Origin of the sequence: Sphaerospermopsis sp. LEGE 08334 (assembly GCF_015207205.1) — a bacterium.
In the GTDB taxonomy this organism is placed as follows: domain Bacteria; phylum Cyanobacteriota; class Cyanobacteriia; order Cyanobacteriales; family Nostocaceae; genus Sphaerospermopsis.
This window is the reverse complement of the sequence record NZ_JADEXH010000011.1, coordinates 1-57,671: the sequence shown is the minus strand read 5'-3', so window position 1 is coordinate 57,671 and position 57,671 is coordinate 1. Positions and strand designations below refer to the sequence as shown.

61 protein-coding genes, 1 tRNA gene and 2 pseudogenes (1 of these 64 running past the window's edge) are annotated in these 57,671 nt (G+C 35.6%); 41 read left to right on the top strand and 23 right to left on the bottom strand.

Annotated features, from left to right (window positions below; genetic code table 11):
• On the bottom strand, positions 1 to 106 hold the 5' portion of the coding sequence (gene btpA, locus IQ237_RS08290) for a photosystem I biogenesis protein BtpA (RefSeq protein WP_194054033.1). 743 nt of this gene lie to the left of the window's left edge; the window shows 106 of its 849 coding nt (coding positions 1-106); the start codon lies at positions 104 to 106; its stop codon lies off the left edge, out of view.
• 821 nt (positions 107 to 927) lie between these two features.
• Between btpA and rimO the strand changes: the two genes are divergently transcribed.
• Together rimO and IQ237_RS08280 are read left to right on the top strand one after the other, a co-directional pair.
• Complete coding sequence (gene rimO / locus IQ237_RS08285) at positions 928 to 2,256, top strand: 30S ribosomal protein S12 methylthiotransferase RimO (RefSeq protein ID WP_194054031.1); 1,329 nt, start codon at positions 928 to 930, stop codon at positions 2,254 to 2,256.
• 282 nt (positions 2,257 to 2,538) lie between these two features.
• Entirely contained in the window at positions 2,539 to 4,101 is a 1,563-nt protein-coding gene (locus IQ237_RS08280) for a DEAD/DEAH box helicase (RefSeq protein WP_194054029.1), read from the top strand.
• A 140-nt stretch (positions 4,102 to 4,241) separates the two neighbouring features.
• Here the strand turns inward: IQ237_RS08280 and IQ237_RS08275 are convergent, their stop codons facing one another.
• Positions 4,242 to 5,186: an aldo/keto reductase gene (locus tag IQ237_RS08275; RefSeq protein ID WP_194054027.1), complete on the bottom strand. Its 945-nt coding sequence runs from the start codon at positions 5,184 to 5,186 to the stop codon at positions 4,242 to 4,244.
• 148 nt (positions 5,187 to 5,334) lie between these two features.
• Here IQ237_RS08275 and IQ237_RS08270 point away from each other — a divergent pair, with 148 nt between their 5' ends.
• From IQ237_RS08270 to IQ237_RS08255, 5 genes are all read left to right on the top strand, one after another.
• A complete protein-coding gene (locus IQ237_RS08270; RefSeq protein ID WP_194054025.1) occupies positions 5,335 to 6,762 on the top strand; it encodes a BCD family MFS transporter in 1,428 nt (475 codons plus the stop codon).
• Positions 6,763 to 6,847: 85 nt separating this feature from the next.
• The gene (locus IQ237_RS08265) at positions 6,848 to 7,654 is read left to right on the top strand and encodes an inositol monophosphatase family protein (RefSeq protein WP_194054023.1); all 807 of its coding nucleotides are present in this window, start codon (positions 6,848 to 6,850) and stop codon (positions 7,652 to 7,654) included.
• A 331-nt stretch (positions 7,655 to 7,985) separates the two neighbouring features.
• Positions 7,986 to 8,603, top strand: coding sequence for a hypothetical protein (locus IQ237_RS08260; protein WP_194054021.1), 618 nt, complete (start codon positions 7,986 to 7,988; stop codon positions 8,601 to 8,603).
• Positions 8,603 to 8,743 carry a hypothetical protein gene (locus IQ237_RS27015; protein ID WP_375539901.1) on the top strand — a complete coding sequence of 47 codons (141 nt, stop codon included), beginning with the start codon at positions 8,603 to 8,605 and terminating at the stop codon, positions 8,741 to 8,743. Before IQ237_RS08260 ends, IQ237_RS27015 begins: the two co-directional genes overlap by 1 nt.
• Positions 8,740 to 9,693 carry an alcohol dehydrogenase catalytic domain-containing protein gene (locus IQ237_RS08255; RefSeq protein ID WP_194054019.1) on the top strand — a complete coding sequence of 318 codons (954 nt, stop codon included), beginning with the start codon at positions 8,740 to 8,742 and terminating at the stop codon, positions 9,691 to 9,693. The genes IQ237_RS27015 and IQ237_RS08255 overlap by 4 nt, the downstream gene beginning before the upstream one ends.
• Before the next feature lie 86 nt (positions 9,694 to 9,779).
• On the opposite strand, the gene IQ237_RS08250 is transcribed toward IQ237_RS08255, so the two are convergent.
• The 5 genes from IQ237_RS08250 to IQ237_RS08230 form a co-directional block, all read right to left on the bottom strand.
• Positions 9,780 to 10,334 (bottom strand): protoglobin domain-containing protein, encoded by a 555-nt coding sequence (locus IQ237_RS08250; protein ID WP_194054018.1) that lies wholly within the window; start codon positions 10,332 to 10,334, stop codon positions 9,780 to 9,782.
• Between the two features lie 189 nt (positions 10,335 to 10,523).
• A complete protein-coding gene (locus IQ237_RS08245; protein WP_194054016.1) occupies positions 10,524 to 10,817 on the bottom strand; it encodes a hypothetical protein in 294 nt (97 codons plus the stop codon).
• Between the two features lie 196 nt (positions 10,818 to 11,013).
• The gene (gene chlG, locus IQ237_RS08240; protein WP_194054014.1) at positions 11,014 to 12,048 is read right to left on the bottom strand and encodes a chlorophyll synthase ChlG; all 1,035 of its coding nucleotides are present in this window, start codon (positions 12,046 to 12,048) and stop codon (positions 11,014 to 11,016) included.
• 137 nt (positions 12,049 to 12,185) lie between these two features.
• Positions 12,186 to 13,286, bottom strand: a complete 1,101-nt coding sequence (locus IQ237_RS08235; RefSeq protein ID WP_194054012.1) for an ArsA family ATPase — start codon at positions 13,284 to 13,286, stop codon at positions 12,186 to 12,188.
• 69 nt (positions 13,287 to 13,355) lie between these two features.
• Positions 13,356 to 13,547 (bottom strand): DUF2862 domain-containing protein, encoded by a 192-nt coding sequence (locus IQ237_RS08230; RefSeq protein ID WP_096567904.1) that lies wholly within the window; start codon positions 13,545 to 13,547, stop codon positions 13,356 to 13,358.
• A gap of 228 nt (positions 13,548 to 13,775) precedes the next feature.
• Between IQ237_RS08230 and IQ237_RS26900 the strand changes: the two genes are divergently transcribed.
• From IQ237_RS26900 to IQ237_RS08125, 23 genes and pseudogenes are all read left to right on the top strand, one after another.
• The gene (locus IQ237_RS26900) at positions 13,776 to 13,925 is read left to right on the top strand and encodes a DUF2887 domain-containing protein (RefSeq protein WP_309225723.1); all 150 of its coding nucleotides are present in this window, start codon (positions 13,776 to 13,778) and stop codon (positions 13,923 to 13,925) included.
• Positions 13,900 to 13,962 (top strand): annotated as a pseudogene (locus IQ237_RS26895) (hypothetical protein); the annotation flags it as partial. The gene IQ237_RS26900 and the pseudogene IQ237_RS26895, both read left to right, overlap by 26 nt.
• A 54-nt stretch (positions 13,963 to 14,016) precedes the next feature.
• Positions 14,017 to 14,205 (top strand): hypothetical protein, encoded by a 189-nt coding sequence (locus IQ237_RS26890; protein ID WP_309225721.1) that lies wholly within the window; start codon positions 14,017 to 14,019, stop codon positions 14,203 to 14,205.
• Between the two features lie 96 nt (positions 14,206 to 14,301).
• Positions 14,302 to 15,057: a Uma2 family endonuclease gene (locus IQ237_RS08220; RefSeq protein ID WP_194054010.1), complete on the top strand. Its 756-nt coding sequence runs from the start codon at positions 14,302 to 14,304 to the stop codon at positions 15,055 to 15,057.
• Between the two features lie 9 nt (positions 15,058 to 15,066).
• A complete protein-coding gene (locus tag IQ237_RS08215) occupies positions 15,067 to 15,738 on the top strand; it encodes a Uma2 family endonuclease (protein ID WP_194054008.1) in 672 nt (223 codons plus the stop codon).
• 35 nt (positions 15,739 to 15,773) lie between these two features.
• The gene (locus IQ237_RS08210; protein ID WP_194054007.1) at positions 15,774 to 16,502 is read left to right on the top strand and encodes a Uma2 family endonuclease; all 729 of its coding nucleotides are present in this window, start codon (positions 15,774 to 15,776) and stop codon (positions 16,500 to 16,502) included.
• Positions 16,503 to 16,799: 297 nt separating this feature from the next.
• Positions 16,800 to 17,606, top strand: coding sequence for an ABC transporter permease (locus tag IQ237_RS08205; protein WP_194054006.1), 807 nt, complete (start codon positions 16,800 to 16,802; stop codon positions 17,604 to 17,606).
• Entirely contained in the window at positions 17,606 to 18,349 is a 744-nt protein-coding gene (locus tag IQ237_RS08200; protein WP_194054005.1) for an ABC transporter ATP-binding protein, read from the top strand. The genes IQ237_RS08205 and IQ237_RS08200 overlap by 1 nt, the downstream gene beginning before the upstream one ends.
• A gap of 606 nt (positions 18,350 to 18,955) precedes the next feature.
• Positions 18,956 to 20,860 (top strand): glycosyltransferase, encoded by a 1,905-nt coding sequence (locus tag IQ237_RS08195; RefSeq protein WP_194054004.1) that lies wholly within the window; start codon positions 18,956 to 18,958, stop codon positions 20,858 to 20,860.
• Positions 20,861 to 20,873: 13 nt separating this feature from the next.
• The gene (gene glf / locus IQ237_RS08190; RefSeq protein WP_194054003.1) at positions 20,874 to 21,983 is read left to right on the top strand and encodes a UDP-galactopyranose mutase; all 1,110 of its coding nucleotides are present in this window, start codon (positions 20,874 to 20,876) and stop codon (positions 21,981 to 21,983) included.
• A gap of 88 nt (positions 21,984 to 22,071) precedes the next feature.
• Complete coding sequence (locus IQ237_RS08185; protein ID WP_194054002.1) at positions 22,072 to 22,977, top strand: class I SAM-dependent methyltransferase; 906 nt, start codon at positions 22,072 to 22,074, stop codon at positions 22,975 to 22,977.
• Between the two features lie 25 nt (positions 22,978 to 23,002).
• Positions 23,003 to 24,286, top strand: a complete 1,284-nt coding sequence (locus tag IQ237_RS08180; protein WP_194054000.1) for a glycosyltransferase family 2 protein — start codon at positions 23,003 to 23,005, stop codon at positions 24,284 to 24,286.
• A gap of 35 nt (positions 24,287 to 24,321) precedes the next feature.
• A complete protein-coding gene (locus IQ237_RS08175; protein ID WP_194053998.1) occupies positions 24,322 to 25,308 on the top strand; it encodes a glycosyltransferase family 2 protein in 987 nt (328 codons plus the stop codon).
• 35 nt (positions 25,309 to 25,343) lie between these two features.
• Positions 25,344 to 26,195 (top strand): Uma2 family endonuclease, encoded by an 852-nt coding sequence (locus IQ237_RS08170; protein ID WP_194053997.1) that lies wholly within the window; start codon positions 25,344 to 25,346, stop codon positions 26,193 to 26,195.
• Between the two features lie 158 nt (positions 26,196 to 26,353).
• Entirely contained in the window at positions 26,354 to 27,175 is an 822-nt protein-coding gene (locus IQ237_RS08165) for an ABC transporter permease (protein ID WP_194053996.1), read from the top strand.
• Positions 27,176 to 27,931 carry an ABC transporter ATP-binding protein gene (locus tag IQ237_RS08160; RefSeq protein WP_194053994.1) on the top strand — a complete coding sequence of 252 codons (756 nt, stop codon included), beginning with the start codon at positions 27,176 to 27,178 and terminating at the stop codon, positions 27,929 to 27,931. It abuts the gene before it with no gap.
• 358 nt (positions 27,932 to 28,289) lie between these two features.
• Positions 28,290 to 29,057: a Uma2 family endonuclease gene (locus IQ237_RS08155; RefSeq protein ID WP_194053992.1), complete on the top strand. Its 768-nt coding sequence runs from the start codon at positions 28,290 to 28,292 to the stop codon at positions 29,055 to 29,057.
• Between the two features lie 348 nt (positions 29,058 to 29,405).
• Positions 29,406 to 30,296 (top strand): bifunctional 2-polyprenyl-6-hydroxyphenol methylase/3-demethylubiquinol 3-O-methyltransferase UbiG, encoded by an 891-nt coding sequence (locus tag IQ237_RS08150; protein WP_194053991.1) that lies wholly within the window; start codon positions 29,406 to 29,408, stop codon positions 30,294 to 30,296.
• 32 nt (positions 30,297 to 30,328) lie between these two features.
• The gene (locus IQ237_RS08145; RefSeq protein WP_194053990.1) at positions 30,329 to 31,222 is read left to right on the top strand and encodes a glycosyltransferase family 2 protein; all 894 of its coding nucleotides are present in this window, start codon (positions 30,329 to 30,331) and stop codon (positions 31,220 to 31,222) included.
• 28 nt (positions 31,223 to 31,250) lie between these two features.
• Entirely contained in the window at positions 31,251 to 32,345 is a 1,095-nt protein-coding gene (locus IQ237_RS08140; RefSeq protein ID WP_194053989.1) for a glycosyltransferase family 1 protein, read from the top strand.
• Between the two features lie 428 nt (positions 32,346 to 32,773).
• Positions 32,774 to 33,190 (top strand): XisH family protein, encoded by a 417-nt coding sequence (locus IQ237_RS08135; RefSeq protein WP_194053988.1) that lies wholly within the window; start codon positions 32,774 to 32,776, stop codon positions 33,188 to 33,190.
• Positions 33,178 to 33,513 (top strand): XisI protein, encoded by a 336-nt coding sequence (locus IQ237_RS08130; protein ID WP_194053987.1) that lies wholly within the window; start codon positions 33,178 to 33,180, stop codon positions 33,511 to 33,513. Before IQ237_RS08135 ends, IQ237_RS08130 begins: the two co-directional genes overlap by 13 nt.
• A 140-nt stretch (positions 33,514 to 33,653) precedes the next feature.
• Complete coding sequence (locus IQ237_RS08125; protein ID WP_194053986.1) at positions 33,654 to 33,884, top strand: AbrB/MazE/SpoVT family DNA-binding domain-containing protein; 231 nt, start codon at positions 33,654 to 33,656, stop codon at positions 33,882 to 33,884.
• Positions 33,885 to 33,890: 6 nt separating this feature from the next.
• On the opposite strand, the gene IQ237_RS08120 is transcribed toward IQ237_RS08125, so the two are convergent.
• Positions 33,891 to 34,730 carry an Rpn family recombination-promoting nuclease/putative transposase gene (locus IQ237_RS08120; RefSeq protein ID WP_194053985.1) on the bottom strand — a complete coding sequence of 280 codons (840 nt, stop codon included), beginning with the start codon at positions 34,728 to 34,730 and terminating at the stop codon, positions 33,891 to 33,893.
• A gap of 382 nt (positions 34,731 to 35,112) precedes the next feature.
• On the opposite strand from IQ237_RS08120, the pseudogene IQ237_RS08115 reads away from it, so the two are divergent.
• Positions 35,113 to 35,253: pseudogene (locus tag IQ237_RS08115) on the top strand (Photosystem II extrinsic protein); the annotation flags it as partial.
• 163 nt (positions 35,254 to 35,416) lie between these two features.
• On the opposite strand, the gene IQ237_RS08110 reads toward IQ237_RS08115, so the two are convergent.
• From IQ237_RS08110 to argF, 3 genes are all read right to left on the bottom strand, one after another.
• Positions 35,417 to 36,904, bottom strand: a complete 1,488-nt coding sequence (locus IQ237_RS08110; RefSeq protein ID WP_194053984.1) for a DNA phosphorothioation system restriction enzyme — start codon at positions 36,902 to 36,904, stop codon at positions 35,417 to 35,419.
• 506 nt (positions 36,905 to 37,410) lie between these two features.
• The gene (lexA, locus tag IQ237_RS08105) at positions 37,411 to 38,022 is read right to left on the bottom strand and encodes a transcriptional repressor LexA (protein ID WP_194053982.1); all 612 of its coding nucleotides are present in this window, start codon (positions 38,020 to 38,022) and stop codon (positions 37,411 to 37,413) included.
• 326 nt (positions 38,023 to 38,348) lie between these two features.
• Entirely contained in the window at positions 38,349 to 39,272 is a 924-nt protein-coding gene (gene argF, locus IQ237_RS08100; protein WP_194053980.1) for an ornithine carbamoyltransferase, read from the bottom strand.
• A gap of 271 nt (positions 39,273 to 39,543) precedes the next feature.
• On the opposite strand from argF, the gene IQ237_RS08095 reads away from it, so the two are divergent.
• From IQ237_RS08095 to IQ237_RS08075, 5 genes are all read left to right on the top strand, one after another.
• A tRNA-Thr gene (locus IQ237_RS08095) sits at positions 39,544 to 39,615 on the top strand.
• Between the two features lie 188 nt (positions 39,616 to 39,803).
• Positions 39,804 to 39,971 carry a hypothetical protein gene (locus IQ237_RS08090; protein WP_228019878.1) on the top strand — a complete coding sequence of 56 codons (168 nt, stop codon included), beginning with the start codon at positions 39,804 to 39,806 and terminating at the stop codon, positions 39,969 to 39,971.
• Between the two features lie 160 nt (positions 39,972 to 40,131).
• Positions 40,132 to 40,338 (top strand): hypothetical protein, encoded by a 207-nt coding sequence (locus IQ237_RS08085; RefSeq protein WP_194053978.1) that lies wholly within the window; start codon positions 40,132 to 40,134, stop codon positions 40,336 to 40,338.
• Positions 40,316 to 41,137: a DUF3800 domain-containing protein gene (locus tag IQ237_RS08080; protein WP_194053976.1), complete on the top strand. Its 822-nt coding sequence runs from the start codon at positions 40,316 to 40,318 to the stop codon at positions 41,135 to 41,137. Before IQ237_RS08085 ends, IQ237_RS08080 begins: the two co-directional genes overlap by 23 nt.
• Before the next feature lie 664 nt (positions 41,138 to 41,801).
• The gene (locus IQ237_RS08075; protein WP_194053974.1) at positions 41,802 to 42,782 is read left to right on the top strand and encodes an aldo/keto reductase; all 981 of its coding nucleotides are present in this window, start codon (positions 41,802 to 41,804) and stop codon (positions 42,780 to 42,782) included.
• 1 nt (position 42,783) lies between these two features.
• Here IQ237_RS08075 and IQ237_RS08070 read toward each other — a convergent pair whose 3' ends face one another.
• From IQ237_RS08070 to IQ237_RS08060, 3 genes are all read right to left on the bottom strand, one after another.
• Positions 42,784 to 43,143, bottom strand: a complete 360-nt coding sequence (locus IQ237_RS08070) for a type II toxin-antitoxin system PemK/MazF family toxin (protein ID WP_194053972.1) — start codon at positions 43,141 to 43,143, stop codon at positions 42,784 to 42,786.
• Positions 43,130 to 43,381, bottom strand: coding sequence for a hypothetical protein (locus IQ237_RS26210; protein ID WP_228019876.1), 252 nt, complete (start codon positions 43,379 to 43,381; stop codon positions 43,130 to 43,132). Before IQ237_RS26210 ends, IQ237_RS08070 begins: the two co-directional genes overlap by 14 nt.
• Positions 43,382 to 43,615: 234 nt before the next feature.
• Positions 43,616 to 43,762 (bottom strand): hypothetical protein, encoded by a 147-nt coding sequence (locus IQ237_RS08060; RefSeq protein ID WP_194053970.1) that lies wholly within the window; start codon positions 43,760 to 43,762, stop codon positions 43,616 to 43,618.
• Between the two features lie 396 nt (positions 43,763 to 44,158).
• On the opposite strand from IQ237_RS08060, the gene IQ237_RS08055 reads away from it, so the two are divergent.
• The gene (locus IQ237_RS08055; protein ID WP_194053968.1) at positions 44,159 to 45,034 is read left to right on the top strand and encodes a hypothetical protein; all 876 of its coding nucleotides are present in this window, start codon (positions 44,159 to 44,161) and stop codon (positions 45,032 to 45,034) included.
• Between the two features lie 224 nt (positions 45,035 to 45,258).
• Positions 45,259 to 46,485 carry a DUF4336 domain-containing protein gene (locus IQ237_RS08050; RefSeq protein WP_194054148.1) on the top strand — a complete coding sequence of 409 codons (1,227 nt, stop codon included), beginning with the start codon at positions 45,259 to 45,261 and terminating at the stop codon, positions 46,483 to 46,485.
• A 320-nt stretch (positions 46,486 to 46,805) separates the two neighbouring features.
• On the opposite strand, the gene IQ237_RS08045 is transcribed toward IQ237_RS08050, so the two are convergent.
• From IQ237_RS08045 to IQ237_RS08035, 3 genes are all read right to left on the bottom strand, one after another.
• Positions 46,806 to 47,093, bottom strand: coding sequence for a TMEM165/GDT1 family protein (locus tag IQ237_RS08045; protein WP_194053966.1), 288 nt, complete (start codon positions 47,091 to 47,093; stop codon positions 46,806 to 46,808).
• A 41-nt stretch (positions 47,094 to 47,134) separates the two neighbouring features.
• Complete coding sequence (locus tag IQ237_RS08040; protein WP_309225741.1) at positions 47,135 to 47,482, bottom strand: TMEM165/GDT1 family protein; 348 nt, start codon at positions 47,480 to 47,482, stop codon at positions 47,135 to 47,137.
• 122 nt (positions 47,483 to 47,604) lie between these two features.
• On the bottom strand, positions 47,605 to 47,961 hold the full coding sequence (locus IQ237_RS08035; RefSeq protein ID WP_194053964.1) for a YkgJ family cysteine cluster protein: 357 nt from the start codon (positions 47,959 to 47,961) through the stop codon (positions 47,605 to 47,607).
• A 240-nt stretch (positions 47,962 to 48,201) separates the two neighbouring features.
• On the opposite strand from IQ237_RS08035, the gene psb30 reads away from it, so the two are divergent.
• Positions 48,202 to 48,321, top strand: coding sequence for a photosystem II reaction center protein Ycf12/Psb30 (gene psb30, locus IQ237_RS08030; protein ID WP_009342523.1), 120 nt, complete (start codon positions 48,202 to 48,204; stop codon positions 48,319 to 48,321).
• Positions 48,322 to 48,442: 121 nt separating this feature from the next.
• Here the strand turns inward: psb30 and IQ237_RS08025 are convergent, their stop codons facing one another.
• The 3 genes from IQ237_RS08025 to IQ237_RS08015 all read right to left on the bottom strand — a co-directional run bounded on the left by IQ237_RS08025 (position 48,443) and on the right by IQ237_RS08015 (position 52,074).
• Positions 48,443 to 48,703, bottom strand: coding sequence for a hypothetical protein (locus IQ237_RS08025; RefSeq protein WP_194053963.1), 261 nt, complete (start codon positions 48,701 to 48,703; stop codon positions 48,443 to 48,445).
• A 33-nt stretch (positions 48,704 to 48,736) separates the two neighbouring features.
• Positions 48,737 to 50,809 carry a single-stranded-DNA-specific exonuclease RecJ gene (gene recJ, locus IQ237_RS08020; protein WP_194053962.1) on the bottom strand — a complete coding sequence of 691 codons (2,073 nt, stop codon included), beginning with the start codon at positions 50,807 to 50,809 and terminating at the stop codon, positions 48,737 to 48,739.
• An 839-nt stretch (positions 50,810 to 51,648) separates the two neighbouring features.
• Positions 51,649 to 52,074: a hypothetical protein gene (locus IQ237_RS08015; protein ID WP_194053961.1), complete on the bottom strand. Its 426-nt coding sequence runs from the start codon at positions 52,072 to 52,074 to the stop codon at positions 51,649 to 51,651.
• An 85-nt stretch (positions 52,075 to 52,159) separates the two neighbouring features.
• Here IQ237_RS08015 and larE point away from each other — a divergent pair, with 85 nt between their 5' ends.
• A complete protein-coding gene (gene larE, locus IQ237_RS08010; RefSeq protein ID WP_194053960.1) occupies positions 52,160 to 52,981 on the top strand; it encodes an ATP-dependent sacrificial sulfur transferase LarE in 822 nt (273 codons plus the stop codon).
• 68 nt (positions 52,982 to 53,049) lie between these two features.
• On the opposite strand, the gene IQ237_RS08005 is transcribed toward larE, so the two are convergent.
• The gene (locus IQ237_RS08005) at positions 53,050 to 54,189 is read right to left on the bottom strand and encodes an SGNH/GDSL hydrolase family protein (protein WP_194053954.1); all 1,140 of its coding nucleotides are present in this window, start codon (positions 54,187 to 54,189) and stop codon (positions 53,050 to 53,052) included.
• 233 nt (positions 54,190 to 54,422) lie between these two features.
• Here IQ237_RS08005 and IQ237_RS26205 point away from each other — a divergent pair, with 233 nt between their 5' ends.
• Positions 54,423 to 54,635, top strand: a complete 213-nt coding sequence (locus IQ237_RS26205) for a hypothetical protein (RefSeq protein WP_228019871.1) — start codon at positions 54,423 to 54,425, stop codon at positions 54,633 to 54,635.
• Between the two features lie 692 nt (positions 54,636 to 55,327).
• Here the strand turns inward: IQ237_RS26205 and IQ237_RS08000 are convergent.
• Together IQ237_RS08000 and ubiE are read right to left on the bottom strand one after the other, a co-directional pair.
• Complete coding sequence (locus IQ237_RS08000; protein WP_194053952.1) at positions 55,328 to 56,563, bottom strand: DUF445 domain-containing protein; 1,236 nt, start codon at positions 56,561 to 56,563, stop codon at positions 55,328 to 55,330.
• Positions 56,564 to 56,720: 157 nt separating this feature from the next.
• Positions 56,721 to 57,410 carry a bifunctional demethylmenaquinone methyltransferase/2-methoxy-6-polyprenyl-1,4-benzoquinol methylase UbiE gene (ubiE, locus tag IQ237_RS07995; RefSeq protein WP_194054145.1) on the bottom strand — a complete coding sequence of 230 codons (690 nt, stop codon included), beginning with the start codon at positions 57,408 to 57,410 and terminating at the stop codon, positions 56,721 to 56,723.
• Positions 57,411 to 57,671 lie beyond the last annotated feature (261 nt).

Sequence of the window (57,671 nt, the reverse complement as noted above, 5' to 3'; positions counted from 1 at the left end):
TTACCGCTTTCAGGCTACCTCCCCAACGGGCTGAGGTAGGTAAGGGTAGCAGATGAACTACGCCAATAATCGGTTTGCAAGTTTTGAATAGTTGATATAAGTCCACGTCTTTAATTTGAAGATGGCATTGTTCAGAGTTGAAAAATTAGTATTTAGCTATCAGTAATCAGCAATCAGCTAAATGATACCAATAACAAAGATTCAAAATTTTGAATTGGCTATAAATTACGCCAATACAAAAAAGCCAACTATTGCTCAAGTCCTGTCATTCTCTGTATTTCATCTCCAGACTGAAAGCTGAAAGCTGATAGCTGAAGGCTGATAGCTGATTGCTATACTGATATGCTTTGGCGTGTTATTCAGGATTAAATAAATCTCCTCATGCTGAAGATGTAAATTGTCGTTAAACCTTTCATAAGATATGTTAAGATAAAATATGGCTACAAGAGGAGTTTGCCACTCACAAGACGCAAGGCCGCTTCCCGTTGTTTAGGTTTATAGCTGTCAGCACATTACAGCCCCAGCCTGAAAGTAGGGCAGCAATACTGCTTTATGGGCTTAGTCGCGTTAGCGATTTCCCGGAGGGTAGCGACTTCTCACCAACAGCCCTTTGGGCGGCTTCCCGATGGGTAAATTAACAACGCACACGCTGCGGTAATGTAAAATACCATTAAGCGAATCGTTAAAAAATATTAACAGTGTCTAAATTATCCCAAGACACTTATATTTACCCTGGGAAACAAAATAACAAAAACATCATAGCATAACCACTATCATGAACCATGAATAGGGTTATATCTCAATGGGAATTTGCTGATAGTGGCGAATAGTCACTGTAAAATCCTAGTTATGGTGCGGGAAAAAGCACCTAGTTAATGTTTGTAATGTTTGAAGAAAAGAGAAAAAAATTGAAGATTTTTTCAAAATATGGGTGACAAGCCAACAATTGCGATTTCACACCTGGGCTGCGAGAAAAACCGAATAGATACAGAACATATGTTAGGGCTGTTGGTAGAAGCAGGATATGGTGTAGATACAAACGAAGAGTTAGCAGATTATGTAATAGTAAATACCTGTAGTTTTATCGAAGCTGCCAGGGAAGAATCGGTAAGAACCTTAGTAGAACTGGCAGAAGCCAATAAAAAAGTAGTGATTACTGGTTGTATGGCGCAACACTTTCAAGAACAATTATTGGAAGAGTTGCCAGAAGCAGTAGCGGTAGTTGGAACAGGAGACTATCACAAAATAGTCAATGTGATTGAGCGAGTAGAACAGGGAGAGCGAGTAAAACAAATTAGCGCCGAACCCACCTACATAGCTGATGAAACCACACCACGCTACAGGACAACAACGGAAGGAGTAGCATACCTGAGAGTTGCCGAAGGCTGTGATTATCGTTGTGCATTTTGTATTATTCCTTATTTAAGAGGAAACCAGCGATCGCGTACAATTGAATCAATAGTAGCCGAAGCCGAGCAACTGGCAGCGCAAGGGGTAAAAGAAATCATTCTCATTTCCCAAATCACCACTAACTATGGATTAGATATTTACGGTAAACCAAAGTTAGCGGAACTCATTCGTGCCTTGGGGAAAGTAGATATACCTTGGGTGAGAATGCACTATGCTTATCCTACGGGACTAACCCCAGATGTAATTGCGGCAATTCAAGAAACAGCGAATTTCTTGCCTTATCTAGATTTGCCCTTGCAGCATTCTCATCCAGAGATACTTCGCGCCATGAATCGTCCTTGGCAGGGGAGAGTCAATGACGGAATAATTGAGCGCATTAAAACAGCCTTACCATCAGCAGTGCTGCGAACCACATTTATAGTTGGTTTTCCTGGAGAAACAGAGGAGCATTTCCAGCATTTACTAGAGTTTACGGAGCGACACGAATTTGATCATGTTGGTGTGTTCACCTTTTCTCCAGAAGAAGGAACACCAGCTTATAACCTATCGAATCAATTACCACAAGAATTGATGGTAGAACGTCGTGATCAAATCATGGCATTACAACAACCTATTTCTCTCCGTAAAAATCAGGAGGAAGTCGGGAAAATCGTTGATGTCCTGATTGAGCAAGAAAACCCCGGAAGTGGAGAGTTAATTGGCCGTTCCGGCAGATTTGCCCCAGAAGTTGATGGTCAGGTCTATGTTAAAGGCGAAGCCAGACTAGGAACAATCGTACCAGTCAAAATCACCAGTGCTGATGCTTATGACCTCTATGGTGAAGTGGTGACAGGTGAAAAATTTTAGATTTTAGATTTTAGATTTTAGATTGGAGTCTATTTAGGAAAATCCAAAATCCAAAATCCAAAATCCAAAATTGAATCACCAATCACCAAATTTACAAAATATACCAATTCTCTAAAATTCGGCGACTGATTAAAGTCCTCAAACCCAGATTCGGTCGGACTGCCATAATTACAAATTATGAATTACGTATCCCTAACCGGACCGAAGGAAATATTACGAATTGGTATTAAGTATTCGGCTTACAAGTCCAAAATTCACAATAAATAAAATCTAGGAGAATTAATGAATCTTACCTTTCAAGAACTAGGCATTTCCCAAGAGCGTGTTGAACAATTAGAAAGAATTGGCTTCACCGCACCTACCAACATTCAAATGCAAGCGATTCCCCAATTGTTAGAGGGACGTGATGTGGTGGGTCAATCCCAAACAGGAACAGGCAAAACAGCAGCTTTTTCTCTGCCAATGTTGGAAAAATTGGATGTGAGCAAAAGAGCAGTACAAGCCTTAGTTTTAACACCGACTCGTGAATTGGCGATGCAGGTTCATGATGCCATTTCCCAGTTTATGGGTGATGATGGTTTGCGTGTTTTGGCTATCTATGGTGGTCAGTCTATTGACCGACAAATGATGCAGCTAAAACGTGGTGTTCATGTAGTTGTTGGGACACCAGGACGGGTCATAGACTTGTTGGAACGTGGTAGTTTAAAACTCGACCAAGTGAAATGGTTTGTTTTAGATGAAGCTGATGAAATGTTGAGCATGGGTTTTATTGATGATGTGATCAAAATTTTGTCCCAAGCTCCCGAAGATCGGCAAACAGCTTTATTTTCGGCAACTATGCCCCCATCTATTCGCCAACTGGTGAATAAGTTTTTAAACTCTCCGGTGACTGTCACCGTTGAACAACCAAAAGCTGCACCCAATAAAATCAACCAAGTAGCTTACCTCATTCCTCGACACTGGACAAAGGCTAAAGCTTTGCAGCCTATTTTGGAAATGGAAGATCCAGACACAGCTTTAATCTTTGTCCGCACCAGACGCACAGCGGCAGAATTGACTAATCAATTGCAAGCTGCTGGTCACAGTGTAGATGAATATCATGGTGATTTATCCCAACAAGCGCGGGAAAGATTATTGACTCGTTTCCGTAATGGCCAAGTACGCTGGGTGGTGGCTACTGATATTGCGGCACGGGGTTTAGATGTGGATCTGCTTTCCCACGTGATTAACTTTGACTTGCCTGATAGTGTAGAAACCTACCTGCACCGGATTGGTAGAACTGGCCGCGCTGGTAAAGAAGGGACTGCGATTTCTTTGGTACAACCCTTTGAGCGTCGTAAACAACAGGCATTTGAACGCCATAACCGTCAAAGCTGGCAGGTGTTAACAATTCCTACGAGAGCGCAAATTGAAGCTAGACACATTCAAAAATTGAAAGATCAGGTGTCTGAAGCTTTAGCGGGTGAAAGGTTGGCTTCATTTTTGCCCATTATTAGCGAATTGACTGAAAAATATGATGCTCAGGCGATCGCAGCAGCAGCTTTACAACTGGCTTACGATCAAACCCGTCCTGCTTGGTTGCAAAATGGTGTAGATGTTCCTGATGAAGAACCTACTCCCAAACCCAAACTCAACAAACGTCGTGATGGCGATCGCTCAGAACGCAATTTTGGCGGTGACTACAACGAGCGTTCTGGAGGTAGTCGTGGCCGTTCCTGGTCTAAGTCTGACAGAAATGGCGATGAAGGAAGACCTACTCCCAAACCCAAACTACGGAAGGAACGCCAAGAACGCTATGACCGTCATGAGTCTCCTGTTTTACCAGGTAATCAAAAACAAATCTAGGTGATTGGTGATTGGTAACGCAATTTTGGATTTTGGATTTTGGATTTTGGATTGTTTTTCTTAACTCCAATCTAAAATCTAAAATCTAAAATCTAAAATCTAAAATTTTCTCCCCATCTCCCCATCACAGTTAACAATTGTCAATTTTTCCAGGGTTGAGTGATTTGAGCTATTTCGTCAAACTCATCCTTGGTCATTGTCCAACCTAAAGCGCCGACGTTCTGTTTTACTTGTTCGGCGTTTTTGACTCCCGCAATCGGTATCACGTTCCCCTGGGCAATTAACCAGTTAAGGGCTACTTGGGCAGGGGTACGATCATATTTATTACCGATTTTTTCCAGTAAAGATAATACTGGGGCAATTTTATTTAAACCATCTTGACTAAATCGCGGATCTATGCTTCTCGCTCCTGTGGGTTTATAAGAGGTGGTATATTTGCCTGTTAATAATCCCTGAGCTAAGGGACTATAAGCTAATATTGTTACATCTAATTCACGGGCTGTCTGTAAAATCCCGTTGCTTTCAATTTGCCTTGTTAACAAAGAATAACGCACCTGGTTCACTGCTAAAGGTATTCCTCTTGCGGACAATATTTTGTGTACATTTCTCATTTCTGAGGCAGAATAATTACTGACACCTATTGCCCCGATTCTTCCTTTCTGTACCTCATCTGCTAAGGTGTTCATTAAAGTTTCTTGAGAAAGAAAGAATGTAAATGGCCAGTGAACTTGGTATAATTCTATTCTTTCTAATTGCAGACGTTTGAGACTTTCTGTTAACGCTTCAGATACAGATTTTCCATCCCAACGCCAAGGTAAAGGACCGAATTTAGTAGCAATTTGTACTTTTTGGGATGTTTGTTTGATGAACTTGCCTAAAAACTGTTCTGAAAGTCCTAAACCGTAAACTTCCGCAGTATCAAAGAAAGTGACACCTGCATCTACAGCAGTGGCGAAAGCTGCTTGCAGTTGTTCTTCTCCGTAATTATCCCCATAGTTCCAAAAAAGTTTATCACCCCATGCCCAAGTTCCTAAACATAAAGGGGGAACGGTTAAGCCGGTTTTACCTAATGCGATCGCTTCCATCTTGCTAAAATAGATTATATTTACATTTCTTTACAGATTTAGTTTAACGTTTTCTCTAAACTTGTTCAGGTGACTCCACAGTGGTTAAACATTTCGGTTTATCTTGAGTAATGAGATTAAATTCTGTAAACAATACAAAATAGTAGTTATGGCAGGTGATATTTTCGATACTCCCCAAGACTCCCTAACCGTACCCAAGGTCAACATACCGACTATGTTTAGGCTAGGGTTTTTTCAGATGGGGTTGAGTATGATGTCTATTTTGACTCTGGGGGTACTCAACCGAGTCATGATTCAAGAAATCGCCATTCCGGCGACAATAGTGGCTATAGTGTTAGCTATACCTGCTTTTGTATCTCCAACGCGGATTTTATTTGGACAGATATCTGATGCTAAACCGTTGTTAGGTTATCATCGTACAGCTTATGTGTGGATCGGCGCAGCAATATTTGCGATCGCCGCTTTTTTAGCAGTACAAGTAATTTGGCAGTTAAATGCTATCAGTGGTGATAGTTGGGTGTGGACAACTCAAGCGATCGCTTGGACAGGAGTTTTAGGTTTAGTTTTTGCTATTTATGGTTTAGCAATTTGTGTTAGTGGTACTGCATTTGCCGCATTATTAGTAGATATTTCCGAAGAAGATAACCGTTCCCAAGTCGTTGGTATTGTCTGGTCAATGCTAATGGTAGGTATTATTGTGGGAGCAATTGTTAGTTCTAGTTTATTAAAACAATTGGATGGAAATGCACCTTTAGAAACTTTACAATCTGCCATTAATAGATTATTTCTAATTGTTCCCAGTGTAGTATTTCTTTTCTCTATCATTGCTACTGTAGGTGTAGAAAAAAAATATTCTCGTTTTTATCAACGTTCCACACCAGGAAACCGGGAAGATAGCATTAGTTTAGGTGCAGCTTGGTCAATATTAACAGCTAGTCCGCAAACAGGTTTGTTTTTTACCTTTTTATTGGTAATGACAATTAGTTTATTCATGCAAGATCCAATTTTAGAACCTTATGCGGGTGAAGTGTTTAAAATGCCTTTGGCTGAAAGTACCAAACTTAATGTTTTTTATGGTACGGGAATTTTAATAGCTTATGGTGTAACTGGCTTTTTCATTGTCCCACGTATAGGTAAACGCAAAACAATTAAACTAGGCTGTATTTTAGTAGCTTTTTCCGCCTTATTATTAGGATTTTCCGGGTTTTCTGGTAATGCCAACTTTTTAAAATTTGGTTTAGTAATATTTGGTTTATCTACTGGTTTTGTCACCACTGGCGCAGTCAGTTTAATGTTAGATTTAACAGTAGCAGAAGCCGCAGGTACTTTTATCGGTGCATGGGGATTAGCACAATCTATATCCAGAGGAATCGCTGTAGTCATTGGTGGTACTGTTTTAGATATTGGTCGCAATTTGTTCACCAATAATTTACCATTAGCTTATGGTATGGTTTTTTGTTTGGAAGCTGTGGGAATGATTATTTCTCTATGGTTTTTAAACCGGGTGAATGTGACAGAATTTCAAACCAATACTAAACAAGCTTTAGCTTCGGTTTTGGAAAGTGATTTAGATTAGATTAGGTGACAGGTGACTGGTGACTGGGAGGATGAATAAACCAATGACTAATGACTAACGACTAATAACTAATAACTAATAAAAAATGAATGATTTTTGGAACACAATTTTAGATTTTTCCCAAACTACTACAACGAGAGTGGGAAAACAATTAATGCAGGATTTTGGTAAAGTTCAAGCATCTCAAAAAGCTGATGGAACTTTAGTTACTCAAGCTGATAAATGGGCGGATCAAGAAATTAGAGATGCTATAGTTTCCACTTTCTCAGGTTACGGAATTTTAAGTGAAGAAAGTGATAAAATTTTTCCTGATACAGAATGGTGTTGGGTAATTGATCCTTTAGATGGAACAACAAATTTTACTAGAGGTATTCCTATTTGGGCAATTTCTCTAGGTTTACTTTATCGCGGAACACCGATTTTTGGCTATGTTCATGTACCACCATTAAATCAAACCTTTCATGGTTTTTGGGCTGGTTCATCAGGCTTACAAACGCCAACAGGAGCATTTTTAAATAACCATCCTATCCACACCAGTAAGGATGATCCAAGTGGTAATCACTTTTTTAATCTTTGTTCTCGTAGTACGGGAATTATTCAACCGGGTTTTCCCTGTAAACTGCGGATGTTAGGAGTTGCTAGTTATAATTTTTTAACTGTTGCGACTGGTGCAGTTTTAGGAGGTGTGGAAGCGACTCCTAAAGTTTGGGATATTGCAGGTGCTTGGGTAATTTTACAAGCTGCTGGTGGTTGTTGGATATCTTTAAAAAATCCACCTTTTCCATTAATAACAGGTGTTGATTATAGTCATATCTCTTTTCCCACAATGGTTGTTAGTGATTCCAAAATTGAATCTGTGTTTACTCCTTTTCTCAAAGGTGTTAAATTGTAAGTCAGGAGTCAGGATTCAGAATATTGGATAAATCAGTAGATTATCAATACCTGATTTTTAGTCTAAACTCCAGTTAAAAAGCTTATTGCTGAGGGAGCATCCCAAATGTGTAAGTTGATTTTTTTTGTCTGAGATCAAGACATGAAATGAACTAACCACGAAGAAGCGAAGGACACGAAGGTAAGAAGAAAGAAGAGAGTTTTCAGGTACTTTTATTCTGCATTGTTGCTTTCATTAGGATGCTCCCATTGCTGATAGCTGAATGCTTAGGAAATAATGAACCGCAGAGGACGCAGAGAAATGAAAATTTGAAATAAAAAAGGTGGGTGCTATGGCTAAAATGAAGATTTTGCAAGAAGATCAATCTTATACTTTTCGGTCTTATTTTGAGTTACCTTATGAAGCAGATGATATTTTAGCCGAATTTAATTACTCTCTAATTAAAGCGCACCTATCTTTACCACAAACCAATCAGGAACTTCAAGAATTACCCGCACTCAAACAAAGAATAGAGGATATTTTGCCTTTTGTTAGTTTGAGTAATGAAACTGCAAGAAGGGAAACTTTGGTGTCTCCAATTTTGTTGGAGGTAATTCGCTATTGTCACTGTCAAATGCGAATAGAATACCCTCTTGCTGTTAATAATCAACTCAAAGGTAATCTTGATTATCTTTTACGGTTAAATAATAATTTTTTGGTGATCGAAGCTAAAAATGATGATTTGACTAGAGGTTTTACTCAATTAGCTGTAGAATTAATTGCATTATCTCAAATTCAGGAAAATACTATTTTATATGGTGCTGTGACTATTGGTAATGTTTGGCAATTTGGTAAACTTGATAGTAGTCAAAAACAAATAACCCAAGATATTAATTTGTTTAAAGTTCCTGGAGATGTAGATATTTTAGTTAGTTCAATTATCGGTATTTTACAAGGAGTAAATAACTAATCACCAATTACCAATTACCAATTACCAATTACCAATTACCAATTACCAATTACCAATTACCAATTACCAATTACCAATTACCAATTACCAATTACCAATTACCAATTACCAATTACCAATTACCAATTACCAAATTATGAAAGCACTCTGGTTAGAAAATCAAGAATTACAACTAAAAACTGATCTTCCCATACCTGAACCCCCCAAGGGTGAAGCGTTAATTAAGGTTTTACGTGCAGGTATTTGTAACACTGACTTAGAATTACTAAAAGGTTATTATCCCTATACAGGTATTTTAGGGCATGAATTTGTCGGTGTGGTAGAGAAAGGTTCAGAAAATTTAATTAATAAAAGAGTTGTTGGTGAAATAAACGCTGCTTGTGGTTATTGTCGGTTTTGTTTGCAAGGAATACCTACCCACTGTGAAAATCGCACGGTTTTAGGTATTGTTAATCGTAATGGTGCGTTTGCTGAATATCTTTGTTTACCTGAAAAAAATCTGCATCTTGTCCCTGATAATGTTTCTACAGATGCAGCAACTTTCACTGAACCTATTGCAGCAGCTTTAGAAATTCAAGAACAAGTAAAAATCACTCCCAATGAAAAAGTTTTAGTAGTCGGTGATGGAAAATTAGGACAATTAATAGCGCAAACTTTAGCGTTAACTGGTTGTGATTTATTGGTAGTGGGAAGACACAAAGATAAATTAGCAAATTTAGAAAATCGAGGAATAAAAACTGGTTTAGTTGATGATATCAAAGATAGAAGTTTTGATATTTCTGTAGATTGTACAGGAAATCCTGAAGGTTTTGCTACTGCACGTCGCGCTTTACGTCCTAGAGGTACGCTAGTTTTAAAAAGTACCTACGCTGGTAATTTAAGTGTGGATATGTCTTCATTAGTGGTAGATGAAATTACTTTGATCGGTTCTCGTTGTGGTCCCTTTTCTCCAGCTTTGGAATTATTAGCAAAAAATCAGATAGATGTTACACCTTTAATTCAATATCATTATCCCTTGAGTGAAGGTTTAGCTGCTTTTGCAAAAGCACAAACTAAAGGAGTTTTAAAGGTGTTATTAGAGATGAATTAATTGATAATTGACAATTGATAATTATTTTATTCTAGTTTTAAATCGTCAATTATCCAATGTTAATTTTCCATTGTTGAAGGAAAATTTCACATTGATTCTGCACCTTTGGTAACTAAACGTTTAAATAAAGCAGCAGACCAACCAGTTTCTCTTAATACAGCAGTTGTCGCAACATCTATATAAGACTGTTCAATAAATGCTAAGTCAATCATGCAAATTTTACCTAAAGCATCTTTTAATTCATCTGGTTTTCCCTCACTTTTGAGTTTTTTTCCTACTTCATTAACTACTGTGGCCATTGCTGGTACTATATGCTGGGGTTGAATCCCGACTTTGACATGAACCAGACCTATTTTCCACCTTCTTTCCGCATAATTATCACCCCAATTATCAATTCCTGTAAACATTTCATGAAACCAGGTGATGAAGGTTTGTTTTAATCTGTGAACTCTTCCTTCAGTTTCGTTTAAAACTGCATTCATTTCTTCATCACGACCTAAATAAGCATAAAAATGATCTGCCATTTCTGCGGCAATTTCTAATCCCCAGTCTGCGTTTGCTTTCAATGTTGATTGATCATTTTCATGGAAATCAAATCTTTTGACTAAGGTATTCATGAAAGCAGAAGGTTCTATAGTCATATTCATCCTTTCAACTTTATCAAGTTATCCAATAAATACGTACAAATACGTACTTTACAAACAGATAGGGTTTTAATTAGCCTTTACTGTCTGGTTGTAATTTAACCGACAAAGTTGAGGAAGTCGTAAAAATGGCAGAAATTGTTACAAATATTTTTGTGTATCTGAGGAAAATCAACTGCTGATTGTTTAATATTTTTCAGAATCAAAATTTTTATGGGGTTGATGATCTTTACAACCTATTGCTTCTTCTGTATTCGCAATATAAGGATTTACAGTACATTTAAGACGATAATTATTAGTAAAAAATTGGCAGTTATGACAGGGTATTTGGTGCATTGTTTTGGCTGTTTTTACAGTTTCTTTTGTCGCTGTCCATAAATTCAACAACATCATAATTATGGTAGTCCAAGCGACGACGAAACAAATGGGAATTAAAAATGGTTGTATTCCATGAATGAGAAAAGATACAAAATTTAACATGGCAATAGTCAATACAAGTGAGGAGTTAGAAATTAATATAACTCCTAACTCCTCATTGATCACGTCTAGCTAAAGATATATTACATTTCAAGGAGTCAGGAGTCAGGAGTCAGGAGAAAGAATTTATTGTTTAACTTTTGCCTTTTGCCTTTTGCCTTCTGTTCCCTGTTCCCTGTTCCCTGTTCCCTGCTAACTGTTAAATTCCTGCGTGTCCTAATGCTAAACCTGTAACTAGCATTCCAAAGACTAAGAAAGGTTGGGCGCTGGCTTGGTATTTTACATCATTTGCTATAGGATCACGTAAGAAATACATATCCTGAAAAGTGATTTGGGGAATGATTAATAATACCAAAATTGCGGCGTACAAGTTCTCATGAATACTGACGAGATAACCTGCAACTAAACCTTGAAATAAGTCAATCATGACTACACAAATTAACGCCGCAGTTTGGATACCAAACATGACTGGTAATGATTTTAAACCTAATTGGCGATCGCCTTCTACACTTTTGAAATCATTAACAACAGCAATTCCCAAACCTGCCAAACTATAAAATAAGGTGAGAACTACAATTGTCCAATTTAACTCACCAAATAAAGCATGACCCGCCCACCAAGGTAATGCAATATAACTTGCACCTAAAGCATAATTTCCTAACCAACCATTTTGTTTTAATTTTAATGGTGGTGCTGAATAAATGTAGGCAATAAAAGAACCAAAAACCGACAATCCTAAAATATTAGGAAATGGATGACCTGCCCATAAATCTAAAGTGTAGGCTACACCATATCCTAATAATAGTAAAAGCACAAATTGGGTAACTACTTGCTTTTCAGAAATTGCCCCTGAAGGAATAGGTCGGTAAGGTTCATTAATTGCGTCAATTTCCCGATCATAATAATCATTAATGGTTTGGGTATAACCAGTTAACAATGGTCCAGAAAGCAACATACACAAAGCTGCTTTTAAGACATTTTCTAAACTCCAGGTATAATTCCCTGAAGATGCTGCACCACAAACTACACCCCAAATTAAAGGAATCCAGGTGATAGGTTTCATCAACTGTAAACGAATTTTCCAGATTGATGTTTCTCCTGGTGCTGCACCTTTCATTCCCAGAAGTTGGCGAGTTTTCGCACTACGATCTTCTGTATTTGTAGCTTCCTGATTTACAGATTCTACAACTTCAGTTGGTTGAGGATTTTGATTTATGGGAGTTGATTCAGACATAATAATCTAATGGGTAATTGGTGATTGGTGATTGGTAAACAAGGGAACAGGGAACAGGGAACAGGGAACAGGGATTTTTTCACTATTTCCTGATTTCCTACTGTCACCTGTCACCTGTCACCTGTCACCTCTAAAACCTAAAAAGAAATTATCAAATAACTATTTTGAAACTTTGCCCCGGTAACAGGTTTACCACTGAGGGCAGGGGGTAAGAAGATATTACGGCGATGATCTCCGGCTTCTATTGTGACTTCTGGACCAGATTGAGTGAGTTTGACTTGTTTTTTGTCAAAACCTGGTAAAAATAGCCGTACTTGGCGATTATGTACGTCTATTTCTATGGGTTTGGGTGCTTGTAATGCTTGTTCGACAAAGTTAGGTAAAGCATCTATCAAAGGTTGCCATTCACCCTTAGATACATCAGGAACAGTGCTGATAGGTAGGGGCGAAAATTCTGCTGATAGATTGGTATTTTGATCAGCAGACACTAAAATTGCGCCACCAATAGTTAAACCAATTTGTTGGGCAGTACCCCAAAGATAACGGGAACTAGCCACATCTATGGGATCTGGAGTTGTGACTAAAAATGCTGCGACTCGTTTAGGATCTGCTAAAGCTGCTTTACCTTGATCGAGAAAATTATTAACTTGGTTAGTGGGTTGGGCGAAGTTCTCAGCTGTCCAGTTAACATTAAATAAACTGGTAATCAGGGGTTGAATGAGGGGTGATTCAGAAATTGCTTTACCTAGATCGGAGTTGGCAAACAATTGTCTAAATCTTCGCACGTACCAGCTAAGAGATTCGGGCATTCCCAACATCCGCAAGGTGGCAGCGTCTCCAGCACCATCATAGATAATCGCGTCATATTTGCCACTGGCATCATATTCACGAATCGCATTGAGAGCAAGGGCGTTATCCATGCCTGGTAACACTACCAGTTCTTGTCCATAGACCTCTTTTAAAATCGGTGTACGGAGATATTGCGCTTCTAGTTTTTTTACTTCTTCCCAGTTGCGTTCTAGCAGTACAGATGCTTGAAACTGTACTGCTTGCAAGTTGGGAGCGATTTCTTGGGGGTCAGGAGAGAGAGTAGTTTCCAGTAAAATTGGCAACGTTGGTTCTGCTAATCCTGCTAAAAGTACCCGTTTGCCTTGGCTTGCCAATAGCTTGGCTGCGGCGATCGCAATTTTACTGCGAGCGATGCCGTTTTTGCCTAAAAATGTCAGTATCAAGGCCATTACGTGATTTCCAATTACCGCCTATTTGTTCAACTCCAACTTAGCACTTAAATAAAACAGCTAATCTACCTATATGGCTTTAATTTCATCCTCAAAGAACCAAGTGGAGGTATTGTCATCAAATTTGACTACAACACCAATACCAGCACCATCTGTAACTTTATAACCTTCTATCACACCTACTTTACCTAGTTTTTGAGCGATAGGAGCAGATACGCGATCGCGCAAACGAACTACTTTAACCTTTTGTCCGATTTCCATGTCTAGTTAGAATCCAATAATCCAAATCTCAGTGTACCGGAATCTGGGACTTAGTTTGCAGTTAAGCTTTCAGAAATGTTGCTTTAATATTTATCTAATTTAACAATTAGATATGTTTAAATATGCTTTTTTATGTTAAATTTTATTTGAATGTGTAAAATTACAATCTACATTAGATAAATAATAAAATGAGTGACAATAAAGTGATAATAAAATTAATCAATTTCCGTGAAAACAGACACCATTTTTTATAGCTTATTCCAAGAATTTCCTAGTATTTTCTTTGAATTAATTAACAAATCTCCCACAGAAGCAACCAGAAGCAAACGCACCAGAATTAGCAAAACAGTTAATTGCCCAAGCCAACCAACAAATTAATGATACAACCAGCAAACGGGATCTGATCAAACTAATTGAGACAATTATCGTCTATAAATTACCCCAAAAAAGCCGCGAGGAGATAGAAGCCATGTTAGGTTTAAGTGATTTAAAACAAACCAGAGTTTATCAAGAAGCATTAGCAGAAGGTAAAGAGGAAGGAATAACAGAAGCAACCAGGAAATTAGCTTTAAAATTATTAAGAATTGGCATGAGTTTAGAGCAAATTTCCGAAGTTACAGAATTATCTTTAGCACAGATTAAAGATTTACAAAAATAAATTTCATAAAAGGAAATTTTCTGGTTTTACTGCTTACTAAACAATTAAGTTTCTGAGGGTGTATTCAATGAATACGCCCCGATAAGGTAATAAAAAATGTATCCAAATCATCCACCTTCCCCCAAAGAAACCATGCCGACAATGTATGATTTACCTAGTGAATTAATAGGAGAATCAGGTTTGCCGGACGAATTTCATTGTATACAAGCAGATTTATTAACAGAAACTTGTCAACCAGCCAATTATACAGCCTCAGAAATTTTACTAGCTAGTGACTTAAATCTATATTATGATCCACGTCATCCTAGTTGGTATAAACGTCCTGATTGGTTTATGGTATTAGGAGTAGCAAAAGCCGAACAACAGGAAGATTTACGTTTAAGTTATGTAGTTTGGCAAGAAGGTATTGATCCGTTTTTGGTAGTAGAATTACTCTCACCAGGAACAGAACAAGAAGACTTAGGACAAACCCTTAGAGAAATAAATAAACCGCCCACAAAATGGGAAGTATATCAAAACATTTTGCGTATTCCTTACTATGTGATTTATGATAGGTATGAAAATAATTTCCGTGGGTTTAAACTCAATGGTACTCGTTATCAACCTGTCAATTTATCAGATAATCGTTTTTGGTTAGAAGAAATAGAAATGGGTTTGGGTTTATGGCAAGGAACTTATCAAAATACAGAGGGTTTATGGTTACGTTGGTATAACAATAATGGCTGGTTGCCAACATTAGCCGAAAAAGCAGAAAATGAACGTCAACGGGCTGAAAGTGAACGTTTAAGGGCAGATAAACTAGCAGCAAAATTGCGTGATTTAGGAATAGATCCTGATAGTTTAGTAAATTAGGAAAAAACTATGACTACAACTGTAAAATTAACAGATTTCAAGATTGAATATCCTAGTAGTGATGGTGAACCAGTGGCAGAAACTTATATACATCTCTATGCAATTTTAACAACTTTAGAAGTTCTCAAACAATACCTTACAGGTAGACAAGCAACGGTACTGGCAAATCAATTTTTATATTATGCCCAAGGTTTTCCCAAATTAAGAATAGCACCAGATGTCATGGTTATTTTTGATGTGCCTCCTGGTGGTAGAGATAATTATAAAATTTGGGAAGAAGAACAAGTTCCTCAAGTAGTTTTTGAAATGACAAGTGCAGGAACTCAAAAACAAGATCAAGAATACAAGAAATTATTGTATGAACAATTAGGAATTTTAGAATATTGGTTATTTGATCCCAAGGGAGAATGGATAAATCAAAAATTACAAGGTTATCGTTTACAGGATGAGATTTATCAACCCATTACAGATAATTTATGTCAACCTTTGGGATTAAGTCTAGAAGTAGAAGGAGAACTTTTAAGATTTTACCGTTTAGATACAGGGGATAAATTACTGATACCAACAGAACTTGCTGAACAGGCAGAAAATGAACGTCAACGGGCAGAAAATGAACGCCAACGGGCAGATAAATTAGCAGAAAAATTGCGCTCTTTGGGAATAGATCCTGATACCTTATAATCAACGAACAATACCAAATTATCAACCTAAAATCTATGGCTTTAACCGCACAAGAAATAGAAGCATTAATGCCAGATTGCACCGAACTACTTAGCGATGAACCAGAAATGGAAAGTTCCTTACACTATACACAACTATTAATATTAGTCACTTGTTTAGAATGGTTGTGGAGAGATAGAGAAGATTTTTTCATTGGTGCAAATCTCACCATTTACTATAGCCGACAACAGTTAAAAAATCGAGACTTTAGAGGACCCGACTTTTTTATTGTAAAAAATACTGAAAAACGTCCTCGCGCTTCCTGGGTAATATGGGAAGAAAACGGCAAATATCCCAATTTAATCATTGAATTACTTTCTGATTCTACAGCCCAAGTAGACAAGGGTTTGAAAAAACAGTTATATGCAAATCAATTTCACACACCTGAATATTTTTGGTTTTCACCTACGACATTAGAATTAGTTGGTTGGCGATTAGCAGGAAGTGAATATGAAAAAATCAAACCTTCTGAAAATGGCTGGTATTGGAGTCAAGAATTAGGATTGTATTTAGGAATTTGGGAAAATAAATTGAGGTATTTTAGCGTTGAAGGAAAATTAATCCCCACACCTGAAGAAGCGAATTTAGAAGAAATTAGAAAAGCTGAAATTGCCCTCCAAAGAGCAGAAATTGAACGTCAAAGGGCAGATGAAGCGGAAACAAAAGCAGCTATTCTAGCTCAAAAGTTAAAGGAATTAGGTATTGATCCTGATTTGATTAAGTAACTCAACTTTAAAAAACGTAATACCCATATCCCCGACTTCTTAAAGAAGTCAGGGATCTATCCACTTTATATTTTACATTTAATTATGTTGACCTACTTAGTTTGTAATAACAGTAATATTTTCTACTCCATAGCTCCCTGACTTTTCTCAAAGGTTGGGGATTTTTAGTATCAATTAGTATAAAATGTATATCGGCGATTCAAGAAAAGCTAATTCTGACAAATTGGCAAAAATTAATGCTGACAATCCTCTAAAATGCCCGAATAACTAGCCTATGGTGTGTAGTGGTATTTGAGGATGACCTTATATATCAAAGACAATTTCACAAAATTGCAAGTACAGCGTTATTGGGAACTGCTGCAAGTTTTAGTATCCCGAACTTTAAAAGTGCGTTATCGGGGTTCATTCCTGGGTGTTTATTGGTCACTTTTGAACCCATTAATAATGACAGGGTTATACACTGCAATTTTTGGAGTTACTTTCGCATCATATTATGGTAACTCCATCCTTAACTATGTGTTGGCAGCATTTACAGGTTTAGTAGTCATTAATTTTTTCTCAGCTTCCACATCTCAAGCTTTAGTAAGTGTAGTTAATAATGGCGCATTATTGAATAAAATTCAGTTGCCAGTTAGTGTTTTTCCTGTATCAATGATTGCCTCTAATATATTTCAGTTTTGTGTGGGCGCATTTCCGTTACTAGCATTAATGACTTTAGTTAATGCCAAAAATTTAGTAAATGTTTTAGCATTGGTATTTCCATTTCTAGCGTTAATTTTAGTATCTACAGGAATTGGATTTTTAGTAAGTGCATTATACGTATTTTTTAGAGATTTACCTTACTTTTATGAATTAATTGTATTTGTCCTGTGGATAAGTAGTCCTGTATTTTATCCAGCAGCTATTGTACCAAATCAAGTAAAACCATTTTTAAACTTGAATCCCTTATCACCAATAATTGAAAGTTTGCGTCAAATTACATTATCAGGAACATTGCCAGATTTAGATTTAATTTGGGGCGCTTTACTGAGTGGTATAATTATTTTATCCTTGGGATGGACTTGTTTTCATATTTGGCGACATCAATTTATGGATTTATTGTAATGGAAGTAATTCGCCTGGATCAAGTTTCACTGTGGAGACGAACACAAGAAGAGTTTTCTTACGATTTAAAAAGAACTTTGCTTCATATCGTAGAAGGTAAATATCGTCAAACTGCCAAAAAATTAGTTTTGAATAATATTGAATTAGTAGTTAATAAAGGAGAAAAACTAGGAATTATTGGTGCGAATGGTTCTGGAAAATCCACACTTTTAAAGATAATTTCTGGTATTCTGAAACCTACACAGGGAAAAGTCAGAATTAAAGGAAAAATTGCCCCTTTAATTGAACTAGGAGCAGGTTTTGATCCAGAAATCTCAGTTATGGACAATATTTTACTTTATGGTGTTTTACTGGGATTTTCTAGGGTGGAGATGAAAAAAAGAGCGCATTCAATCTTAGAATTTGCAGAATTACAAGATTATACTTTAGTTCCAGTTAAAGGTTTATCTTCCGGTATGGTAGCAAGATTAGGTTTTGCTATTGCTACAGACGTGCAACCGGATATTTTAATTTTGGATGAAGTTTTATCAGTAGGTGATGAAAGATTTAAGCATAAATGTCAGCAGCGAATTGAAAAGTTTTGGGATGCAGATGCAACGGTTTTAGTAGTATCCCATGATTTAGGTTTTATGAAACAGTCTTGTCAAAGAATCATTTGGTTAGACAAAGGAAAAATCACTTTTATAGGTAGTGCGGAACGTGCAGTAGAGTCTTATCTTGCTGGTAAAGTCATTCCAGAATAAATTTAAGTCTACTGATCAGAGTTATTTATCAGGGTGCGTAGATTTGTATTTGTAATATACAGCAGATAGCATATCAATAAGGATTTTAGGAGATATTAGCTATTTTGAAACACAAGGAAAAACAAGGTTTATGCAATTACATTTTTCAATGTTAACTCATTTTTGACAATCGCTACCAAATAATATTACATCATTACTAGGAGGTATAATGTATAAATTTTTTGATAGTGAAATAAATAAAACCTAGAATCAAAAATAACATGATAACCAACAAAATTTAGTGTTAAATAACTATCCAGTATTGCCAGACATAAATAATTGAAGACTTAGGTGTAAAAAATAGCATAATCTTGTGAAATAATGTGAAATAAATTTATTTACTCAAGGGAAAAAGCTATTTTTCAAAATCCACAACAACTAAACTATACATTTACATCGTAGAAAATATTAACCAAAAATGCAGCATTTACAAGAGATATCAATACAGAAACCATAGTTGGGAATTAAGTGATTATTCTGTTGGCATTTCAACTGATGGTTTGGCATAACAGTTACTGAAGATTTTTTATTAAGCAACATAAAACAAAGGTTGAGTAAAAATAAACTATGGTTAACCAAATAGAATTACCAGCTATCCTTCACCGTACTCCAAAAGATATAAAAGATATATGTAATAATCATCTGCAAAATATAATTTTTCCTAGAACAGATATTTGTACTGTTGAAGAATTATTTTTTAGAAGTAATTCCCAAGTTTTATTTAACTATGAAAATCAGATACTAGAGCTAAATCAAGGTGGTATTGTTAGTTTTGACACCTATTTTAATGCTTTTTATGTGGATAGCTGGAAAGAATATACCCAGGTTAGAAATATAAGTGCTAGTGTCAAATTAAAAGGAACTTTTAAAATTAGTGTTTATAATATTGACAGATTAGGTGAGACTAAAACTGTATTATCACAGAAGATTATCAAAAATAACGAAATTGAAGAAATCAAATTTTTAGACAACTTCGATATATCCACATCTACAGGAATGATCTACATGAAAATAGAAGCATTAGAAAATTTGTGTCAAATTAGCGGTGGGTATTTTTCAACTTTGACAGAACCTGTTACCGAAGTAAAAATTGCAGTGGTCATTTGTACTTATAAAAGAGAAAAATATGTTTATAAAAACATAAAATTATTAAAAGAATATTTATTAAACCAAAGCTTACAAGAAAGCGGTTATGATAATAATTTAGAAGTATTCATCATTGATAATGGTAGAAATTTAGAAAAATTTGATAATGATTTAATTCATATTATACCTAATAAAAATGCAGGAGGAAGCGGTGGTTTTGCTAGAGGAATGCTGGAAGTTTTAAAACAGCAACATAATCAGGAAAATCAATTCTCACATATTATCCTGATGGATGATGATATTCTCTTTGATCCAGAAATATTAGAGAGAGTCTGGAAATTTTTGACATTTTCTCATCAAAAAGATATCTGTCTTGGTAGCAGTATGTTGAGATTAGATAAAAAATATATACAGCATGAAAAAGGAGCTTATTGGAATCGAAATCAAGGTTTTATTCCTGTTAAACCTAATATGGATTTGAGAAAATTAAGAGAAACTTTATTTAATGAGGTAGATGAATATATTGATTATACTGGGTGGTGGTTTTTTGGCTTTCCAGTTGATGCTATCAAAGATTATGGTTTACCATATCCTTTCTTTATTAAAATAGATGATGTAGAATTTTGTCGCAGAATAGGCAAAAAAATTATAATTTTGAATGGTATATGTGTTTGGCATGAACCATTTGAAAATAAGAAAAATCCATCCATTGAATACTATTTTTTCAGAAATAGTATGATTTATCATAGCCTGTACTTTCACAAAGATTTTAGCAGTATCAAGGCAATTAAATGGTTTTTAAAACCATTATTAAAAGAATTATTCTGTTATAGATATGAAACTGCTGAAAGCATTATTAAAGCTACAGTTGACTTTCTCCAAGGTCCTGATGCTCTAGTTGCTAAAAACCCAGAAGAAAATCATAAAGAGGTTTGTCAGTCTAGAGAAAAAACAACTAAAAATCCAGATTTACCATTTGTATACAAAAAATATATAGAAAGTAGAGAAAAGAGTGAAAACAAGTTACATAGATTTTTCAGACTTTTAACTCTTAATGGACATCTTTTACCAAATTGGTTTTTCTTTGCAGATGACACATTGAGCGATCAAGGATATAGTATTGTACCCGCTAATAATAGTAGACCCTTAAACGCTTTTAGAACTAAAAAAGTTTTGTATTACAATTTGCAAACTCAGGAAGGATTTGTAGTTAAATTTTCCAGAAATAGGTTTTTTCAGGTGCTAATAAATGCCCTATGGGTATCTTTGTTAATGCTGATTAAATTACCAAAATTGAAAACTCTATATATAGACTCATTCCTTGAATTTACCAGTCAATCTTTCTGGGAAAAGTATTTAGAAATAGAAACAAAAGCATCAAAATAACTGGAATAAAACTATGTACCCTAGAATGTTTGATTTTTTGATTGTTGGTGCTGGGTTTGCTGGTTGTACCCTAGCAAATTGTATAGCTACGCGCTTAGATCGCAAAGTTTTAGTGATTGATACCCGCAATCATATTGGAGGTAATGCGTTTGATTTTTACGACAATGCGGGAGTATTGATTCATAAATATGGAGCGCACATTTTCCATACAAATAGCAAAAAAATCCTTGATTACCTTTCTCAATTTACCCAATGGCGAGTTTATCAACATGAAGTATTAGCTAAAGTTGATGGTAATTTATACCCAATTCCTATTAACTTAAATACTATTAACAAACTGTATGGACTAAATCTCAATAGTCAGGAAATTGCAGAATTTTATGAGCAAGTTAAAGAAAAATATGACAGAATAGAAAACTCTGAACAAGCTGTAGTTGGCAAAGTAGGAACAGATTTATACGGGAAATTCTTTAAAAACTACACTTATAAACAATGGAATTTGTGGCCTCATGAATTAGATGCTTCAGTGTGCGCTCGTATTCCTGTGAGAACTAATAAAGATAACCGATATTTTGGTGATAAGTATCAATTTATGCCACTAAATGGTTTTACAAAAATGTTTGAAAAAATGTTGGATCATCCCAACATTAAAATTATGCTGAATACCAGCTTTCAGGAAGTAGAACAATGGTTAAAGTTCGATCATCTAATTTACACCGGACCCATTGATCAATTTTTTGATTATAAATTTGGAAAACTTCCCTATCGCTCATTACGTTTTGAGTTTGAAACTCATGATGTTGAATATTTCCAACCAGTTGCTGTTGTCAACTATCCCAATGATTATGATTTTACAAGGATAGTAGAATCTAAACATATTACTGGACAAAAACATCCAAAAACTACTATTTATTATGAATATCCACAAGCAGAAGGAGATCCATATTATCCTGTTCCCCGTCCCGAAAATCGGGAATTATTTCAACAGTATAAAAATGCAGCAGATAAGTTAGAAACAGTAACATTTGTCGGCAGATTAGCACAATACCAATATTACAACATGGATCAAGTTATTGCTGCTGCCCTCACAGTTTTTGAAAAAAGAATTAGTCAACTTTATTAGATTCTTATTAGAGGTTTTTGTTAGGTTGCATCCACACTTTACTCACTTTTACTCACATTTAATTAACAATAAGTAGAGGTAAAATATCGTGATATATACATCATTCACACAAATAGTCCCTAAATATATTCGCGTATTTATTCGTGACAGAAATATAGGTTTAAAAAAGTTAATGAGTTCCTATCAACAGCTAAAAGTCGAATCCAAAAAAATCAAAAGAATCTATAAAATTATCAAAACCGAATATCAAGATATAGCTGCGGTAAATAAACCTGAAAATCTACCAGATATCATGAACAAAAAAGCCATTGAACATGATTTCAATAAGGGTAGAGTTGTCATTCAATCAATTTTAGATGCGGACAAAAAACAATTAAAAAATAGAAATTTTTTGTTAGAAAAAATCAAAGGTTATGGTTGTGCATATCAAGGATGGAATCTTTATTCTCCTTATCAACAATATCTGAATGCTTCTGATTATGGACCATTACAAATCCCTACAGAATTTGCGGATTTTTTAATTTATTGCATTCAAAAACAACCAAGTTCTTTTTTGGAAATTGGGGTAATGTATGGAGGATTTTCCGTTTTTTGTTGTGCGGTTTTATCTAAGTTCAACAACAACTTTAAATATACCTGTGTTGATATAGAAGACAACTTTAGAGATTGGGATTATTTTTCATCTATTTTACCCTTAGAAAAAGCCATTCCTGCTACATCTGCTGATTTTATCGGTAAAGAATTTGATGTTGTTTATATTGATGCAGATCATTCATATCATGGCATGAAAAGAGACTTTTTCAATGTAGGGCGTTATGCAAAAGTTTGTGCTTTTCATGATATTAATGCTTCGGAATATGATCACTTAGATGGTGGAACTAGAAGATGTTGGAATGAACTGAAATTATCATACTCTCAGTCATATTCAATTTGGGAAATTAGTCATATTGCAGAGGAATGGATGGGTATTGGAATTATTGATTTTAACAAATGATTTATGAAATAATCTGAAATGATTTATGAACATTACCAAAGTCGCAGCTATCATTGTTACTTGGAACAAAATTAAAGATGTTTGTTTGCTTATTGAAGACACAAAAAAACTAGATTTGCATGGGATATCTCTGGATATTTTTGTTGTTGATAATGCTTCCTCTGACGGTACACAACTTTATCTGGAAGAACATTATACCCAAATTACAGTTTTACAAACAGGGGAAAATATCGGAGGTTCTGGTGGTTTTTCTTATGGAATGAAGTTTGTAAGTAACCTTAATTATGATTACATTTGGTTACTAGATAATGATGTAAGTTTACATCATCAAGCTTTACTTCCTTTAGTAGAAACCTTAGAAAAGTATCCAGAGGTAGGGTTAGTAGGTTCTCAAATTAGAAAATTAGAACAACCGGAGATTATTCAAGAAATAGGCGGTTATATTCATGAACCAAAAGCACATTTAAAAACTTATTTTGGTAACTCAATTATTAAATCAACAGCGGAAATTTTAGCAGGTAAACCTTATCTCACAGTAGATATTTGTGCAGCAGCTTCATTATTATTCAGACGGGAAATAATTGAAGAAATCGGAGTATTTGAAAATTACTTTCTGCATTTTGATGATGTGGAATGGTGTTTAAGAGCAAAACAAGCTGGTTGGGTGGTTGCTGCTCATCCAGAGTCTATTATTTGGCATTCTTCACCTGATTTTAAACAACGTCCTTGGATTAGTTATTATGATGAACGTAATCTTTGTTACTGTTGGCAAAAACACAAACCAGAACTATTATTAAAACGTCTGAAATTATTATTGCCAAAATTAATTTATTACTCATTAACTGGGCGTTATTTTTGGGCAGAAATTTATTTACAAGGTTTGACAGATTTCCTTCAGAAAATTAAAGGTAAAATGCCTGATATATTGCCATATCAGGAATATGATTTAGCATCAATTATTCATAATAATAGCAAAATATTGGTGCAATCTTCTATATATCAAGATATTTGTCAATTTCCTAAAGTTACTATTTGGTATCCACCCAAAAGTTTATTGCTGAGGATTTACATTTGGTTAGTATCTTGTTTTGTTAAACCTGTAGATTTGGTAATAGTTAGCTGCTATAAACCAGAACTTTTTTATGTTAATTTAGCTAAAAAAGTTTATTTCTTTAGTGGTGCTGGTTACATCCAGGTAAATTTGAATTTAATGAATATACTGTTTAAAAGTCTGCAAGTATTTTATCGGTTGTTGAAAATATATTTGCAGATGAGCATTTTGGTACATAAATCAGTTGCTGCAAAATAACATCTCTCTTCACAATATTGGAAAGAATTGCAACCATGTTAAATTCTGAATTGATATCTATAGTTATTTGTACCGCAGATCGTTCTGCTTCACTCCAAAAAACTCTGGCATCTTTAAATCACATCAATCATAACCCTTTTGAAGTTATTGTGGTAGATTCTTCCGATGATGATAGTACATTAAAAATGATAAATTTACTCAAAAATAATTTAACTTTTAGCATCAAAATCTTAACATCACAACCTAAAAATATTAGTATTTCTAGAAATATAGGAATCCAAAAATCATCAGGAAAGATTATTGCTTTTATAGATGATGATGCTATCCCCCCGACTGACTGGTTAGATAAATTAATATCAACCTATGCTTTATATGGTGATCAATGCGCTGGAGTTGGTGGTACTGTCAGAGATATGACAAAAGCCGGTTATCCTTTACAATATCATCAAGGTATTACCAATCTTATTAGTAATACAATTCCCATTCGTTCAGAAAATGTGATTAACTATAATCAAAAACAGGGTTTTTGGTTTAATGGTTTAATGGGAACTAATTCATCTTACCGTAAAGATTTACTCCAAAAGATTAATGGTTATGATGAATTTTTTGAATATTTTTTAGATGAAACAGATGTTTGTTTACGTTTGATTCAAGCTGGTTATGAAATTCACTATTGTGATACGGTTGTAGATCATTATCCTCAACCTAGTCATAACCGTTATGATCAAAAACATCTAACTTGTTGGTATTCTCTCGCTAAAAATTCTACTTATTTTGCCTTAAAACACGGTTATAAAAAAATTCCTTTGCCGATTTTAATTATACGTCTGACTTTACTTTTAATTTATCGTTGTTTACTGCGGATTATTAGGCTTAAATTTACCCATCTTCTCAAGAATGGGATTTTATGGCAATATATCCAACAAGCTTTTAAAGGTGTGCGTGTTGGTTGGAGTGCTGGTATTGCTTGGCATTACGGAAATAATGAGAAAATTCTTAACAAGAATCGTATTAGGTTATAGTAGATAAAAGATAGTAACTTATCCAACTCAAATCTATGGCTTTAACAGCGGAACAAATAGAAGCATTAATGCCAGATTGCAGCGAACTACTTAGCGACGAGCCAGAAATGGAAAGCTCTTTACATTATACACAACTATTAATATTAGTAACTTGTTTAGAATGGTTGTGGAGAGATAGAGAAGATTTCTTTATCGGAGCAAATCTTAGCATCTACTATAGCCGGCAACAGTTAAAAAATCGAGAGTTTAGAGGACCTGACTTTTTTCTAGTCAAAGATACGGAAAAACGTCCGCGTAATTCTTGGGTAATATGGGAAGAAGACGGTAAATATCCCAATTTAATTATTGAATTGCTGTCTGATTCTACTGCTAAAGTAGACCGGGGATTAAAAAAAGAGTTGTACCAAAACCGATTTAGAACCCCTGAATATTTTTGGTTTTCGCCCAATACCTTAGAATTGGTGGGATGGCGATTAACAGACAGTGAATATAAAAGTATTACTCCTTCGGAAAATGGCTGGTATTGGAGTCAGGAATTAGGGTTGTATTTAGGAGTGTTTGAAAGTAGATTAAGGTATTTCAGTGTTGAGGGGCGATTAATACCCACACCTGAAGAAGCAAATTTAGAAGAAATCAGAAAGGCTGAAATTGCTTACAGAAAAGCCGAAGCTGAAAAACAAAGGGCTGAATCTGAAAAACAAAAAGCTGAATCTGAAAAACAAAAAGCTGAATCTGAAAAACAAAAAGCTGAATCTGAAAAACAAAAGGCTGAAATCGAAAAACAAAGAGCCGAAGCTGAAAAACAAAGGGCTGAAGACGCAGAAGCTAAAGCAGCTATTTTAGCTCAGAGGTTAAGAGATTTAGGTATTAATCCTGATAGTTTGTAAATAATTTGTCATTCAGTAGATCCCGAATTTTTCTTTTGAGAGAAGTTAGGGATCTATTTTGACGTTCAAGAGGATGGTTATATTTTAGGTTCAATTAATACTGAAAATAGTATACAATGCCCTGGTAACTTGGCTATAGCCTGTGGTGGTTCTGGAGAATGACCCTATCTATCAAAGAAAATTTAATCAAAAACAATTTAACTTGGTTACAGGTACAGCGCTACTGGGAACTATTGCACGTCTTGGTAGTGCGGACCCTAAAAGTGCGTTATCGGGGTTCAATCGTGGGTGTGTATTGGTCACTACTGAACCCATTGATCATGACAGGGCTTTATACTGCTATTTTTGGTGCTACCTTTTCATCTTATTATGGTAACTCCATCATTAACTACGTATTAGCAGCGTTTACAGGATTGGTGGTAATTAATTTTTTCTCAGCTTCCACATCTCAAGCTTTGTTAAGTGTGGTATATAATGGGGCATTATTAAATAAAATTCGGCTGCCTGTCAGTGTTTTCCCAGTATCTATGGTAGCAGCTAATGTGTTTCAATTTTCCGTGGGAGCATTTCCATTACTGGCATTGATGACTTTATTTAATTCTCGAAGTTTAGTAAATGTATTAGCATTGATATTTCCGTTTCTGGCATTATTGTTAGTTTGTACAGGAGTTGGATTTTTAGTTAGCGCATTGTATGTATTTTTTAGAGATTTACCTTACTTTTATGAGTTAGTCAGCTTTGTGATTTGGATCAGTAGTCCGGTATTTTATCCAGCAGCAATTGTACCACCGCAAGTTAAACCATTTTTGAGTTTAAATCCTCTCTTACCGATTATTGAAAGTCTACGTCAGATTACATTATCAGGTTCAACGCCAGATTTAGGTTTAATAGGTGCGGCTTTACTGAGTGGCATAATTATTTTGTCCTTGGGATGGACTTGTTTTCATTTGTGGCGACATCAGTTTATGGATTTATTGTAAATGGAAGTTATTCGCCTAGATCAAGTTTCTTTGTGGCGACGTACACAAGAGGAGTTTTCTTATGATTTGAAGAGAACTTTACTTTCTATTGTAGAAGGTAAATATCGCCAACCTGCGAAAAAATTAGTCTTAGATAATATTAATTTAGTTGTTGAAAAAGGTGAAAAAATAGGTATAATAGGTGCTAATGGTTCTGGTAAATCCACTCTTTTAAAACTCATTTCTGGGATTTTACAACCTACGACCGGAACAGTTAGAGTAAGGGGTGAAGTTGCGCCTTTAATTGAACTAGGGGCTGGTTTCGATCCTGACATTTCCGTGATTGACAATATACTGCTTTATGGTGTATTACTGGGTTTTTCTAGGACTGAGATGAAAGCAAGAGCGCGGTCAATTTTGGAGTTTGCCGAATTGGAGGATTATGCTTTAATTCCAGTTAAGGGTTTATCTTCGGGTATGGTGGCCAGGTTGGGTTTTTCTATTGCTACTGATGTACAGCCGGATATTTTGATTTTGGATGAGGTTTTATCTGTGGGGGATGAGAGGTTTAAGCATAAGTGTCAGCAGAGGATTGATAGTTTTTGGAATGGGGAAACGACGGTTTTGGTGGTTTCTCATGATTTACAGTTTATTAGTACATCCTGTAAAAAGGTGATTTATTTAAGTCAAGGAAATATTAGATTTTCGGGTGATTCACAGGAAGTTGTAGATTATTATTTGCAAAGTGTTAAACAATCGGAAATAGTTGCTAGTTAAGGAAAAAATAGGGAAAAATAATTATTTACAGAAAATTAATAACCCAAGTTGCTAGTTAGGAATAGGAGTCAGGAGTCAGGAGTCAGTAGAAAGAATTAATTATGATGATCTTACCTTGTTTTTTGCTGTCTATTTCTCGTTTTCACTTCCAGTTGAAAGACTTTTTGCATTAGCAACTTACGTTAATAGTTAACCCATACAATTAATAAGAGAGTTATAAGCGTTGATCCTGTTAATGTGTAGTAAATTATTCAGGAGTTACACATCAAATTACACCTCAATTCTCAAATAGCGTGGTTTCCCGCTATTCTCATAGTTTATAATTAACTAAAGATAGTAATTTATCAACAAAAAATCTATGGCCTTAACAGCACAAGAAATAGAAGCATTAATGCCAGATTGCACCGAACTACTTAGTGACGAACCAGAAATGGAAAGCTCATTACATTATACACAACTATTAATATTAGTAACTTGTTTAGAATGGTTATGGCGTGATCGAGAAGATTTCTTTATAGGTGCAAATCTCAGTATCTACTATAGCCGACAACAGTTAAAAAATCGAGACTTTAGAGGACCAGACTTTTTTCTAGTCAAAGATACGGAAAAACGTCCGCGTTTGTCTTGGGTAACATGGGAAGAAGACGGTAAATATCCCAATGTAATCATTGAATTGCTTTCTGATTCTACAGCCAAAGTAGACAAGGGATTAAAAAAACAGTTGTATCAAAATCAATTCCGCACTCCTGAGTATTTTTGGTTTTCGCCCAATACCTTAGAATTGGTGGGATGGCGATTAACAGACAGTGAATATAAACCTATTCCCGCATCAGAAAATGATTGGTATTGGAGTCAGGAGTTAGGTTTATATCTGGGAGTGTTGGAAGGTAGGTTAAGATATTTTACGGTTGAAGGAAGATTAGTACCTACACCAGAAGAAGCGAATTTACAAGAAATTAAAAAAGCTGAAATTGCTACTCAAAAAGCTGAAGTTGCTACTCAAAAAGCTGAGGCTGAACAGCAAAGAGCTAATCAAGCAGAAGCTAAACTAGAACAAGCAGAAACTAAAATGTCAATTTTAGCACAAAAATTAAGAGAGTTAAATATTGATCCTGATAGTTTGTAGTAAATTTTTCAGGGAAAATAACCTGTCCAGAAAAACAAATCTGATAGTTTTAGGGTGTGTCAGAGAAGATAAATCTTGTAAATAATCTGATATACAGTAACTAAATAAAGGAAAAAAAATATGACTCTAACCACTCCTATGTTAACGGAAAGGTTAACTATGATCAAGGGTATAAATTTGATGCTTATCGAACAATTTCCATGGTTCTGTTGAATCCACTGTGTTAAAGATTATCTCTGGAATCTTGCGGACTATAACTGGAAGAGTTAGAGTATGCGGTTAAGTATCACCTTTAATTCAAGTAGGTGTGGGTTTGGATGGGGGAATTTCTGTGATGGAAAATATGTAATGGACAATAATTTTACTATGCAAGAAAAAACCTTAAATTATAATTACACAGTTGATCCTAATTCTGATACAGCCGCCGCCAATGTATTAAGATTTGTCGGCAAACAAAAAAAGGTTTTGGAAATTGGTGCAGGTCCGGGATCAATATTACGAGTTTTGCAAGACATCAACCAATGCAATATTACAGCAATTGAGATTCATCCTGATTATATTGAAGAACTCAAACAGTTTTGTTCTAGTGTTATTAGTGCAGATTTAAACAACCCACAGTGGTATAAAATTTTTTCGGAGGAACAGAAATTTGATGTTGTTGTTGCTGCGGATGTTTTAGAGCATTTGTATGATCCATTAAGATGTCTTCAGAATATAAAAAACCTGTTAAATGATAGTGGATACATTGTGATTTCATTACCCCATGCAGGACACGCTGTCATTAGTGGTTGCTTGTGGAATGGAGATTTTCAATATAGTGAATCAGGGTTATTAGATAAAAATCATATAAGATTCTTTGGTATTAAAAATATACAGAAATTAATTGAAGATGCAGATTTAAAAATTATTGATGCTAGTTTTGTAGTCAGATCACCAGATCAAACAGAACTTGCTGATCTTTGGTTGAGTTTGCCTCACGGTTTAAAGAAAGAACTGCTTTCTAATCCTTTTGCTTGTGTTTATCAGGTGGTACTTCATGTTGTGCCTGAAACCTATACAGGTAGTCCTATAAAATTGACTGAAATTCCCGTACCTTCTGCCCAGATTATTCCTTTTGGTATTTTCAATCAAACCTATGTTTTAACAGGGTTATTTCGTAAAGTTGTCCGTCAAGTGCTGTCACAAAATCAAAAAAAGAAATTGCAATCATACTTGAGAACGTGGGGAGTTCATGTTTAAAAATTAATTATATACATAAAAATAAAAATTTTATGATAAGACAACATTATACATCACTAAAAATCTCAATTATCTTAGTTAACTATAATGGTGCAGATGTTTTAACAGACTGTTTAACTTCTATAGAAAAATTTATTCCTAGATATAACTGCGAAATTATTATAGTAGATAATAATTCACAAGATAATAGTATAGATATTATTGAGAATCAATTTCCTGCTGTCAAATTAATTAAATTATCAAAAAATATTGGTTTTGGCTCAGGAAATAATGCTGGTGCAAAAGTAGCTAAAGGAAAATTTTTATTTTTATTAAATACTGATGCCATAATTACCAGTAATATATTTCCACATCTAATTAATTTAATGGAAGAAAATCCAGAAATAGGAGTTATTGGACCTAAACTTTTATTTCCAGATGGCAGTTTTCAAATCTCGTTTTCACCTACAATCAGTATTAAAGGTGAAATTGAAGCTAAGAGATTACACAATTATGCTCAATCTCCAACTAAGTTAAATCGTTTAGAGCAGGATTGTAAACAAACTAAAGAAGTCGATATTGTTGTAGGTGCAGCATTTTTTATTCGTGCAGATTTATTTCATTCACTAGGTGGTTTTGATGAAAAATTTTTTATGTATTTTGAAGAGTCTGATTTATGTCAAAGAGTCAAAAATGCAGGGTATAAAGTCTTATATACACCTGAAGTGTCTTTAATTCATATTCGAGGACATTCTGTAAACAGGATTGCCCATAAAATGGTCGTAGAATATAGACGCAGCCAAATTTATTACTATAAAAAACATCGTCCTATGTGGGAAAGATTGATTTTACGAGTTTATCTTTTTACAAAATTTTTCTATGAATTTGCAATAACATTAAATCCTTATTGTTGGCAGATTGTTAAGTTAGTATTGAGATATAAATAATAATCGTGATAAATAGAACAATTAATTAATGAACACAATAAATCATCCATCATCTCATCAATTAATCATCAACCTATCCATTATTTTTTCCCAACCAACCGGCATCAGCAACTACGCTTTAAACCTCATTTCCTACCTGAAAACCCTCCAACCAACCCTAATAACATCACAAAATCACCCAGATTTCAATTGCTACCCAATCCCAAATAATCTTACTCCTGCTCATGGTTCAAAAGGACATTTAAACCGTCTCATCTGGACACAATTCCAACTACCAAAAATCTATAAAAACCTCAAATCTACCCTTCTATTTTCCCCCATCCCTGAAGCACCGCTATACAAAAACTGTCGCTTTATTGTCATGTCACACGACATGATACCATTACGCTTTCCTAAACCTTTCTCACCCCTAACACCATACCACCGCTACTACACCCCCCAAGTTCTCAACCAAGCACAACATATAATTTGTAACTCTGAAGCAACAGCTAGAGATATCACCGAATTTTACCAAATCCCAAGTAATAAAATCACATCTATTCCTTTAGCGTGCGATCGCTCTCATTTCCGCTTTCTCAACCTACCCACTAAAAACTATTTTCTATACATTGGTAGACAAGATCCTTATAAAAATGTACATAGTTTAATTTCTGCTTTTGCAAAATTACCTCACACAAATGACTATGAACTATGGTTAGTTGGACCAACAGATAAACGTTACACCCCATTATTAGAAAAACAAGTTCAAGAACTAGAAATAAATCATTTAGTCAAATTCCTAAACTACGTACCTTACAACGAATTACCAATAATAATCAATCAAGCACTTGCTTTAGTTTTTCCCAGTTTATGGGAAGGTTTTGGTTTACCAGTATTAGAAGCAATGGCCTGTGGTACTCCCGTTATTACCTCTAATATTTCTTCACTTCCAGAAGTAACAGGAGATGCGGCAATTTTAATTAATCCATATAATACCGAGGAAATTACAGACGCAATGCAAACTATTATTAATGATTCAGAAACCAGAAAACAACTTTCAGAAAAAGGAATAAAAAGAGCAAATCAATTTAGTTGGGAAAAAACCGGACTCGCTACAGTTGAAATATTACAGCAATATCTGTGAGCATAACTACAAAATATAAGATACCCTACTTATTGAAGAAGTTGCTAATATTGTAGTTATTGTTATATGAGACTCATATTTGATTTTTGAAAAAAATCCGTACACCTAAATTCTCGGAAACCCTTTTGCATCTTACCTTTTGCGTTTTATCTGACTACGCAAACAATTTCAGATATCAAATATTATTGTTATATGATAGAATAAATATATAGCCATCCTAAATCTTTCATTAGAAATTGCGTAGTTCAAGGAAGATATTTTTAATACCCTATAAAATTTTGTTTGGTGGTTTAAGTGCTATATTTAGCGTAATTCATGGACAAGATTATTAGTTATATAAAGCACAAAAACTAATACCGTGTTTTCTCACATTTCAATATTGCTATAGTAAAATAATTACACTAACAAGATAAGAATAATCAATTATAATGGCAAAAGATGTTTTCCACCAACAGGTTAAAAATGCTTTAATAAAAGAAGGATGGAAAATCACTCATGATCCCCTCACCATTCGCATTAGTGAAGTTGTCAAACTGCAAATTGATTTAGCAGCAGACACAACCATAGCAGCAGAAAAGGAGACAGAAAAAATTGCAGTAGAAATTAAAAGTTTTATAGGAGATTCAGAAATTAGCAGTTTTCATACAGCATTAGGTCAATATCTAAACTATAGCCAAGCGTTAGAAGAACAAGAACCAACCAGAATTATATATTTAGCCGTACCCTTTGAGACTTATTACGAATTTTTCCAACTTCCATTTATCCAACGTATGCTACAAAAATATCAAGTCAAACTGATCATTTACGATCCAAAACAAGAGGAGATTAGACAATGGATAAAATAGAACTTTATAGACAATTTATCAAAGAAATTCTAACAGAACACGCTCAAATTTCCACCACTACAGATACAGTAAAAGCACAACTAATATTTGATAGTGAACATGATCATTATCAGTTAAATTTTGTGGGTTGGCAAGGTGATAAACGAGTATTTGGTCCAGTAATTCACCTTGATATTGAAAATGACAAAATTTGGATTCAGTACAATGGAACAGAAGAATCAATAGCCGAAAGATTAGTACAAATGGGAGTACCAAATTCAGATATTGTCATTGGTTTTCATTCTCCCTTTAAACGGCAATTTACACCTTATGCAGTACGATAATAATTTTCTTAATACTCAGATACTATACTTGTTTAAATAAGTATAGGATCTATCCAATTTCTAATATTCCCTAACATTAACATCTGATTCGGAAATATGTAATCCTAAAAGTAGGAAAATTCTTACCTGACAATAAAAATATGAAAATCACATCCAAAGGACAAGTAACTATTCCCGTAGAAATACGAGAAAGATTGGGATTAACACCCAACACAGAAGTAGAATTTGAAATCATCGGAGATGCAGTTTACATAAAAAAATCCAAAATTAAACCCACTCCCGGTAAAAATCTTATAGAAATAATGCGAGGTAAAGCTACAATCAACATGACCACCGATGAAATCATGGCACTAACGAGACATTTCAGTTGAACTACTTTATCCCTGATTTGTTATTGATTGCTTATTCTCCGATATCCTCGACCTAATTAACTCTATATCTAAATTCAACTCAGAAGCGATCGCCTCCACACTTAAACCCAAACGTAACAACAAAGGTATCATCTCTAACTTACTTTCTAACTTACCTTCCGCTTTACCTTCCGCTTTACCTTCCGCTTTACCCTCTTCCTTCACATCTTGAAAATACCGTGTTTGCTTCAACTCATCTAGTCCAAACATAGCTTCTAACTCCTGACTACTTAAATAGGGAAACTTGTACACCAGTATCTTATCTACCAATTCTAAAACCTTTTCCTGGATCATTGCTTCTGCTAAAGACACCCGTACTTGTTCTTTCAGTTGAACTACTTTATCCTTAATTTGTGGTTGTTGTGCTACTATCAATTCTAGCATTCCTAAACCAACAGAATCACCAGTTTTTTCCCCTAACTCATCTAAGTATATCCGTGATATTCTACCCGGATGAAATAACTCTTGATACTGTATTGGTTCTGCTGTATCAGTGCTACGATTGGGAAATATCGCCACTGCACACCAATTTTGTTGAGGACGATATAACTTTAAGTAGAGAAATATCTCCCCAAACAAGTCCCAGTAAAAATTGTCACGTTGCTGAAATTGCACCTCTACAAAATAAATCAGTTTATCTTCATCAGCAGGTGGGAGAAATAACCCATCAAAACGGAATGATAATTCCTTAATTTCCACTGAATCAAACTTGTATCCACTTGCTTTTGTTGGAGATTCTCCTAATAATTCAAACAAAACAGTAGGTAAAGTTTGAAATATTTGATAAAAAATTGAGTCTGTTTTCATTAATGGCTAATAGTTTCCGAGTCAAAATCAATATCCTGAATATTATCAGCTAACTACGGCAAATTCGAGGTTTACGAGGTATAAATTTACATTACAAAATTTTCAACCAAAAGGACTTTCAAACTGATAAGCTGTTGTGCATTTAATTTGTATAAATGAGACAGGCAAGACTTGTACTGAGCGCAGTCGAAGTATGCCTGTGCCACAAGAGTTCAAGAATTTATGATTATACAATTTAGCTGCATAAAAGCTTAACTGACTGCTGATCACTGAAAGCTAACCGTCAAATTCCCTATCCTGAGATTTATGCAGTATAATAGTGATTTTATTAATACCCAGATCCCTGACTTCTTCAAAAAGTCGGGGATCTATCCACTGATACTCTAAAAACAAGGCAGATCAGAAGTTAGCAACAGAATTTGGGAAAAAATTGGATTTGAATAATACCAATATTGCCGGTTTTCAGCAGTATCCAGGGATGTATCCCACCCTGGCTAAGAAAATCATCGCTAATACTCCTTACTAAAAAGTAGAAGATGTATTCGACATTCCTGGTTTGAGCGATCGCCAAAGGTCTGTAGTTTATACGTTTAAATACTGAATTATGTCAACATTTTTTGTAAAAATAATTTAAGTATTAACGTATGACATTTTGAAGTGCGAAATGTGGGATTAACTCAATTCTCCTAAATATCCAATAACCCGTAACGCTTTTGCAAATCTAATAATTTCATCCTTGCTTCTCCTGCATTATCAGCTAAATCAGCAAATTCCACAAACCTTCTTAACTCTTTTCTTAACAAATTGCGTTCCACCTCTATCGCTTCTCGATCCAAATCAGGAGGTAAAACAATCATATCAAAAATAGTCGCTCTATCCTTCCCAGGATGGGTACGTAAAACCCTACCACGACGCTGGATAAATTGACGAGGATTCCCAGAACTTGATAAAATCACCGCAGTTTGAATAGCGGGAATATCCACACCTTCATCTAAACAACGAATAGCAACTAAACCCTGTAATTCTCCACTTTCAAATTGTTCTCTTAAAATTTCCCGTTCTTGTAAAGATGTCTGTGCGGTGTAGGTGCTGACTTTGTAACCTAACTCTCCTCCTAAAATTCTCGCTACTTCCTTCAACTGACGCAGAGATGAACGTTGTGTACTTTCCTGTGAACCATCGCTGCAATAAAATAATGTATGACTCGTATCTAAACGATTTAACATTAATTCTTTTAAAGCAGTTAATTTATTTTCTGCTGCACCTACTAACCTAGAACGTTTAATTAATAAGGATTTAATATCTTCAATATTTTCAAAATCGTCGATACCCCCTTCTTCTCGTTCTCTATATTGTAGCGATCGCCCTATTCTCTTAGTCAACTTCAAATAATTAATACTTTCAAATTCCGTTAATTCCACTAGAACAGGATAATATAAATAATGCACTAAAGCCCCTTTATTTATAGCATCTTGCAAACTAAACTCTGGTTGGAGAACAGAACCAAAATAGTCAAATAAAGACTCCGTACCTCCATCATCAAAATATCTTTCTGGGGTAGCAGACAAAGCGAGACGTAACCCAATATTCCGAGGTAAACTTTCTTCTAACCTGGGTGCGCCTAAATTATGCGCTTCATCACCAATAATTAAAGTTTTGGGTGGAAAATATTTAAGTTGAGATTGCAACCCCTCACTAATTAAAGTCGAGTTAGTGGTGATGACAGTGACGAAATTTTGAGAACCGGAACGCAGATTATATAATTGCATTGAAAGTTGACTTTGCCACGTGCGTAAATTCTCGAAAGCCAAAATCGGTTGTAAGTTAAATTTCTTACATTCTCTACCCCATTGACTAACCAAATGACGGTAAGGACACACCACCAACAAGACTTGTAAACTTATCTGTTTATACAATTCACAGGCGATCGCCAAAGCAGTAATCGTTTTCCCACTACCAGTAGCCATTTTTAAAGTCCCTCGACCATTATTAGCAAACCAGCTAGTAATAGCTTGATGCTGATATCCCCGCAAATGCAGAGATACAGGCATTTTTGGACATCCTGGTAAAGAGGACTGAACATGATAACTACCCTGATTTTCCCTGACAAAAGGTAACTTGAGAGAGAAAGCAGGAGGTTTTTGTTTCTGTATTTGCGATCGCGTTAAATACATGAGGTGACAGTTGACAGGTGACAGGTGACAGTAAAGAAGATAGTAGTTGACTAATTAAAGTCAACAAGACGGACGGTAATTTAGGTAATTTATAAGTGACAATCAACAAGATAGTAGCTGACAAGTGACGCTACAAGTGAGAGTACAGAGGAATTTTATTTATCTTTTTCCTCTTCTCTGCTATATAAAACCTAGACAAAGCTAGACTTTACTTTCTACTTCAACGGGAGCATGGGAGCGGTTATCCCTCAGTAGACTTGCACGCTGTAGCCCAACGCGACTTTCTCAGGTTAAGATTTGGAAACAGACTATCACTATCAATGCTTGGTTTTCGCGTCGGTAATAGTCTGATTCAATACTTGATATCTGAGGATTATATATCAAGTTGGCATTTTTCTGAGCTAACTTATGTCCATTTTTGTCAACATAAGTATATTTTCGTCTATAAAATGGTCAACTTAGGACAAGCTCTTCCATCTGTCACCTGTCACCTGTTCACTGTCACCTTAATTATAATTTCTCCACACACCCACCAAAGAACCCTGAACCTGTACTTGCATAGCGGGTACTTCGATAGGTTGATATTTCGGGTTAGCAGGTTTGAGAGTGACAGTCTCTTCTTCCAGATAAAAACGTTTTAAAGTAGTACCGTATCCTTCCACCCTAGCGGCAACAATCGTACCATTTTTTAACTGATTGGGTTCGAGTACGGGATGCAAAAACACCACATCACCATCGGCAATTAAATCTTCAATCATGCTATCACCCGTTACCCGCAAAGCATAGCTGCGGGGAGGTAAAGATAAATTAGCCAAGTCTAAATACTCATGTTCCACCGCATCGGTAAAAGGTTCAATTAAACCACCAGCAGCGATAGTTCCTAAAATAGGTACACCTTGCTTAGTTGGCCGCAAAATTCTAATTGTTCGCGCTTTCCCTTCATTCCAGTCAATGTATCCCTTATTGCGTAAATGTTCCAAACGACTTTGAATAGGTGCGGGTGACTTGAGATTCATCGCTTGCATCATTTGGCGAATAGATGGCGAATACTGATTAATACGGATATATTCTACCAACCATTCATACAATTCTTGTTGGACTGCTGTTAGTTTTTCCATTGTTTTATCGGGAAGTAATTACAAATGTCCCTAGAGCATTTGTACTACAAAAATCTTCCCTTAACAAGATTGATTTAAATATTTCTCAACAATTAATCAATACCTTTATTAAGTGCCGACGACCATTAATCAGTAATTTTAATTAAATAAAGTTTTATTTGTCAAATTTTTCATTAAATTGGGGAAGAGGTGATTGGTGACTGGGGACTGGGGACTGGGTAAAAAGATTTTAGTTTTTAGATTGGAATTAATTAAATACAATCCAAAATATAATCTTAATATTACTTCCCTATTCCCTCTAAACTGTCACCTGTCACCTAATTCCTTCACTTAGCCCCTAAAATACTAGCAAGTAGAGCTTTTTGGGCGTGTAATCTATTTTCTGCCTGATCCCAAACTTTTGATTGAGAACCTTCGATAACTTCATCGGTAATTTCTTCACCACGGTGGGCGGGTAGACAGTGTAAAACAATTGCTTCGGGATCGGCAAAACTTAATAATTGTTGAGAAATTTGATAAGGTTGGAAGATAGGAAGACGGTTATTAGCTTCCGATTCTTGTCCCATACTTGCCCAAACATCAGTATAAAGAACCTGTGCGCCCTTAGCTGCTGCTTGGGCATCATGGGTGAGAATAACTTCAGTTTTATGATCAGCGATCGCCCTAGCTTTTTCTACAATTTCCGCATCTGGGGCATATCCTGAAGGAAAAGCTACTCTCACATTCATTCCCATCAAAGCACAACCCAACATCAGGGAATTAGCCACATTATTACCATCCCCCACATAGGTCAGAGTTAAACCTGCCAGAGAGCCAAAACATTCTTGAATAGTTAATAAATCAGCTAAAATCTGACAAGGATGCTCTAAATCTGTGAGGGCATTAATTACCGGAATTTTGGCATAATTAGCAAAAATTTCCAACTCCTGCTGGGCAAAAGTTCTAATAGCGAGGATATCCAAATAACGATCCAACACCCTAGCGGTATCCTGTACAGGTTCACCCCGACTCACTTGGGTGACATTGGGGTTAAGATCAATAACCTGGCCACCCAGTTGATACATTGCTACAGTAAAACTAACTCTGGTGCGGGTGGAAGCCTTGGAGAATAATAAACCCAAAACCTTGTTACAATTTAACGTCAGCTTTTGTGACTTGAGTAAAGCTGCCATTTCTAGAAGTTCTTGCAGTTCTGTGGAACTCAGATCCGCCAAACCTAATAAATCTCGTCCAACTAATGATGATGCCATGCTGATGATTGGTATATTATAGTTATCTGTGTATGTGTATTTAATAAGCTGCGTCAACAGGTATACAGTCTTAAAACTTTACCAAATTATTGTTACCTGGATCTACGGGATGTCCGATTTTGGATTTTAGGTTTGGGATTGAGGATTTTGGATTGATTAAATGGATAAACTCAGAAAAAAAATTTTTTCGGAAAACTACTAGACAAATTTCTGGTTTATGCTATTATTAGAAATCGGTGGGCTATTCAAAAGCTCCAACACACCAAAACACGCCAGCATAGCACAGCGGTAGTGCATCCGACTTGTAATCGGAAGGTCGTCAGTTCAATCCTGACTGCTGGCTTTTTTATGTAAATAAACACCTATAGAAACGATGTCACTTGCCAAATTGTTTGTCTGCCTTGACAAAACGAAAGTTGTAAGGTGTTTACGTTTTTGTCACCAGGTTTCAATTTCTGGATGTTTACCAATTTGTATTAGTAAAAGGAACAAGAACCGGAGTTGTTTATTTCCGGTAGGGGGAAGCGGTTTATGTTCTTGTTATCTCAGGATGATTCCCTTTCTTTGGTAGAGTTTGATAGCGATATGGCAATACCTACGGTAAGTTTCGCTAACGCATCCCTAGATGAAGGTAAATCTGTTATTCCTGTGTGGTTAGATGTTATTTATCAGCAGTTGGCGGTTAAGCTAAAAATATGATAAGTACAATAAATAGCTATAATTAATTAACTTAATATTTTGTGTAAAAATGTATAATAATGTATAATTCAGTAAAATTTATTGATTTATTATCTGCATTTTATACACTTCTTGGTAAACTAATAAGGTACTTACTATTACAATAAACCTACTAATTAATATGGAAACTAAGCAGATATATACAAGTTTTATTCATTGGTTCGGTAGTCATGGTAAAAATTATGGCTTTATTGTCAGACCTGAAGATATAGACAGTTTTTCAAAAATGTCCAAGTATGAAAAGTATGAACAAGGTTATTATTTTCATGAGGAAAATATTATTGGAGTAACCTTATCTAAACCACATGACAGAACAAGAAAAAACTAATCATTACTTTGTTGACGAAGCAGGAGACTTAACATTTTTTGACAGAAAAGGCAGAATTATAGTAGGAACACCGGGCGCATCTAAATTTTTTATGGTAGGTGTAGCCCAAATTTTTCATCCAGAACAAGTAACATTAGAACTCGCAGAACTCAGAAAACAACTTTGTGCTGATCCGCGCTATAAAGACATTCCTTCAATGCAACCTTCAGCCAACAAAACAGCAATTACCTTTCATGCAAAAGACGATCATCAAGATGTCAGAAAGGAAGTATTTAAACTCATGCAAACCTTTGAAATTAAAATGTATGTAGCTATCAGATACAAAGCAGAATTAGCAGTAGCTACTCAAAAAACTTATGAAACTTTAAGCAAAAAGACCAATCAAGATGATATATATGATGATCTAGTAAAACGACTATTTAAAGAGAGATTACATAAAGCCAACATTAATCATATCGTTTTTGCTAGACGTGGTAAAACTGCGCGGGAAGAAGCACTACAACAAGCTATAAATCAAGCAAAAAGAAATTTTGAAACTAAATGGAAAATCTCTTCCGATAGTACAACTATTATTAAACCAGCTTACCCATCAGATTATGCTGGATTGCAAGTTGTTGATTACTATTTATGGGCTTTACAAAGATTATATGAACGCCATGAAGATAAATATTTTATTCCACTTGCTCAAAAATACAGGATGATTATGGATTTAGATGATCGGCGAAATAAGAACTATGGAGAGTGGTATACTGATTCTAACCCGCTATCACTAGATAAACTGAAATGGTTTGTGGGCTAGGTTTAAATAGACAAGCCACTTAAACACACGGCATGAAGCCGACGTTCACCCACAATTGTATTATATCATTGATATCAAAAACTTGCAAATAATGTCATGAATTAAAACCAATATTGTGGTTAATATGATACTAGAAAATAGTAAGCGATTTGTTGCCGGGAAGGAGGGGATTAAAACGAAACTTCTCCCACGTTGCAACAGCACCAGCAATTCCCGCCGCTTTACCCAAACCAGTGGGCGTTAACTCATTAGCTGCTACCTCTGTTTGTCTTTCTCTGTAGGTTTTGCGTTAGAGAAGCTTACCGAAGGTATCCCACGGTTCAAGTAGTTTTTGGATTAATTCCAATACTTCTTTATCACTTGCGGATAGTTCAGTATCGGAGGAGATTAATTTGTCAAGTGAAAAATTTTGAAAATAGGGATTTCTCATACAGGACAGTTATTTTGTCAATTATTGTTTTACTGGCTAAAGATAGGTTACAATAACAAAACACTTACACAGTAAGGGTTTAGAGGTTAATATTTTTGTAGACATTAATTTGTCAAGTGGTCAAATAGTTTGGCAAGTGACAAGAAACGAATTTAGTATTTTATTGTTTAAGCTGCCTCAATCCAATTTAGGTATAATAAAATGCTAACATCATAATTTTTATAGGAAAGCAATATGCAAACTAACCAAACATTATCCTTACCGAGCATGGGATGTGGAACATGGGCTTGGGGTAATCAACTCCTGTGGGGATATAATGAAAGCATGGATGACCAATTACAACAGGTATTTAATCTTTGTGTGAGTAATGGTGTCACCCTGTTTGATACAGGAGACTCCTATGGTACAGGAAGATTAAATGGACGTAGTGAGTCGCTTTTAGGTAAGTTTACCAGAGAATATCAAGGATTAAATCAAGAAAATATTTGTATTGCGACAAAATTAGCAGCTTATCCTTGGAGATGGACAAGAAAATCAATTTTTTCTGCTTGTAATGCTTCTGCAAAAAGATTAGGAAAAAACGTTGATTTAGTGCAGATGCACTGGTCAACTGCAAATTATGCACCTTGGCAAGAAGTAGGTTTATTAGATGGGTTAGCTGATTTATATGAACAAGGTTTAGTTAAAGGTGTAGGATTATCTAATTACGGTACAAAACGACTTTTATGGGTACATAAAAGATTCCAGGAAAGGGGTATTCCTATTAAAACTTTACAGGTTCAATATTCACTTTTATCTACCTATCCAGTGACAGAATTAGGTTTAAAAGATGTATGTGATGATTTGGGAATTAAACTCATTGCTTATAGTCCTTTAGCTTTAGGTTTATTAACAGGTAAGTTTTCCGAAAATGGTAAATTTCCTAAAGGTGTGAGAGGGTTTTTATTTAAACAAATCTTACCAGGTATTCAGGGAGTTTTAGGAACTTTGCGAGAAATAGCAAATCAGAGAAATAGAACCATGTCACAAGTTGCTATTAATTGGTGTATTTGTAAAGGTGCAATTCCTATTCCTGGGGCTAAAAATCTGGAACAAGCACAACAAAATATAGGTGCTTTGGGTTGGTTTTTAAGTGATGCTGAAGTTGCAGAATTAGATAGTGCTGCGGCTAAATCTGAGAAGAAAATGGTGCAGAATATTTTTCAGACAAGGTGATCTAATTTTTTCTAGATTCATCTCTGGATTTAATTAAATATTGACTCAGATTATGTAATAATCGTTTGTGTCTTTCTGTGGAAATTGTGCCAATTGAGCCAATTATATTGTTACGAGTAATAACTGTTAAGAAACTCAATCTAATTACAGACGGACTAACTAAACCACTAGATTGAAAATCATCATCACCAGGTGAAACTATTTCATCGAACTCAGCAATATATTGTTTTAATTGGGTACTAATTCCACATACCAAAAAATCTTGATACTTTGGCATTTCTCGCAAAATTAAAGCCGGACGGTTTTTAATTTCTCCATTTGCTTGAGGAATAGGCGTTAATATAATATTACCTTCTTTCATAATCTGGGTTATATTCTTTGATTGATTCTAATGTATATTCTGGTTCATTTTCTGCATAACATTGATTTAAGTTATTTAAAGAAAATTTTTCCCAGTTTTCTGTTGCTTCTGTATTATTATTGTCATGGAATAATTTAGAGTCTTTTTGCTTAATTGATCGGATAATGTTCAGTGTTTCTATAAGCTCGGTTTCTGACATTGAATTAATTTCTTGTATAAGTAATTCTTTGGTTGTCATAATTTTTATCCTCATAAATCCTAAGTCATTTTAATCTATTTGGGTATCCAAACGAGTTTTCCTTTCTGTCCAGGATAAGCAGATCCTTCTTTATTACGCCACTTGAAATATACTTCAACTCGTATGTTCAAGTTTTTTGCTAGATGTAAAATAATACTCCATGCTCTCTTTGCGCTTACTCCTTGGATAGAAATATCTATTTTTTCTAAGTAGGTAAAATTAGTGTCATTCTTATTACCCAGGACAATGTGTGCTAAGAGGATGTTTGATTAAAGCTTCTGGAGATAAACCTTGTTTAAATGCAAGTATATGTGCCTCTTCAACCGTTTTTTTCCAGTTTGTCAAACAAAATTCTTCACCACCAATAACAGATCGAATCACCTCAGTATGAGTTAAATAATCATCAGATGTTTCAGGATCAAGAACTATATATTTTTCTATTTCGTCTGGTTTTTGTGGTTGTTGACGTGCTTCGTATTCACTTAACAGTCACTCAATGACTGTAACAGGAGTGTCTTCAAAGGGAATGGCGATCGCTTGAAGTCTCTGGTACGTAATATCCGGTATTCTAATGACTGGCATGATTTTTAATATGTTATTTATCCAAACCTCTTATATTTTTGTAACATATATATAAAATTAACGTCAATAGGGATCAAACGGGAATTTTAAAAATATTGCTCATTTCTCAGTAAAATGAGTTTATGCTAACAAATAGACTAATAAGCAGCATAATAAGCTTTTATAAATTATTCCAATATCCCCAACCTCTAAACTATGCTAGAAAAATCAAGATTATATTTCCCAAAACTTCCCAAATCTAATTATCAACCTCAAGGTCAAGATACAAACATAGAAGCTGATCTTTATTTATTTCAAAGATTACGACAACTAACATTAAAACAACGCCTAGAAATGTTTATTTACCATGAAAAAGGCGTAAAAAAACTATGTCTTGCAGGAATTAAATTACGACATCGAAATTTCACTATCCAGGAAATAAGAAATCAATTTACTCGCGCTGTCTTAGGAGAAAAATTTACTCCTGATTTTCAACCAAAAGGTATTAATGAAAATATGTGGATTCAAGATTCAATTTCTTTAGCAGGTGAACTACATCAAATATTTGCATCAATTAATATTTCTTACTATGTAAGTCGTGGTGTTGCGAGTTCTATTCATGGAGAACCACGTTCTACTCGTGATTTAGATTTGGTTATAGAAATTAATCAAAATCAAATAGATTTATTAGTAGAAACTTTAGAAGCATCTGGATATTATTGTCCAGCAGGTGCGGTGGAAGATGTGCAACATGGTTATGGTAATATGTTGAATATTACTCATACAGAAACTATCGCCAATGCTGATATTTATATCACAGATAATTCTCCTTTTGCTACATCACAAATGAATCGGAGAGTGTTAGTAGAAGTAGAAGGAATACCTATTTTTTGGATAGCATCAGCAGAAGATACAATTTTACAAAAGTTGCGCTGGGGAAAGGGAAGTAAATCAGAAAAACAATGGCGTGATGTTTTGGGTATAATTAAGTTACAAGCAGATAATTTAGATTATGGTTATTTAGCAGAATGGGCAGAATATTTAGATTTAATTGATGATTTTATAGAAGTATTAAATCAAGCTGGGATGTAAAAATTACTTTTAAACACCCAATAATCTCTCAGATGATAATCTTTAATAGTCCATTTTACAGTAGTTACATTCATAGCAGTTCTCCATCTGCTTTATTCCCATCGTACCTTGATTTATAACAAAATTGAATTATTAGATAAATTCTTAGGTCTATTAGCTCCATAATTTGCTAAACTCCAAAATCGGGAAAGAATAAAATATTGGTTATTGGGAGCGATCGCACAGTGATTCAAGGTAAAGGTATAATCAATGTAGAAAATGTCAACCCCCAGGATTATACATGGAAGTTCTGGCCTGTTGTCCCCCTTTATCCCTACGGAAAACGTCGCACTATTCGCAAAGAAGTAGTTAAGGATACTATCTGGATCTTTGATCAGATGCAAGGGGTTTTCTATGTAGTTGTACCCATCCGCATGACGGTAGTAAAGTTGGAAAATGGCGGTTTATTGGTTTATGCACCTGTCGCACCCACAAAAGAATGTATCCGTTTAGTAAATGAGTTGGTAGCAGAACACGGGGAAGTAAAGTATATAATTTTGCCCACCATCTCAGGAATAGAACATAAAGTATTTGTTGGACCCTTTGCGCGATGCTTTCCCACTGCACAGATATTTATAGCACCAGAACAATGGAGTTTTCCCGTAAATTTACCTTTAAGTTGGTTGGGTTTACCATCAAACCGCACGCAAATATTACCCGCAGATAGTCAAAAAACCCCCTTTGCAGATGAGTTTGATTATGCCATACTCGGACCCATTGATTTAGGTCCTGGGAAATTTGCAGAAGTGGCATTTTTCCACAGGCGATCGCACACGCTCTTACTCACAGATACCATAGTTTCCGTACCCGCAGAACCACCAGCAATAGTTCAACTTGATCCCTATCCGTTGCTGTACCACGCCAAAGATCAATCATACAATATCATAGCCGATACAGCAGAAAACCGCCGCAAAGGATGGCAACGTATTACATTATTTGCCTTTTACTTCCGTCCCAGCGTAGTGGATGTACCCAAGTGGAAAGATGTATTTAGAGATGCCTGGAAAGCACCAGAACGCAGCCTAAAAACATATTTTGGCTTTTTCCCCTTCCAATGGCAAAAAGACTGGGAAAGGTCTTATGAAGCATTAAGAGGAGATGGGCGGATATTTGTCGCACCGGTTTTACAGAGTTTAATATTAAATCGCGCACCCCAAGAAACAATAAATTGGGCTGATAAAGTGGCACAATGGGATTTTCAATGGATCATTCCCTGTCATTTTGATGCACCTATTAAAGCGGAACCGCAACAATTTAGAAAAGCGTTTTCTTTTTTGGAAAAATATCCCAGTGGGGGTTTAGTGAATAGTAATAGTTATCCTTTACCGGAGGATGATTTTCAGGTTTTGCGAGATATTGATCAGGGTTTGAATAGGTTGAAAATTGTGCCACCTGCGGGGGAGAAGGTGTAGGATTAGTATATTTATAACCTTAGATTCGGTTTCTGATGTTGTTTTCATAAATATCTTTCATTACTGGCAACACTATAATTTCATTATGTTTCTTTTGTGGTAAATAGGGTTTGCTGAATAAATGTAAAACCTAGATAAATCAAGGGATTGAGGATGGTGAAAATTAAAATTGTGCAAGGTTTTAGGTACTGTGAACCTAAGAAAGCTTGCACTTTGTTAGTGTTTGCAGAATTTCCAAATCAAAAAAAACTCCAATGTGATGCTATTTTTTCTTGACATCGGAGTTTGCATTTCCAGTTATGCCGTTTTCTGATCTCAATTTAATTAGATTCGGTTTCACTACTAGGTAAAAGCAGACGAATAGCGAGGATCGCAAACCCCACAGCAGCGATCGCCTTTAAAATTCTTGTAGGAAATAATTCTGCAACTGCACCCCCAGCTAATGCTCCTAGTAAACTGGTTAATACTAAAGCACCTGCTGTACCAAAAAATATAGCTTTGCGTGATTGACCTTGACCAGAAAGAGCGATCGCCGCTAACTGACTTTTATCTCCCAACTCAGAGAGAAACACCGTAATAAAGCTTAGTCCTAAAAGATTCCAATCCATTTTATTTGCTCAAACTACTAATGACTAATAACTAATGACTACTAACCAAGCAACACATCCCAAAACAACATTACAGAAATCAACAGCAACATTACCCCTGCTGATTTTTCCACAGTTTTCGGACTCAGTTTACTCGCAATAAAACCGCCAAGCAGCACACCTAATAAACTGGTAGTAACTAAAGCAGTTCCCGAACCCAGAAACACTAACCAAGGTGCATGAGATTCCGCACTCATTAATAATGTTGATAATTGGGTTTTATCACCAATTTCCGCTAAAAATATGGTAATGAAGGTAGTTCCCAACACCATCCATACTGATTGCTGCTTTTTGTTTGCAGCTTGAGCAGTATTTTCTGGTGCTGATGACTGGGTGACAGATTCCGTAATGGTTACAGGTTGAGTGTCAAGTTTCACGGGTGTTAGTCTTTTCACTAAGTGGTTTTAGTTGTTTTCATATTCTTTTCATTTTCTCATAATGTTGTCATAAATGGCAACTTGTGAACAGAAAATTAAAGTATAAAACCCACAGCTTGATCAAACCGGATCATTTCCAAACTGCGATCGCCATAAATACTTTCAATCTGCTGATGACAACAATCAATCGCAAAATCATTTAGTTCTTCTGCTTCAATACCAAACATATCCTCAAAAGTATCAACCTGGACTCGACAAAAACGCGGACGATCAGCATAAATAGTACATTCTCGCGTTTCGTGGTTAAAATTCACACACCAACCATCCTCACCTACCATACTGAGATAAAGTCCCAGTTCCTCTGGTGAAAGATACTCTTCTAAGTCTGGGCGTTCTGTAGGATCAAGATAACAGCACGCACCACAGTTTTTTACACATTGCCAAGTAGCCATAATATACCTCTATGAATAGGTGACAGGTGACAGTAGGGAAGAGGGAGGAGCAGGTGGGGAGGTAGGGGAAGATTAATAACCCAGTCCCCAGTCCCCAATCCCCAATTCCCTGTTTACATTTTTATGTATTTTCCTATAATTTTGTTAAGTAACTTAAAACTTGCTGCCCCTATCCAGATATGATCTAATGCGGGCTTTGCATTTAAGTTATTGAATTTTTTAAAACCGTTTGGAGGCAAAATGGAAGCTTTAGCCAATATTAATTGGGAAGTTGTGTTTCAATTAACCTGTGTAGCATTAATTGTACTTGCAGGACCAGCAGTAATTTTTGTACTCGCATTTCGCAACGGCGATCTCTAAGTTGGGTAATGGGTAATGGGTAATTGGTAATTGGTAATTGGTAACATTTTTGACTAATTATTAATTACTAATTACCCATAAGTAACTGTTTCTAGTCTTTCTTGCTGTTTTTGCTGTACTGCTATATAAAACCTAGACAATGACAATAAAGCATAATTATTTTTGCCCAAGAAGTAACAGTTTTAACTCCTAGTTTATTCTGCAACCAAGGCTGAAACTCTCCATAAAAATCATCATCTTCCGCTGATAGCGCATTTCCTAACTCGCTGCGAGCATATTCATAACCTACTAAAAACATAAATAGATCACTCACAGAAGGACGACCTATATACATTCCTGGTTTGTTTCTCACTTTTTCTAAAACTTCAAAAACGCTACTCATAATATTCTCCCATTTATCTCCATGTTATCACCACTAACTCACCACTATCAAAGCCTGAATTGCAGCTTGAATAATACCATCATATTGAGGTAGAGATAAATCAACCTGTTTAGCATCTTCACGACTTAACCCTAACAGACCTATTTTATTCTCAGGCTGCATAACTAATACCTTACCTTCACTATTTTTAATTCTCAACTCTGCACCATTCCCATTTTGATAAATACCACAGATATATTGACGTTGTTTATATTCAAACTTTGTCGGTTTAGAAATTTTTGATGCAGTAAATAAATTTTCCACCTGTTGCGGAATTTTTACCCCCACTAATTCTAATTGCAGATTATTATTACCATTATAATTATTTTCACCCAATTTGTAAGCAACATCAATTCTAGATGGTAAAGGAAAATAATCACCCCACCGCCAAGCTATAGCTGGAATTTCATATCTTTGATTATCTATAACTTGCCCCAAAACTAATTTAATATGACCTTTGCCAACTATTTGTTGTTGAATAACTTGAACATTGGGAGTCCAAAATAGAGGACTAGGATTTTCAATTCCGCAAGGATGGAGAATATTTAATTGTTGAAATAAATCTCTATTTATTTGATTAAAATTTGCTTGAGCATCAATTTTTAGTAAAGGTTTCAGATGTTGAATTTCTAAACATTGATTAGCAAAATCAGATAAACGTAATCTAAAACTTTCTAAATTATCAGATGGTAAAGAAAAACCCCCTGCGGCTTTATGTCCTCCATATTTACTTAATAAATCATCACTATCTTCTAAAGCTTTAAACACATGAAATTCAGGTATTCCCCTTGCAGAACCACGAATTACACCCTCACCTTCAAAAGTACCAATAAAAACCGGAACGCCATAACGCTCAACCAAACGAGAAGCAACAATACCAATTACACCATGATGCCAGTTTTCTTTAATAACTACTAAAACCCGGTTTTTAGGTAAATCTTTTACATACAAATCTTCCACTAATGATATTGCTTCTTGTTCAATTTCCTCACACATTTTTTGACGTTCAGAATTAATTTGTTCACACTGCATCGCTCTTTCTAGAGCTATTCCCATATCATCAGTAGTTAACAATTCTATCACAGTTTGCGGATTGCCAATTCTCCCAATAGCATTAATTCTTGGTCCCAAACGAAAACCAATATCATCAGGTTTTAAGGATTTTGGATTTTGGGTTTTGGATTTTGGATCAGATTGTAAATTACTTTCTGTTTCTGCTTCACTGGGTTGCACTCCAGCCACTTGAATTAAAGCTTGTACACCTGGTAAAGTAGACTTAGGTAATAACTTTAAACCCCGTTTTACCCAACGACGATTTACACCAGTTAAAGGAGCTAAATCGGCAATAGTTCCCAAAGTAAATAAAGCTAACATGGGGTGAACTAAACCTTTCAATTCTCCCATTTGTTGAGCTAAAGAAACAGCTAAAATATAGGCTACACCCACACCAGCAACACCCCGATATGGAGAAGATTCATCTATTAACTTTGGGTTGAGAATAGCATTAGCTGGTGGTAATTCTTTGGGAATATCATGATGATCTGTAATAATAACTTTTAAACCTAATTCTCTCGCTCTAGCGATAGGTTCAAAAGCAGCAATACCATTATCTACCGTGAGAATTAAACCTACACCTTCACTCTTGAATTCTTCCACAATGCGTTTATTAATTCCATAACCTTCGTGCATTCGACTAGGGATAGCATAATCAACATTTGCACCCAAAGCGCGGAGACTTCGCAATAATAAAGCAGTGCTAGTCATTCCATCTGCATCATAATCTCCACAGATAGCAATTTTTTCTTGATTTTTAATAGCACTTTCTAACAATTCTACACTTACAGCTAAATTGGGAAAATCTTCCAAAGGAGAAGGTAAATTTAAACTTTCAGGATTGATAAATTTTTCTGCTGCTTCTGGTGTTTCCATTCCCCGATTAATCAACAACTGGCTGATAATGGGAGAAATATTAGTTAAATTAGCTAGTTTTTCAGATAATTCTAGATTTGCTGGTGCGATTTGCCAACGTTGATTAGGTAAACGTTTAATATTTTGGTTATTAGTCATTAGTCATTAGTTATTAGTCACTTGTAATATCTTATAATAAAAGGGGTCGAAACTACTAAAATAGCAGACATAGAAATTACATACCGATTTTTTATAGTTTTTATAGTTTTTATATTCTTTATATTTTATTTGTCAGAATCAGGATGTCCAGGATTTGAGGATTTATGGCTAACGCCACGCTTCGCTATCAGGATTGTTATTGTTTAATTGATGGTTTGATTTTAGAGATTTTATTTGTCAGAATCAGGATGTCCAGGATTTGAGGATTTTCAGGATGTTATTGTTTAATTGATGGTTTGATTTTAGAGATGTTATTTGTCAGAATCAGGATGTCCAGGATTTGAGGATTTTCAGGATTGTTATTGATTACTTTTCTGTTTGCATCGGATTTTAAAGAGATTATATCATTATTTAATCTCTACTTCTGATTTTTTTAACCAACAAAAAATACCATCCTGAAAATCCTATAATCCTGGTTATCCTGATTCAGACAAAAAGACATCAAAGAAAAACCAGAAATTCAAAAATTACATCCTGAAAATCCTATAATCCTCGTTATCCTGATTCAGACAAAAAGACATCAAAGAAAAACCAGAAATTTAAAAATTACATCCTGAAAATCCTATAATCCTGGTTATCCTGATATGGCTAACGCCACGCTTCGCTATCAGACAACAAAAATATAATAACTACACTTACGCATATTTGTAAAGAATTGACCAAGTAAATTTTTCTAAATTTTATGTATTTAAATGTAGATTTTTTTTATCAAAATGTAGATAAAAAAAGCGAATATAATTCGCCTAATTTCTCAATGCTGAAATGTAAATTTTCAGAGATTAAAACACATTCACCCGACCATCATTGAGAATATAAAGAGAGCGATAACCAGGAAACTTTTCACTAGGACGCAATTCTAAACGCAAAGTCCCAAAATTAGGTTTAGAAACATTAGCATCTAAAAACCTACCCGTATCATCCCAAAACAACAAAGAAAAATTAGGGGCTGTAGCATTTTCCATATCTACAGTATATTCCTTTCCAGGTGCTAAAGAAATACGACGTATTTCTGGAAACTTCTCTAGTTTTAATATTCTAGGCGTGCGGTTTACAACTTGCACACGAAGATATTGACCAGGTGTAAACTGAAGTGGACGCTGACCACAATTAGAAGCACAAGTTCCAGCTAATGTCACATGAGAATTATTGGTTGGTGTTAACAATAAAGCAGTAGCAATCAAAGTAGATGATATTAACTTGAACATAATACACTCCTGAAATGATTTATATAAATTTATATAATAAGTTTCTATAATAGGTATTGATCAGGTGTTATAGGATTTTAACCAAATGACAATAGCAGAAAAACTAGAACAGTTAAAAGCCTTATTTGCGGAAATGGATCAGGCATTAATAGCCTATTCTGGGGGAGTTGATAGTACATTAGTTGCGAAAATTGCTTATGATGTATTAGGCGATCGCGCTTTAGCTGTAACAGCGGTTTCTCCTTCCCTACTACCAGAAGAACTAGCAGACGCAACAGCACAAGCAGCAACTATTGGGATAGCCCATAAAATCGTTCATACCCACGAAATGGAAAATCCCAACTACACATCAAACCCAGTTAACCGCTGCTATTTTTGCAAAAGTGAATTGCACGATACACTCAAGCCCCTAGCTTTAGAGTTAGGATATCCTTATGTGGTAGATGGAGTCAACGCCGATGATTTACATGATTATCGTCCTGGAATCCAAGCCGCAAAAGAACGAGGTGCGCGATCGCCCCTAGCAGAAATAGGTGTCACCAAAGCCGAAGTGCGTCAACTTTCCCAACAACTGAGTTTACCTTGGTGGGATAAACCTGCCCAACCCTGTTTAAGCTCTCGCTTTCCCTACGGTGAAGAAATTACCATAGCCAAATTACAGCGAGTTGGTAGAGCAGAAATTTATCTCAGAAATTTAGGATGGGATAACCTGCGGGTACGTTCCGAAGGAGACACAGCCAGAATTGAACTACCACCAGAAAAAATAGCAGATTTTGTCTTAAAAACAGATTTACCGACCCTTGTCAGCACATTTCAAAATCTAGGATTTATTTACGTCACCTTAGATTTAGAAGGTTATCGCAGTGGTAAATTAAACCAAGTTTTACAACAAATTCCAGCCAGATAAAATCCACAATTCATCTGCTACTACTATTCTGTCACCAATCACCAGTCACCAATCACCAATCACCTGTTTCACAGCCTTTGAGCAACTACATATTCTATCTGTTCCAGGGCAGACTGCCATACACTATATCCTGCTGGTGACAAATGTAAACCGTCTGTGGTCAATTCAGCACGTAAACTACCATCAAAATCTGTAAACCAATTGTGAATATTTAAATAATTAGCCCCCTCTTGACGAGCAATTAAGGCGATGTGGGCATTAAGATGACGAATTCGGCTATTGGCTATTTGAGGGAGGCGAATAGGCAAAATTGACTGCACCATAATTTGACTTTTGGGGTGAGTTTGCCGCAAGCTGCGAATAATTCGCCGATGATTGAGTAAAATCGTCTGATCACTAGCACCCTTGAGCAAATCATTAATCCCAACCATCATATAAATAACTTCTGGCCGCGTCTGGGAAAAAGCTGATAACCTCCTGAAAACTCCAGCGGAACTATCTCCAGATATCCCTTGATTCAACCACAATTTACCAACAGGTAATTTTTCTTTAGGAAACCACATACTCAAAGAATCACCCACCAAAATACTCAAGCGATTTGTACCTTGACCTTGGGAAATTGCTCTCGCTTCCATCGCTAATAAGCTTTTCCAATCTTGATAACTGACTTTCTCTTTTTTCTCTGACTTCCAATATGATTGTAAATCTTCATCATCTACACGAGTGTAAATTTGCCCAGTTTTCAGGGAAGCTAATCTTAAATAGTACATTTGACTCCCAGATACAGGAGTCCGCTGAGTTTTTTGAGAACTCAAGTTTAAAGATGTTTTTATCGGTGCTGCTGAAAAGTTGTTTGCTAACTCCCCTGACAAAATTTCCACCCTGGGGCTAATTTTCTCAACTCGTACCGGGGAAGACTCTGATGCTGATACAGCTTGGCTACTAAATTCTGGCAAGGAGTTACTTTTCTGGCGTACTGCTAACTGTGAACTCCCTGGTTTGAATATAGCTTGACTACTGAATTCCGGTAAAGAAATGTCAACTTGATAAGTGACTTTTTCATCTACTCCTGGTAATCGTGAACTTGGATTTAAATCCTCCAAAAATCCAGTATTTTCAGGTGGGAGACTCGACATCTTTGGGAGAGCCGATGTTGGTACTGCCAATCCTGTTAACAAGCCTGCTGCCAACAGATAAGGTTCCTTCATCGTTTTTTCTTTCCTTGTAAGGACTCACTGCTTTTCCTTATGACAACCCTATTGGGCTGAATTCAGGAAAATTCTACTTTCCTTACGCGGTATCAAGATCCCCCATGAGAATGTAGTTTACAATATATAAGTATAAAAAATCACAAATTACAAAATATTAAAAAAATATTGTTAAATTTTATTCTATATACAATAACGTCGTTTAAAGTGCTAAGATTTATGCGAAGTCATTAATGTTTCCTTTTATTTCCGTGGCTAGAGCTAGTACCGCAATTGGCGTAAGTCCAATCATCAAAGAGAGAGTGCAAACACAGGCACATTCCACACGTTTGACCTTAAAAGAGGTTATTCTCATGGGGATGATGGCAATTGATAAGCTAGACGATCAAGGTCGTCAAGAGTTAGCTGATCGAGTGCACAAAATGCAAGTAGACGGCGAAATCTGAATCTATATTGAGAAGTCTAAACTCTAAAGTCTTTAGTGCAGCATAATTGACTGTTTTGAGGACAATAGAACAACCACGACTGATCAAATATTGATTCTTAGCCAAGTCAAAAGCAAATTCTCCTTTCAATCAGCCTCATTCAATTCCAAAGATACCCAGTGGTGTTGTTGAGTCATATCAACAAAATCTGTTCTTTGGGAAAAAGCGAAGGGGTCTAAAAATAGATCCCCTTCATCGGTTAACAACTTAATAAAGAACTCAGCGAAACTCTGAAGATAACGAACTGGATGAAATTTAATTACTGCTGGTTTACCAACAAGTAAATCAGCACTACTACATCCAGATTGGCAATTTATAGCAAATTCGGCTAAATTGCCTTTTGGTTTGGTTATCCTTTGATTATTTCCCTGATATCTTGTGTCCGTCGGGACGAATATCGGCTTTATAGCACTTCTTGAGTCAATTTCATGTACTCTCGCTATAAAGCGATAAAATACAACAACAGCTTATGTTGAGTACGGGGGTTTCTAGATCCCCCAATCAAAATTTTTTCACAATAAATATAGTTGTTATTGGTGATTGGTAATTGGTGATTGGTGATTCAATTTTGGATTTTGGATTTTGGATTTTGTTCATTCCAATCTAAAATCTAAAATCTAAAATCTAAAATTTTCTTCCCCAGTTCCCAGTCCCTAATATCGACTGAAAATTAAAAATCCTACCTGAAATAACCCGACAACAAAACCTAAAATACCGCCTAAAGTCACAATTGCCTGTAATTCATTCTTGACAATTCCTTCAATTGCTGCTTCTAAATCAGCAGGTGAAGTTGATTTTACTCTGTCAACAATCACTTGATCTATAGATAATATGGGAATTACCTGGGCGACAATTGCTTCTAAATCTTTTTCTAAATACTTTTCTAAAATTAAAGCTAACTCTTGAGACACTACTTCTAAAGAAGTATTAACCACTGGTGAATTTCGCAAACGATTTAACAGCAAGACAGCAATATTTTCCCAGTCCGCTGATTCAGTTAATTCCTGTAACAAATTGCTACCACTCTTTTGTAAGTAATGGCGTACACTTTCCCTAGTGGTTTTTCTGAGTTGGCGAACTGTACCAACGGGTAAGTTTTGTAAAGATAAATCTTGTAATAATTTTTTGAGGCGATCGCGCATTTGCAAATCTTGGATTAATTCTTCTAATCGTTTATTTGTAGCCTCTTTTTCATCTAAACAAAAAGTTCTTAACCGAGTCAGAGTATTACGTAAACCAAATAAATTAGCAACTACCCAATAAGTACCGCTGGTTTTTTCACGAAAGCTATCATCAATAGTTTGAATAGTCCTATCTGTTAAAAAATCAACTATTGCCTGTCTTAAAACATCCGGTGGTAAAACAACTTGCAACAACCAATCAGCTAACCGTGTAGATTGTTCTTCAGTGAGTTGAAATTCCAGTAATATTTGATCAAAAATTTGGTTGATTTGCGCTTCTAAAAAATTTTCCTGTCTGGCCAAAACCTTCAGGAGACGGGGTAAAGACTCTCCGAGCAAATCCCGTAAAATTCCCGCCACAATTTTGGCACTTTTCTGGTTTTTATCACCTTGGATTTGTTCAATCGCCAACTTCAATAACCAGAGGATTGCGCCTTGTACCCGTTCTGTTTGTAAGAGACGCTTCGCCAGCTTTTGCAATTCATCTGGCGTTAACAGCGATCCCATAATGGTATTAGAAATATTTTTTGCCAACCGCTCCTGATTGCGGGGAATCAACCCAGGAGTAAAAGGCACTCTGCGCCCCAGAATATAAATAGCTCGATAGGGGCGAAACAGCATTTTGATGGCTATATCATTGGTGAAATAGCCGATAATTCCACCCAGAATTGGGGGTGATACATAAAGCCAAAGATGTGACCAATCCACAGGATTTTGGATTAGGGAAAGAGGACAGGTGACAGGTGACAGGTGACAGGTGACAGGTGACAGTTATCGAGGTTGACTGTTCACTGTTCACTGTTTCCTGACTCCCAACTAGCAACTGAAAATTAGTTAGTAATTACAAATTATCAATTATCAATTATCAATTATCAATTACCAACACTCCCATCATACCGTTAGAAATGGGGTAATGTGTGGCGTTGACAAAACCTACTTTTTGTGCTATGGCTAATTGCTCTTTACCAATGGGGAAACGGTCTAAACTGGGACTGATATAAGCGTATTCTTCTTTGACACCTAAATTAGTTGCTAGGGGAACGACGAGGTTATCTAAATACCACTGCTGAAAAGCGCGGAATGTTTCGTTGCTAGGGCGATGAAAATCTAAAATTGCTGCTTTACCACCGGGTTTGAGAACGCGATATATTTCTTGGAGACTGCGGGGAATATCTTTCACGTTTCTTAAACCATAGCCCATTGTGATGGCATCAAATTGATGGTCGTCAAAGGGTAAATTAAGAACATCAGCTTCTATCCAAGTGATCGGAGGTTGGGGGTAATATCTCTGACAGCGTTCTTTGGCAGTTGCGAGTAAGTTACAGGAAAAGTCTACACCATAAACTTTTCCCGTCATTCCTGCGCGTCGTGCCAATCTAAAGGTTAAATCACCACTACCACAGCATAAATCTAAACAGGTATCTCCGGGTTTAGCTCCACTCCATTTAACGGTCATTTCTTTCCATATCCGGTGTTGTCCCAAACTTAACCAATCGTTTAATTGATCATAAACCGGGGCAATACGGTCAAAAATGTTACGAATTTCGTTGCTTATGGGTGCTTGGTAGTTGGTCATCCGATTTTAGATTTTAGATTTTAGATTTTAGATTTTAGATTTTAGATTTTAGATTTATTTTAGGTTGGTAATGGGTAATGGGTAATGGGTAATTGGTAATTGGTAATCATAAACTGCTATATAAAACCTAGACAAAACTAGACTTTACTTTCTACTTCAACGGGAGCATGGGAGCAGTTATCCCTCGGTAGACTTTCACGCTTTAGCCAAACGCGATAAATTAATTGCAGCATTCAGATC

Coding starts and splice junctions, on each gene's coding strand:
- IQ237_RS08015 (WP_194053961.1), bottom strand. CDS start 52,074: ATGTTCAAGTTAATATCATCTACTTTGATTGCTACTGCTTTATTGTTA.
- lexA (WP_194053982.1), bottom strand. CDS start 38,022: ATGGAAAAACTAACAGCAGTCCAACAAGAATTGTATGAATGGTTGGTA.
- IQ237_RS26210 (WP_228019876.1), bottom strand. CDS start 43,381: ATGACAACCAAAGAATTACTTATACAAGAAATTAATTCAATGTCAGAA.
- IQ237_RS08175 (WP_194053998.1), top strand. CDS start 24,322: ATGTTAAATTCTGAATTGATATCTATAGTTATTTGTACCGCAGATCGT.
- IQ237_RS08160 (WP_194053994.1), top strand. CDS start 27,176: ATGGAAGTTATTCGCCTAGATCAAGTTTCTTTGTGGCGACGTACACAA.
- IQ237_RS26890 (WP_309225721.1), top strand. CDS start 14,017: ATGTTAGGTTTAAGTGATTTAAAACAAACCAGAGTTTATCAAGAAGCA.
- IQ237_RS08210 (WP_194054007.1), top strand. CDS start 15,774: ATGGCTTTAACCGCACAAGAAATAGAAGCATTAATGCCAGATTGCACC.
- IQ237_RS08110 (WP_194053984.1), bottom strand. CDS start 36,904: ATGTATTTAACGCGATCGCAAATACAGAAACAAAAACCTCCTGCTTTC.
- IQ237_RS08035 (WP_194053964.1), bottom strand. CDS start 47,961: ATGGCTACTTGGCAATGTGTAAAAAACTGTGGTGCGTGCTGTTATCTT.
- IQ237_RS08150 (WP_194053991.1), top strand. CDS start 29,406: ATGGACAATAATTTTACTATGCAAGAAAAAACCTTAAATTATAATTAC.
- IQ237_RS08075 (WP_194053974.1), top strand. CDS start 41,802: ATGCAAACTAACCAAACATTATCCTTACCGAGCATGGGATGTGGAACA.
- IQ237_RS08120 (WP_194053985.1), bottom strand. CDS start 34,730: ATGAAAACAGACTCAATTTTTTATCAAATATTTCAAACTTTACCTACT.
- recJ (WP_194053962.1), bottom strand. CDS start 50,809: ATGACTAATAACCAAAATATTAAACGTTTACCTAATCAACGTTGGCAA.
- IQ237_RS08265 (WP_194054023.1), top strand. CDS start 6,848: ATGAATGATTTTTGGAACACAATTTTAGATTTTTCCCAAACTACTACA.
- larE (WP_194053960.1), top strand. CDS start 52,160: ATGACAATAGCAGAAAAACTAGAACAGTTAAAAGCCTTATTTGCGGAA.
- IQ237_RS08235 (WP_194054012.1), bottom strand. CDS start 13,286: ATGGCCTTGATACTGACATTTTTAGGCAAAAACGGCATCGCTCGCAGT.
- chlG (WP_194054014.1), bottom strand. CDS start 12,048: ATGTCTGAATCAACTCCCATAAATCAAAATCCTCAACCAACTGAAGTT.
- IQ237_RS26205 (WP_228019871.1), top strand. CDS start 54,423: ATGTTTCCTTTTATTTCCGTGGCTAGAGCTAGTACCGCAATTGGCGTA.
- IQ237_RS08260 (WP_194054021.1), top strand. CDS start 7,986: ATGGCTAAAATGAAGATTTTGCAAGAAGATCAATCTTATACTTTTCGG.
- IQ237_RS08200 (WP_194054005.1), top strand. CDS start 17,606: ATGGAAGTAATTCGCCTGGATCAAGTTTCACTGTGGAGACGAACACAA.
- psb30 (WP_009342523.1), top strand. CDS start 48,202: ATGGAAGCTTTAGCCAATATTAATTGGGAAGTTGTGTTTCAATTAACC.
- IQ237_RS08145 (WP_194053990.1), top strand. CDS start 30,329: ATGATAAGACAACATTATACATCACTAAAAATCTCAATTATCTTAGTT.
- IQ237_RS08165 (WP_194053996.1), top strand. CDS start 26,354: ATGACCCTATCTATCAAAGAAAATTTAATCAAAAACAATTTAACTTGG.
- IQ237_RS08155 (WP_194053992.1), top strand. CDS start 28,290: ATGGCCTTAACAGCACAAGAAATAGAAGCATTAATGCCAGATTGCACC.
- IQ237_RS08140 (WP_194053989.1), top strand. CDS start 31,251: ATGAACACAATAAATCATCCATCATCTCATCAATTAATCATCAACCTA.
- IQ237_RS08085 (WP_194053978.1), top strand. CDS start 40,132: ATGGAAACTAAGCAGATATATACAAGTTTTATTCATTGGTTCGGTAGT.
- IQ237_RS08055 (WP_194053968.1), top strand. CDS start 44,159: ATGCTAGAAAAATCAAGATTATATTTCCCAAAACTTCCCAAATCTAAT.
- IQ237_RS08025 (WP_194053963.1), bottom strand. CDS start 48,703: ATGAGTAGCGTTTTTGAAGTTTTAGAAAAAGTGAGAAACAAACCAGGA.
- IQ237_RS08215 (WP_194054008.1), top strand. CDS start 15,067: ATGACTACAACTGTAAAATTAACAGATTTCAAGATTGAATATCCTAGT.
- IQ237_RS08125 (WP_194053986.1), top strand. CDS start 33,654: ATGAAAATCACATCCAAAGGACAAGTAACTATTCCCGTAGAAATACGA.
- IQ237_RS08070 (WP_194053972.1), bottom strand. CDS start 43,143: ATGAAAGAAGGTAATATTATATTAACGCCTATTCCTCAAGCAAATGGA.
- IQ237_RS08280 (WP_194054029.1), top strand. CDS start 2,539: ATGAATCTTACCTTTCAAGAACTAGGCATTTCCCAAGAGCGTGTTGAA.
- IQ237_RS08090 (WP_228019878.1), top strand. CDS start 39,804: ATGTTCTTGTTATCTCAGGATGATTCCCTTTCTTTGGTAGAGTTTGAT.
- IQ237_RS08170 (WP_194053997.1), top strand. CDS start 25,344: ATGGCTTTAACAGCGGAACAAATAGAAGCATTAATGCCAGATTGCAGC.
- rimO (WP_194054031.1), top strand. CDS start 928: ATGGGTGACAAGCCAACAATTGCGATTTCACACCTGGGCTGCGAGAAA.
- IQ237_RS08250 (WP_194054018.1), bottom strand. CDS start 10,334: ATGACTATAGAACCTTCTGCTTTCATGAATACCTTAGTCAAAAGATTT.
- IQ237_RS08220 (WP_194054010.1), top strand. CDS start 14,302: ATGTATCCAAATCATCCACCTTCCCCCAAAGAAACCATGCCGACAATG.
- IQ237_RS08005 (WP_194053954.1), bottom strand. CDS start 54,189: ATGAAGGAACCTTATCTGTTGGCAGCAGGCTTGTTAACAGGATTGGCA.
- IQ237_RS08275 (WP_194054027.1), bottom strand. CDS start 5,186: ATGGAAGCGATCGCATTAGGTAAAACCGGCTTAACCGTTCCCCCTTTA.
- IQ237_RS08205 (WP_194054006.1), top strand. CDS start 16,800: ATGACCTTATATATCAAAGACAATTTCACAAAATTGCAAGTACAGCGT.
- glf (WP_194054003.1), top strand. CDS start 20,874: ATGTACCCTAGAATGTTTGATTTTTTGATTGTTGGTGCTGGGTTTGCT.
- IQ237_RS08245 (WP_194054016.1), bottom strand. CDS start 10,817: ATGTTAAATTTTGTATCTTTTCTCATTCATGGAATACAACCATTTTTA.
- IQ237_RS08045 (WP_194053966.1), bottom strand. CDS start 47,093: ATGGATTGGAATCTTTTAGGACTAAGCTTTATTACGGTGTTTCTCTCT.
- IQ237_RS08255 (WP_194054019.1), top strand. CDS start 8,740: ATGAAAGCACTCTGGTTAGAAAATCAAGAATTACAACTAAAAACTGAT.
- IQ237_RS08230 (WP_096567904.1), bottom strand. CDS start 13,547: ATGGAAATCGGACAAAAGGTTAAAGTAGTTCGTTTGCGCGATCGCGTA.
- argF (WP_194053980.1), bottom strand. CDS start 39,272: ATGGCATCATCATTAGTTGGACGAGATTTATTAGGTTTGGCGGATCTG.
- IQ237_RS08130 (WP_194053987.1), top strand. CDS start 33,178: ATGGATAAAATAGAACTTTATAGACAATTTATCAAAGAAATTCTAACA.
- IQ237_RS08195 (WP_194054004.1), top strand. CDS start 18,956: ATGGTTAACCAAATAGAATTACCAGCTATCCTTCACCGTACTCCAAAA.
- IQ237_RS08180 (WP_194054000.1), top strand. CDS start 23,003: ATGAACATTACCAAAGTCGCAGCTATCATTGTTACTTGGAACAAAATT.
- IQ237_RS08080 (WP_194053976.1), top strand. CDS start 40,316: ATGACAGAACAAGAAAAAACTAATCATTACTTTGTTGACGAAGCAGGA.
- IQ237_RS08135 (WP_194053988.1), top strand. CDS start 32,774: ATGGCAAAAGATGTTTTCCACCAACAGGTTAAAAATGCTTTAATAAAA.
- IQ237_RS08270 (WP_194054025.1), top strand. CDS start 5,335: ATGGCAGGTGATATTTTCGATACTCCCCAAGACTCCCTAACCGTACCC.